We start from the raw sequence: 57,671 nt of genomic DNA, 5'->3' as shown, positions 1-57,671 counted from the left end.
TTCGGGTAGAGTGACCCGCGGATGGCCGTATGCAAGTCAAGATGCCAGCAGACTGACTGCGCCGGGTCCTGGCCGCGAAACTCACTGACCGCCTGCTCCAGCTGCGCTGCACGCTGCGATTCATCACAGGGCGGCAACTTATCGCGATAGCCTGAAAACAGGCGATTCATATCATAATCAACAAAGCGTACGCCCTGACGGATTGCCGCCGGATTACCGAAGATCACCAGTAATCGCTGCGCAACAACGCATTCTCCGCGTAATATTTCTGTGACCAGTTGATTGAGGATCTCTATCGGCGCAGTTTCGTTACCGTGGATCCCGGCCGAAATGATCAGCGACCCCGGTTGGCGGGGCGTACGGGGGATCAGTTCCAGAATCCCTTCGCCTTTTTCACGCCAGAAAAGCACTGCATTTTCTCCCTGCGGCGGCAGAGCCGGTTGCCCGGTTAACATTCCCTGAAGATAATCGGTCATTCGCTTTCATCCTCACTGTGATTGCTGGAAGTCATACACCGTCCCGAGATTCAGTATCCCGGTCAGTTCATCCAGGGCCTGATAATTGTCTGTCAGTAGTTGCGGATCTGCCAGGTCATCCGTCGTCAGCCGGTCGCGGTAGAATTTTCCTGCCCACGCCGTCAGCCGGGTATAGAGCGCATCATTCATCATGACGGCCGGGTTAACGGCCTGACGTTCTTCCTCTGTCAGGGTAACCCGTAAACGCAGACATGCCGGTCCGCCACCATTACGCATACTTTCGCGCAGGTCGAAGACCTGTAAGTCGGTGATCGGGTTATCCCCGGCCAGCAGCTGTTGCAGATATTGCCAGACCGCCGGATGCTCACGGGCCTCCTGTGGCAGTACCAGCGACATACTGCCATCCTGCCGGCCCAGTAACTGGCTGTTAAAAAGATAGGTGTTAACCGCATCACTGACCGTCACGGCCTCGTCCGGCACCACCAGCGGATGAAACTCAGGCAGACGCTGGCGGATGGCATCAAACAGGGCCTGTTGACCGCTGAAGGCCTGTTCATGACAGAACAACACTTCGCGGTGACTCACGGCAATCACATCATTATGAAACACCCCCTGATCGATCACCGCCGGGTTCTGTTGTGCATAGAGGGTTGTTTGCGGATCCAGCTGATGCAGCCGCGCCACGGCTTCACTGGCCTGACGGGTTTGCCTGGCGGGGTAGCGCACCGGCCCGCCCGAGGGTAGCCTGGCATCATAACCGTAGACAAATAACTCCAGTCCCGGCCCCTCTGCACCGCCATACAGACGGTTATGGTTCGCCGCGCCTTCATCGCCGAACGCCGGAGTCTGGGGTAAGGCGTCATGGATGATAAATCGACGCTCATCGGCGAACAGTGCCCGCAGTACCGCGGCTGTCCCGCGGGCTTCAGACATCCGGTGCAGTTTATTATTCAGGTTAGCTACCGTGAAATGGACACGGTTATCAGCAGTATCTGCCGAAGGCGATACGGTCGCGGCATTGGCAACCCACATAGAAGAGGCCGAGCAGGCGGCGGATAACAGCTCCGGGGCCTGTTGGCGGGCTTTCTGCAGTATCTGAACATCATTACCGGTAAACCCCAGCTGCCTTAGCAGGCGCAGGTCCGGCCGGGCCAGTGGCGGGATCACGCCCTGCACAAACCCCTGGTCTGCAAGGGCTTTCATTTTCCCCAGCCCCTGCAGTACCGCTTTCAGCGGGTTGGACGGCTGATACTGGTGACGTGCCGAGGCCTCATTGCCGAAGGATAACCCGGCATAATGGTGTGTCGGCCCCACCAGCCCGTCAAAATTAGCCTCTGTTGACTGACTATTTCTGTTCATCGCGCATCCTTAACGGGAAAAATCGAGGCCCGGGGGCAGTTCTTCCGGCAGTGTTAACTCCGGACTTTCCATTGAAGCCATCGGCCAGGCACAATAATCTGCGGCATAAAAGGCCCCGGGACGGTGATTACCGGATGCCCCTATCCCGCCGAAAGGTGCATTACTCGCAGCACCGGTTAGCGGTTTATTCCAGTTAACGATCCCTGCCCGCGCCCGTTTTTGCAGCAATAAAAACTGGCGGCGATCCGCAGAAATCAGCCCGCAGGAGAGGCCATAGCGGCTCTGATTCGCCAGAGTGATCGCCTGTTCAAAATCGTCATAACGGATAACGTGCAGTAACGGCCCGAAGATTTCCTCATCCGCCGCAGGCAGACCGGTGATATCAATGATGCCCGGATAAATCAGTGCAGAGGCCGGATCCGGCCAGCGCATTCTGAGCAGCACGTCTCCGCCGGCCTGCTCTGTCTGCTGCCAGTGCTGCCAGATATGCCCGGCGGCGGCGGGTGAGATAACACTGCCCATAAAGGGCTCCGGCAGCGTATCCCAGGCGGCCGGGACAATTTTTGCGGCCACCTCCGAGAGTCGTGTGAGAAAACGGTCCCCCTGCTGACCACGTCTGACCAGCAGGCGCCGGGCACAGGTGCACCGCTGACCGGCGCTGATAAAAGCGGACTGAAGTGTAATATTGACCGCTGCATCAATATCCGCAGGATCTTCGACGATCAGGGCGTTGTTGCCGCCCATTTCCAGCGCCAGAATCACCTCCGGCCTTCCCGCAAACTGACGATGGATATGATAACCGGTGGCCGCACTGCCGGTAAAAAGGACTCCGGCCAGCGAGGGCTGAGCCAGCAATGCCTGTCCGGTCTCTTTGCCTCCCTGTATAAGGTTAATCACCCCGGCGGGCAGACCGGCCTTCTGCCAGCATTCCAGTGTCAGCTGGGCCGTCGCAGGCGTCAGTTCACTGGGCTTGAATACCACGGTATTTCCCGCCAGCAGGGCAGGAATAATGTGTCCGTTCGGCAGATGCCCCGGAAAATTGTAAGGACCAAATACCGCCATCACGCCATGCGGGCGGTGATGCAGGCTGCTGCCCGGTGTTTCGCTATCGCCGGTGCGCTGATGCCAGGACTGTACCGAGATGGCGATTTTGTTGATCATGGAGGTCACCTCACTGGCGGCCTCACGACGGGGTTTGCCGGTTTCTCTGGCAATACAGGCGGTCAGCGCCGGCTGATGGTCTTCCAGCTGTTTTCCGAAACGGTTAACCACCGCCAGCCGATCGCTGAATTCCAGTGCGGACCAGGCCTCGAATGCCGCACCGGCGGCCTGACAGGCCGCAGTAACCTCCTCCTCTGTCGCACTGTGCCCCTGCCAGAGCACCTCGCCGCTGACCGGATCATATTTTATCAGAGCGCTCCCGCGGCCGGTCAGCCACTGGCCATTGATCAGTAATGTCATAAACAGGTTCCTTGCGGGCTAAGAGAGACAACGCGTACCGGGTCTCCGGCAGCTATCTGTAAGCGGGCCGCGCAGTCGGGCGGGATTAACACCGTCCCGGCCTGCGGGTCGACCGGCAGCAGCACGGCCCGGAACCGGAGGTAGTCCATGCCGGCGACCAGACAGAGCGGATGGTGGTCGTCAGGGATCCCTGTGGCCGTTGTCATGACCCGGCTCTGTTTAACAGCCCGGATCGCCGCTAATTCACATTCCAGAGTCGGGCCGCCATCAAAAATATCGACATAGTTCTGATAGCGGAACCCTTCGGCTTCCAGCAATCCCCTGGCCGGTGCGGTCTTTACATGCACCTCACCGATCACCGCCCGGGCGTCTTCGCTCAGATAATGGATATATAACGGGTGCTTTGGCATCAGTTCGGCAATAAAGGCTTTATGTCCGGTACCGCTGAGGAAGTCTGCCCGGCTGAAATCCATCGAAAAGAAATGGCTGCCGACACTGTCCCAGAAGGGTGAATTACCGGCGTCATCGATCACTCCGCGCATTTCGGCCACCACCCGCGGAGAAAAAACCTCCGGAAAACCGGCCATAAATAAAAAGCGGGATTTCGACAGTAACTGACCGTTTTTATGCATCCGGTAATCCGGGTCCAGAAACAGCGAACACAATTCGGTGGCCCCGGTATGGTCATTGCTTAGTGACAATGTCGCCAGTGGATTATAAATATCCAGTTGCCGTGAAGCGTGTACCAGTGAACCGACACGATAGTTATACCAGGGCTCTTCCAGACCCACGGCGACTTCGATAGCACTGATCCCGGCAATGGCACCATCGGTGGTATCTTCCAGCACAAACACGTATCCCTGCTGTGCCTGAGGACGTTCCCCCTGCCATGTCTCTATAGAACGCTCAATGCGCGCTGCCAGAGTCTTCTCATCCTGAGGCAGGGATGTCAGGCCCCCGCCGGTTTTCTTAGCAAGCTGCATCAGACCTGGCAGGTCGGCACGGCAGACAGGACGGATCACCATCATCGGTTTGCCCTCCCCGCCAGCCCGGACAGATCAGTCACTGATGCGCAGTTACCGTTATGGGCTACCCGGGCACGACCGCTTCCGTCCGGATACCCGACGGGGCTCTGTTTTTTACAGCGAATAGGTTGTCTCATCAGGATCTCCGGACTGAATATCAAAAACGATTATTTAAATTTCAGCCTCAGGCTGGCTGCAGTAAGTGTAGATTGCAGTTAACGTGCCAGAGCGGGATGAAAATGCATAAAATTATCAGCCATAAAATAAATCAATAAGTTACACCACTCCGCTATTCACTTTTAATGAATAAAAAATGAATAGACCGCTGACAGCATAAGACTCATCCTCTCCGGGAAAGCGGATTTATGCAAAAAGCGAAAAAATTATTTATTTTGTGATTTTTATCACTCTCAGGAATAACCAGTCATAGCAACGCACTCCCGGGGGGCAGAAAACAGCCCGAACGAGGGAATGGTGAACCAAAAAGGTGCAGAGAGTGCGCGCCGTCCCGGAGAATGCCCCGTAGCAGAACATCGCCTGTCTGCCGGGCGGAACGAATGCGCTTATGCCGGTGAACCCGGTGCAGGTCTGTTACCGGCCGGTAACCTGTTGGCGGTGACTGAGCCGTCATGCATGGCAGCCGGACAGCCGGCCGCGTAAATATTATCAGGCGGGTCCGCAGAGCAGACAGGAGTAAAACCTGAAGCCCTTCCCTTAAAGGAGTCACGGCCGGAGAAATGTCGTGAACGCAGAGGCTGTCATGATAAGTCAGCACACCTGTCAGCAGGTTCTCGCCGGTCACCGTACTATCAGGGGTGACAGCCGATTAGCCGGACAGCGGGCTGCGTAAATATTATCAGGCGGGTCCGCAGAGCAGACTGGAGTGAAACCCGAAGCCCTTCCCTTAAAGGAGTCACGGTCGACTAATGGATTAGTAAATAACTCATTGATAAAATGATGTTTCTGTCAAAGGTCGCCGATACGGAGCCGGACGAACCCATAGATAAATCAATAAATGTACGGCCCCGGATCGCAGGTCAGGTATACAGTCTGCCTGATACGTCTTTCCGGGGTCAGCGCTGAACCGGGCGATGTATGTGCTGAGTGCTGCCGCAGGTGAATCACCAATAGTAAACAGCCAGTAGCGAAGATAACCTCCGGCAGCTTTGACGCGCAGAGAGGAGAAGTGTTTCAGGACCACCCGCCGGAAAGTACCTCCGGCCGGGCGGTCACTTCGGTTTACGGTGCCATCAGATCATATTGATCAGGATTCACCGTATCATCCAGCTGCATCGGCGGTGTCAGCTTTAGCGTAATGGTATTGGAAGTCGCCGTATTATGATTATTGGTCACCGTGACGGCGAGGTGATATTCATTGGTCGCCCCCCGGTCATTACTCCATGCCGGCATGATAATGCTCCAGCCCTGGGTACCGGAAGCATCGGCTGGCGGTGTCAGGCTAAGGGCACGGGTATCGCCTTCCCAGTGAACCGATTTAATATTCTTATCCGGGGTCACCTGCAGTTTCAGTACCAGGCTCTCTCCTGCGGATAACTGCCACGGCGGTGTCGCGAGGAAGACACTCAGTGAACTGCGTTTACGGTAACTCAGCACCGGACTGTTATTACGGCTGACAACATCAAAGCGGCTACCCCGCAGTGAACGGGCCGCCGCCACTGCATCCGGCGAAAGCTGTTCACGCAGCGATTCGCCAAAATGGTAATTCAGCTTCAGACCGAACAGGTCCTGACTCTCCCCGCCGGTGCCGGTTTTATGGCTGGCCGAGAACGTTACCAGCGGTACCGGTGTATAGGAGACACCTAAAGAAAGCGCGGAGGGATTGTGGTAATAATTACCGCTATCGAAGGCATCGATATTATCCCCAAGATATTGCTGCCAGCTCACCGTGACGCCGAGTTGCCGGTAAAACGGCAGATACCCCTGACTGCTAATATCATATCCGCGTGCCATACGCGCCATCTGAGTGTCGTTCACATCACGCCAGCCGGACAGCGGCTGATAGTAGTTCGCGGAGAAACGAAGAAAATCTCCCCAGGCCTCAGAACCGACCGATGCCCTGTTCAGTTGTTTATTAAACAAATGGTCGAGAAAGGCATTATACCCGAACAACCAGTTACCCTGGCCCCAGCGTTGCCCCAGGCCGACACTGCCGGTCGTCCCGGGCGTACTTTCGCTCAGAACGACCTCACTGAACGTCAGGTAACGATCATTTTCTGCCAGCGGGCTGAGCAATGAGGCTGAGGTACCGTCAAAATTCCCGTCCACATCGACATTCAGATTTACACTGGCGTGACCATAAGGTGACAGCAGCGACTGACTCTCCTGATTCAGTCGTTTCCCGAGCTGGTCGCGGAAATGATCAAACGCCCAGAGCCCGGCGCTGTGTCCGAGACTGGTGTCGGTGTCACTGTCATTTGCGGCGGCAATCCCCTGAACTATCTCCGCCAGCTGGCGGGAAAAATCGTTGCTTCCCGCACTGCTACCAAGTTCCGGTAGCTGGTCTGCTTGTTTAGCAAAGCGGGCTGCAGCATCATCGAACGGCGTCTCAGAGAGTGTTGTGTCACTGTCGGCCCGGGCGGTGACGTGCGCTGCAAGCAGCAATGTGACGAAACAACAGAGGATACGGGATCTGTTTAAGGGCATAAATAATATCAACAGCTTCCGGTAGGTAAAAAGATTAACTGGCGATTCACAACCTGCGTACTCGGGTAAGTGTTAAGGGTCAGTATATCATAGCCTGCCTGAAGTATAACGTTCAGCACAATTTCTGCACAAGGGTCTCTCTGGCAGTCTATCAGGGCGTGTCCTGCTCCGGAGAACGTTCCCTGACCTGCGAGGCCAGTGTACTCAGCTTTTCGTCCGGTGCGCCAAGGGCAGCCAGACTGTTGACCAGGTCATAAAGATAACGGGCATTCGTCCCGAGCGGACCGCGTGCCGCCGCGATCAGTGGCGCTACGATGGCGGGCGAGTCATCCGGTTCGTAGAGAGGGTGCTCGGTATTAATGGTAAAAACCAGGGCAGTGATTTCACGGCCATCATCCAGTGTCACTGTCTGCCAGCGCGGGCAATAACAGCCGGTGATCATTTCCCGCTTCCAGAGTAATTCCAGTTCAGTGGCACTGGTCGTCTCATTCAGGCGAAATACCAGCCCACGCGTCTGACCTCCGGCTTTTAATGCCAGCATACGGCCAGGAGTACAACCGGTCCCCCGCCCTGCAATCAGACGGATACAGAAGGCACGCTGCCACCCGTCCAGTTGTGCCGCTTGTACTTCACTATAGTCCAGCACCGGATTCCACATCAGTGACCCGTAACCAAAGACCCAAATCGGCTGTCGTGGAGGGAGTTCTGCCAGAAAACGGCTCAGGGAGGCTTTCCGCTGTTCTGTACTCAGTAACAGATGCGGTTCGATACTGCCAAACGAGGACTGGCAATCAGCATTAATCAAAAAATCCCGGGTCAGCACATTCCCTCCCTTCTTGCTCTGCTTTTTCAGTGAAACCCGGTGTTATGATTACAGCAAACAGCTAGTTATGTGAAGTGCTTCACAAATAATAACTCTTTATCCTGACGGAAAATAAGATTCATTGAACATTCATTGAGCTTCTGCTGCAGTTCATCAGGAGGAACAACCCTGAAAAACACCCAACAGGCCACACTAAAGACAATCTGACCCCATAACTCCGTCTGAGAATGCCAACCTACATCAATACCCCCCTATAAAGACATGATTAATTTTGTAAAAAATAAATTAATAAACATAGAGTTAGAAAAAGTAACCCTTAAAAAACAGAGATTCGCATTAAAAAAGTAAAATGATGTAAAAAAATATATCAATTCCGGAAATAAATGATAAGATTATTGAAAGTTACGATTCCCCAACCGCTTTACCCGAAGCCTGACCTCCTGAAAAGATAGTTCATTTTTAACGCGTGAGGAAACAGAATGCCAGCGCATGAAAAAACCAGACACACGGAGTATTCTCTTATTTTCCCGATAGTGGCATTGATAGTACTTTGGTTTTTTAGTCATCAGACTTCATTACCTCTTGTCATTGCTATCAACCTGCTGACACTTGTCGCTATCCTGAGTAGCGCGTTCAGTGTGGTGCGTCATGCTGACGTACTGGCACACCGGTTGGGGGAACCCTTTGGTTCGCTGATCCTGACGTTGTCGGTCGTTATTCTGGAAGTGAGCCTGATTTCTGCATTGATGGCGACCGGGGGTGCCACGCCAGGCCTGATGCGGGATACGCTGTATTCCATCATCATGATTGTGACCGGCGGGCTGGTCGGTTTCGCTCTGCTGCTCGGCGGCCGTAAATTTGCCACCCAATACGTCAATCTGGCGGGGGTGAAGCAGTATCTGATTGCCATTTTCCCGCTGGCTATTATGGTGCTGGTGTTCCCGAACGCCTTACCTGGCGGTAACTTCAGTACCGGACAGTCACTGCTTATTGCCCTGGTCTCTGCCGCGATGTATGGCGTTTTCCTGCTGATACAGACCAAAACCCATCAGAACCTGTTTATCTATGAGCATGAGGACAAGAGCGATGACGGCGACCCGCATCACGGTAAGCCGTCTGCCCACAGCAGCGGATGGCATGGTCTGTGGCTGGTCATCCACCTGGTCGCGGTGATCAGCGTCACTAAAATGAATGCGCCGGTCCTCGAACAGTTGCTGGGAGATTTACACGCACCACAACAGTTCACCGGGTTCCTGATTGCTTTACTGATCCTCTCTCCGGAAGGACTGGGAGCGATAAAAGCGGTACTGGCAAACCAGGTTCAGCGGGCGATGAACCTTTTCTTCGGTTCGGTACTGGCCACCATCTCGCTTACCGTGCCGGTCGTCACACTGATTTCGGTGATCACCGGTCAGTCACTGATTTTCGGGCTGGAAGCCCCACAGATGATTATCATGTGCAGTGTGCTGCTGTTGAGTCAGATTTCCTTTTCGACCGGTCGCACCAACGTACTGAACGGTGCCGCCCATCTGGCGTTGTTTGTCGGTTATCTGATTACCATCATGCTATAGATCGCTGCAAAAGCCGCGTTATCGTCCGGAATCATGCAAAAAAAACGCTGTCATCTGACAGCGTTTTTTATACCTGAAGCCCTGCTTATTTGCTGGTATCCAGCACCGGGAAAGATTTCACCACATCATCGATGGCTTTCATCTGCACCAGGAAAGGCTCCAGTTTATCCAGCGGCAATGCCGAAGGACCATCACATTTGGCGTTAACCGGATCCGGATGCGCTTCAATAAACAGACCGGCAATTCCGACGGCCATCCCGGCGCGGGCCAGTTCAGCCACCTGGGCACGACGGCCACCGGAGGCGGCACCGAAAGGATCACGGGTCTGCAGGGCATGGGTTACGTCAAAGATCACCGGGGAATTATTGGAGACTTTCTTCATCACATTAAAGCCCAGCATGTCGACCACCAGATTGTCATAGCCGAAGTTACTGCCGCGATCACAAAGGATAACTTTTTCGTTACCACCTTCAGCAAATTTATCGACGATGTTACCCATCTGACCCGGGCTGATAAACTGGGGTTTTTTAACGTTGATAACGGCCCCGGTTTTTGCCATCGCTTCAACCAGGTCTGTCTGACGGGCTAAAAAGGCCGGAAGCTGGATCACATCCACCACTTCTGAGACCGGTTGAGCCTGTGCCGCTTCATGCACATCAGTTATGATTTTTACGCCAAAAGCAGCTTTCAGTTCAGCAAAGATCTTCAGCCCTTCTTCCAGGCCCGGGCCACGGTAAGAATGAATTGAAGAACGGTTTGCCTTATCAAAAGAGGCCTTAAACACATAAGGAATACCCAGCTTATCTGTCACTTTTACGTAATGTTCGCAGATACGCATGGCCAGCTCGCGGGACTCCAGCACGTTCATACCGCCGAACAACACAAACGGCAGATCATTGGCTACGTTGATGTCACCGATGGCGACGACTTTTTCTGTCATACTGTTGTTCCTATAGTTACTGATGCGCTGCTCAGTGCAACGTCACTTGTTTATTCTCAATCGCGTGGATCTGGACTTTGATCATCTCACTGACCGGATCTTCAGGGCACTGTTCAATAAAATACGTTAAATCATTCAGCGCAATATGTTCACATTCCAGTTGTGCGTAAATCAGGCCCCGGTCACGAATTTCGTAAGGATCTTCCGGATCCATATTCAGCAAGACCTCACTGACATGTAAGGCCAGTTCCAGTTGCTGTTCTTCCATCAGCGAGGCTTTCAGCGTATCCAGCATTTTGCGGACCACGGTGGCATTATCTGCCTCATCCAGGTCCTCATCATATAATCCGGAGGTCGGCCCTAATGTGCCTTTCACCCAGACGTCGAGCGTATGCTCGTCCAGTGTCTCCCCGTTAAAAGGATTGATCAGCCACATCTCTCCGTCCACCCAGTCGGCTCTCGCGATAAGCTGGGTCGGGAAGATGACCGGCAGCAGAGGTAATGACAGTTCGCCGGCGATAAACAGTAATAAAGCGCCAAGAGAAACTGCCGTACCCTGACGGGTTTTTAACACATTATCCAGCCACAGGGCATCAGATAAACGGTAAATACCGCTGGCCCCGGTAAAACCCCATTCCCGATAGAAGAGGTCCATCAGCTGTTTAAGTTGCTGTTCCTGGTCAGCATCGGCTGAGACGTGCTCTCTGGCCTCAGCCACCATTTCTGCCAGCCGGGTGCGAATTTCCACGGTCGGGAAATCAGTGCGAACCCCGGCCATCACCGTCATCATGGCTTCACACAGTGAGCATTCACTGAAATCGTATGCAGTCGTCGTACTCATGATTACACCGCCAGCAGCATTTTTTGCGTTGCCAGGGTGACAATGATCCCGACCATTATCAGCGCGGCGATAAAGGCCCCGCTCCGGACCGGCAATGAATATTGCCGGCGTCCGAAGGCGATAAACCCGAGGCCGATATACAGCACCACGGCAAACAGTTTTTCGGTCAGCCAGCCGTTGCCTTCGGTGAACGGATACTGATGGGTGATCAGCACCAGCAATATGCCGCTCAGTAACAGAAAGGTATCAACAATATGTGGCACTATTTTTACCCAGCGGCGGTCTGACATTGCAGAATGTGCCGCCTTCCAGTAAAAGCGCAGAATAAAAAGGGCCACAGAGATAAACACTGTCAGCAGATGAATAGATTTAACTAACGGAAAAAGAGTGTACATATCAGCTCATTGTAGTCGGTTTAATAGTCTGGCCATAGGTAACACGGGGGTTGCCCGCATAATCAGGGCGTGTGTTCACCTGGCTGAATCCGGCGTCTGTCAGTAATGTTCTGACCGCTGCATCCTGCTGCCAGCCGTGTTCCAGTACCAGCCAGCCTCCCGGAAGAAGCCAGTCACGGCTCTTATCGATAATAATCCGTAAATCTGCCAGTCCCCCTTCGTCGGCGACCAGCGCACTCAGCGGCTCAAAACGCACATCCCCCTGCCGGAGATGTTCATCTGTCGCATCAATATACGGGGGGTTACTGACAATGAGGTCAAAACGGGTAGCGGCCAGGGCATCAAACCAGTGGCTTTGCAGAAACCGGCAGTTTTCCAGCGCCAGCAGGGCCGCATTTTCCTGCGCCAGGGTCACCGCTTCTGCAATACGATCCACTCCGGTAACCTGACAATCTGCCCGCTCTTTGCCCAGCGCCAGTGCGATAGCCCCGGTACCGGTTCCCAGATCCAGCACTGCCGAGGGCGTACGGGGGATAAGCTCCAGTGCGACTTCAACCAGAACTTCCGTATCCGGCCGGGGGATCAGGGTGCTGTTATTCACTTTTAACGGCAACGACCAGAATTCACGTTCCCCCAGCAGATGTGCCACCGGTTCCCCTGCCTGGCGACGCTGCAACAGCCCCGCCAGCGTGGATAACTGGGCATCCGTCAGCCGGGTATCGTCAAAGGCGATGATCCAGCTGCGGGGTTTGCCGAGCACAAAGCCCAGCAATATTTCAGCATCCCGTTTCGGGCTGTCACTCTGAGCTAAAACACTCCGGCTCTGTGTCAGCCACTCACGTATAAGCATTAGTCCTGGCCTGCCAGTGCGGCCAGCTGATCGGCCTGATATTCCTGAACAATAGGCTCTATCAGGCTATCGAGTTTCCCTTCCATCGTTTCATCCAGACGGTAGATAGTCAGGTTGATACGGTGGTCGGTCACACGGCCTTGCGGGAAGTTATAGGTACGGATACGGTCAGAACGGTCACCGCTGCCCAGCAGGTTACGGCGTGCAGAAGCTTCCGCTTCATGACGTTTGGCCATTTCGGCGGCATGGATACGTGCGCCCAGCACCGACAAGGCTTTCGCTTTGTTTTTATGCTGTGAACGCTCGTCCTGACACTCCACCACGATGCCGGTCGGTAAGTGGGTAATACGGATGGCCGAGTCGGTGGTGTTAACGTGCTGTCCGCCTGCGCCGGAAGAACGGAAGGTATCGATTTTCAGATCCGACGGATTGATATCCGGTAATTCGGCGTCCGGGATTTCCGGCATGATGGCCACGGTACAGGCCGAGGTGTGGATACGCCCCTGCGATTCGGTCTCCGGCACACGCTGAACACGGTGACCGCCGGACTCAAATTTCAGTCGTCCGTAAGCACCGTCACCGACGATTTTAGCGATCACTTCTTTATAACCGCCGTGTTCACCGTCACTGGCGCTGACAATCTCTACCCGCCAGCGGCGGGTTTCAGCATAACGGCTGTACATACGGAACAGGTCACCGGCAAAGAGTGCCGCTTCATCGCCGCCGGTACCGGCACGGACTTCGACAAAGCACGGACGTTCATCGTCAGGATCTTTCGGCAGTAAAAGGACCTGCAGGTCCTGTTCCAGCACCAGACTTTGGGCTTTGGCCTGCTGTAATTCCTCCGAGGCCATTTCCCGCATTTCCGGGTCATCCAGCATCAGGGTTGCGGTGTCGATATCTTCCTGAACTTGCTGCCACTCACGGAAGCATTTGGTCACATCAGTCAGCTGTGAATATTCACGCGATAAGGCGCGGAAACGCTCCTGGTCGGAGATAACGCCGGCATCACCCAGCAACGCTTCCACTTCTTCATGACGTTCCTGCAGCGCTTCGAGTTTAGCAACAATTGATGTCTTCATGTATTTGAGGTTTATCCAATAACTGAAAAGGGCAACCCGGCATTATTCAATGCCGAGGCTGTCGCGTAAAATTTGCAGGCGTTCGCCATCGCCATCGCGGGCTGCCTGCTGAAGGGATTTGGTCGGGGCATGGATCAAACGGTTTGTCAGTTTATGTGCCAGGTCGTGCAGCACTTTAGTCGCATCCTGCCCTTGCTGTAAGGCCTGCAGGGCACGGGACTCCAGCTCTTCACGAATAAGATCCGCGTGAGAGCGATAATCACGGATGGTCGTGACCGCCGCCTGAGAACGTAACCAGGACATAAACTCGCCACTTTCATAAACGACAATGCTTTCTGCCTCCACGGCAGCGGCCTGACGCTGGGCCATGTTCTGCTCGATGATGGTTTGCAGATCGTCAACCGTATATAAATAGGCATTCGGCAGTTTGCCCACTTCAGGTTCCACATCACGGGGAACCGCGATATCCACCAGCAGCATGGGCTGATTACGGCGGGCTTTCAGCGCCCTTTCCATCATCCCTTTACCGATAATCGGTAACGGACTGGCGGTGGACGAAATAATGATATCCGCGTCCTGCAGACGGGAAGTCAGTTCGCCGATTTCAATCACTTCCGCATCCACCTCATCCGCCAGCACCTGTGCACGCTCCCGGGTACGGTTAGCGATGATCAGTTTTTTGACCTGGTGTTCGCGCAGATGGCGGGCCACCAGCTCAATGGTCTCACCGGCACCGACCAGCAGGACATTGACTGACGAGAGGGATTCAAAAATCTGACGTGCCAGAGTACAGGCAGCGAAGGCTACCGAAACGGCACTGGCGCCGATTTCGGTCTCTGTACGCACCCGTTTTGCCACCGAGAACGTCTTCTGGAACATGCGTTCCAGTTCACTGCTCAGCACATGACCACGTTGCGATTCTGCAAACGCCTTTTTAACCTGCCCCAGAATTTGCGGTTCGCCCAGCACCAGCGAATCCAGCCCGCTGGCGACACGCATCAGATGGCTGACGGCTGCGTTGTCCTGATGCCAGTAAAGGCTTTGACGGACATCGTCTTCCCGTAACTGGTGGTAGTCGCATAACCAGCGGACCAGTTGTTCCTGAATATCCTCATTTTCACCGACACTGAGGTAGAGCTCGGTGCGGTTGCAGGTTGAGAGTACCACGCCACTTTCGACCTGTGGCTGTGATAACAGGCTGTCCAGCGCTTTATCAAGTGTGTCCGGCCCAAAAGATACCCGTTCGCGCAGAGCGACGGGTGCCGTTTTGTGATTGATTCCGAGTGCTAGAAGCGTCATGGCAATTCTGGTTGGGTTGTCCCAATAATGTCAGGGTTATAGAGTTATTCTACAAGATGCAGCAGATCAAGAAAAGCCATACAAAAGCTAAGACAGTAATAAGATTATGCCGAAGACCAGGAATAATCCCTGAATAGCATTGACGGTTAAATAGCATGGCTGTAGCGTTAACCGTTATGCTGTAAGAATATCATGTCCAGGGAGACGACTACGTGAGTATACTGAACCTTCGCCGGGGAGCCTTTTTAGTGCCTCTGGCCAGTCTGTTATTAAGTGCCTGTGCCACCCTGCCATCACAGGGACCGGGCAAAAGCCCTGATTCTCCCCAATGGAAACAACACGTCAATGAAGTGAAACAGGTGCAGGCTTTCCAGACCCGGGGTGCCTTTGCTTATATCTCACAGCGACAGAACGTCTATGCACGTTATAACTGGCAACAGAGTGCCAGTGACCGCTACCGGTTGATCCTGACCAACCCGCTGGGCAGTACCGAAATGCAACTGGATACCCAGGGACAGACCGTGCAACTGGTAGACAATACCGGCAAACGCTATATCAGCAACAATGCCACTAAGATGATTTCTGAGCTGACCGGCATGAATATTCCGCTGGAGAATCTGCGTCAATGGATGCTGGGCCTGCCGGGTACCGCTGACAGCTTTACTCTCAATGATCACTACCAGCTACGTACCGCCACCTATCAGCAGGACGGCCAGACCTGGCATGTGACGATCAATGACTACAAACAGGATGTCACCCCTGCTCTGCCGGCCGACCTGGAGCTGACGGCCGGCAACCTGAGAATTAAACTGCGTATGGATAGCTGGAAACTGCAATGATCACGACCTGGCCTTCTCCCGCGAAGCTGAACCTTTTTCTGTATATCACCGGTCAGCGTGCCGATGGTTACCATGAATTACAGACTTTATTTCAGTTTCTGGACTTTGGCGATACGCTGACGATTGAGGTCACCCAGCGGGGGACTTTGACACTGCATACCCCGTTTGCTGAGGTGGAGGATGAAAATAACCTGATCCTGCGGGCGGCACGGTTACTGAAAACGACCGCTTTAGCCGACCAGCGTATTGATGCCTCTGCCGGGGCCGGGTTTTCGATTGAAAAACGGATCCCGATGGGTGGCGGACTGGGGGGGGGCTCGTCGAATGCGGCTACCGTGCTGGTCGCCCTGAACCGGTTATGGCAATGTGGCTATTCTGCTGAGACGCTGGCGGCACTCGGTCTGCAGTTAGGCGCGGACGTGCCGGTATTTATCGATGGCCATGCTGCCTTTGCTGAAGGTGTCGGGGAGCGGTTACACCCCGCCAGCCCGCCGGAGAAATGGTACCTGGTCGCCCACCCGGGCGTCAGTATCCCTACCCCGGCGGTATTTGGTGATCACGACCTGACCCGTGACACTCCGCGGCGCTCATTAAACCAGCTTATGGATGAACCCTGGCACAATGATTGTGAAGCTGTCGTAAGAAAACGTTTTCGTAAGGTTGATGAATTGCTCGTCTGGCTGTTAGAATACGCGCCGTCGCGCCTGACAGGGACAGGTGCCTGTGTGTTTGCCGAATTCGACACAGAGGAAGCTGCCCGTCGGGTCCTTGAACTCGCTCCTGAATGGATAACCGCCTTTGTTGCCCGTGGAATGAATATTTCGCCGCTGCAAAAACGCTTATCTGAGTGATCAGCGTGTGCGTGACAGTATCACCTGTTCCAGATACTGCACGTATCGCATTTATACACCTGTGTGAATCTTCCCTGTGACACAGCGCAGGGAGTTCTCTGGACGTAAAGCCTGAGGTTTTTCTCGTGCCCGATATGAAGCTTTTTGCTGGTAACGCCACCCCGGAACTAGCGCAACGCATAGCCAACCGCCTATACACTAACCTCGGGGACGCCGCTGTTGGCCGTTTCAGTGACGGTGAAGTGAGTGTGCAGATTAATGAAAACGTGCGCGGGGGTGATATTTTTATCATTCAGTCCACCTGCGCTCCGACTAACGATAATCTGATGGAACTGGTGGTGATGGTAGACGCCCTGCGTCGTGCCTCCGCCGGCAGGATCACTGCCGTTATCCCTTATTTTGGTTATGCCCGTCAGGATCGTCGCGTTCGTTCTGCCCGTGTCCCTATTACGGCGAAAGTTGTGGCTGATTTCCTGTCCAGCGTCGGTGTTGACCGCGTACTGACAGTAGACCTGCACGCAGAACAGATTCAGGGCTTCTTTGACGTCCCGGTGGATAACGTGTTCGGTAGCCCGATCCTGCTGGAAGATATGCTGCAGCTGAACCTGGAAAACCCTATCGTGGTTTCTCCGGATATCGGTGGTGTGGTTCGTGCGCGTGCCGTCGCAAAACTGCTGAACGACGCCGACATGGCGATTATCGATAAACGTCGTCCGCGGGCTAACGTTTCACAGGTGATGCATATCATCGGTGATGTTGCCGGTCGTGACTGCGTTCTGGTGGATGATATGATCGATACCGGGGGCACGCTGTGTAAAGCGGCTGAAGCCCTGAAAGATCGTGGTGCTAAGCGTGTCTTTGCTTATGCAACCCACCCGATCTTCTCCGGTAATGCACTGGAAAACCTGCGTAACTCCGTGATTGATGAAGTAGTGGTCTGTGACACTATTCCTCTGTCACCGGAAATCAAAGCCCTGCCGAATGTCCGTACTCTGACATTATCCGGCATGCTGGCTGAAGCGATTCGCCGTATCAGCAACGAAGAATCTATCTCTGCGATGTTCGAGCATTAATCCTGCATCATCAGAGGTAAAAAACCGGGCCATCAGGCCCGGTTTTTTTATGCCGGCCATCCGCTGCCTGGCATCATTACCCCGGGTCTGCCCTGCCCGCTGACGGCGACAGGACACCCCGTGATCGTTACTTATGACGCGGATGCAGGCGACAGCCGTTATAACGTAACAGGAAATACCGGTCACAGACTTTTTCTCTGCCCCCGACCTGCGCGCCGGTCAGCCACAATAACGCCCCGAGAAAGATAGCAAAGACGGCGCCCCCGGTGGCCAGTTCCGACAGATGCATCGACGGTAGCTGATTCATTACCGCGGCAACGATACCGCCGAGCATGGTGACCATCCCGACCCCCATCAATACATTGCCGATCAACAGTGATTGTTTGTGTTTCATGACAATTCCCCCATCCTTCTGCGGAAAACGTTGAACCGTTAAATAAAATTTTAATTAACAACGTTAAGACACACTGCAACACAGATCACGAAAAAGCGATAAAATGAACATTATGTGCTTTCGGCACAGACCTTTGTACTCCGGCGCGACACACAGTAAACTAGGGGTTTGGAATAATGGCAGAGTATAGATTGTGAGCAGCATTAAACTGATCGTCGGTCTGGCGAATCCTGGTGCGGAGTATGCCGCGACCCGACACAACGCCGGTGCCTGGTATGTGGACTTCCTGGCCGGACGCTATAACCAGTCTCTCAAAGAAGAAGCCAAATTTTATGGCTACACCGCCCGCCTGAATCTGGCCGGAAACGACGTCCGCTTACTGGTTCCCACGACCTTTATGAACCTCAGTGGCAAGTCCGTGGCGGCGATGGCCGCTTTTTATCGGATAGCCCCGCAGGAAATCCTGGTGGCGCACGATGAAATGGATATGCTGCCAGGCGTGGCGAAGTTTAAACAAGGCGGAGGTCACGGCGGCCACAACGGTCTGAAAGATATCATCAGCAAACTGGGCAATAACGCCGACTTCCATCGCCTGCGCATCGGCATCGGTCATCCCGGCGACCGGAATAAAGTGACCGGGTTTGTGCTGGGTAAACCCCCTGCCAGTGAACAAAAACTGATAGATGAGGCGATCGATGAAGCGGCACGCTGTACCGAAGTGTGGCTGAAGGAAGATCGTCTCAAGGCAATGAACCGGCTGCACTCTTTTAAAGCCGGCTAAGGTTCGCCGGAAATCCGCGCCATCGGGGGCGGTTGTGTGTATAATGCGGCAAATTTTTTCTGTTCCGGGGGCAGTCATAAGCGCTGTCACCAATACGTTATAAGGTAACTCAAGCATGGGATTTAAATGCGGTATCGTAGGCTTGCCGAATGTGGGCAAATCCACCCTGTTTAATGCGCTGACCAAAGCGGGTATCGAGGCGGCAAACTTTCCGTTTTGTACGATTGAACCGAACACCGGTGTGGTTCCCATGCCTGATCCGCGTCTGGACAAATTAGCTGAGATTGTAAAACCTCAGCGCACTATCGCCACCACCATGGAATTTGTCGATATCGCCGGTCTGGTTAAAGGCGCCTCCAAAGGTGAAGGCCTGGGTAACCAGTTCCTGACCAATATCCGTGAAACCGAAGCTATCGGTCACGTGGTTCGTTGTTTTGAAGACGACAACATTATTCACGTTGCCGGTAAAGTCAGCCCGGCTGACGATATCGAAGTCATCAATACCGAACTGGCACTGTCTGACCTGGATACCTGTGAACGTGCGATCCAGCGTTTACAGAAAAAAGCCAAAGGCGGCGATAAAGACGCTAAAGCCGAGCTGGAAGTGCTGGAGAAATGCCTGCCACAGCTGGAAAATGCCGGTATGCTGCGTGCCCTGGGGCTGGATGAAGACGAAAAAGCGCTGATCCGTTACCTGAGCTTCCTGACCCTGAAGCCAACCATGTACATCGCTAACGTCAATGAAGACGGTTTTGAGAACAACCCGTTCCTGGACCAGGTGCGTGAAATCGCCGCTCAGGAAGGTTCTGTGGTCGTTCCGGTCTGTGCTTCTGTCGAATCTGACATTGCCGAACTGGACGATGCTGACCGTGATGAATTTATGGCGGAACTGGGCCTGGAAGAACCGGGTCTGAACCGTGTGATCCGTGCCGGTTACTCCCTGCTGAACCTGCAGACGTACTTCACCGCAGGTGTTAAAGAAGTCCGTGCCTGGACCATCCCTGTCGGTGCCACGGCTCCGCAGGCTGCCGGTAAAATCCATACCGACTTCGAAAAAGGCTTTATCCGTGCCCAGACCATCGCCTTCGATGACTTTGTTAATTTCAAAGGCGAACAAGGTGCGAAAGAAGCCGGTAAGATGCGTGCAGAAGGTAAAGAATATATCGTTAAAGACGGCGATATTATGAACTTCCTGTTTAACGTCTGATTCGGTTCTGCTGTCTTATCAGGGTTTACTGACCCGGATTAAGACGGATCAGCCCATAAAATCCACGCACTTGCGTGGATTTTTGTTTTTATGGAGGCCGGGTTTTTCCGGCGCCGGCAGGGGCAGAAATGGGTACAGGGATGCTTAAGGCTTTACTTCAGCATGAAGTAAAGCCTCCGCCAGGAACCTGAGCGAGTCACTGAAGAGCGGTAACCTTTTTGACAGTGTTGCGGCGCAACTCCTCACCTGCCCGCCTGCGCATTTTCAAAATAGCCCCCTGCCGGTGCCCTGCGCGGGATTTTCTTTTCCGGTGATCGGTTATCGCTTAGAACTTGCAACTTCCTGCCGGAACTCGTCCATGATAGCGCGCATATCCTCCAGGCAAGCTGCCGCGGTGGCTCCTGCTTTTATTAACACCGGTTCAGCCTGCGAAAAATAGCGCTCAATCTGCGCCGGTGTTCCTTCGGCTTGTAAGGGGATGGCACAGATCAAAGACGTACCGAAACGCTGTTGCAGCTCGTCCGGATACGTCTCAATCACGTCTGTCGCTTTTAGCACGTTAACCGGGTCTTTGAGAAGTGCGTGGCCGATAGCGTTAGCCAGTTGTAAGGCGTGTTCGTCGTCCAGCTGGTCGCCGATGCTTTTAACCCGCGTGGGTAGCTCCCGCAGAGTGAAGCGATCGGCGTTGCTTACCTTTCTGATATACGCGTTCCAGACTTCGCTGTTCGCCATACAGGAAGCAGAAAGTGCGCAGGTGATTAAAATTACCGCCCGTAGGATCATCGTACTACCTCAAGCATGCGATCAGACGAAAAATAATTTTTGAGCGTACATGCGGCCCCATGATAATACAGCCTTCCGACGCGAAGCCAGGCAGGCGGTTCAGGCGGTTTTCGCTCACCATGAATACGAAATTCCGAACGACCGAAACTCTGGCCGGAAGTCATTTTGAGGATAATGGTCATCGGTCCTTTTGACGTGCTATGTCCGACGATATAATACGTTCCGCGCGGTAGTGGTCCCATACCTCTTACGTGTTGTCGATCCGGGTTGTTCTTGTTGGTCAGGTTGCCGGAATACCCCTTTCCAACTAACTCCCCTTTATGCCATAACTTGCCGGTACTCTGATGGTATGTCCATGTCATAATTTATATTCCTTTATATTGCACTGCTGTCTTTCCCGTTGTCCGGGTGGATGATATTCCCGTCCGGAGAATGACAGGTGATTTCGTCATAGGTCATTTTGACCCCGTGCCTATGGATATCATGCTGATAGCCGGTATCCTTTACATCTTCCTGTATAGCACGACGCTGATAATTCGCGTGCCTTCCGGGAAAGTATTGAAGTATTCCTCTTACTGCCCTGCATGATTAATTCGATAATATTTAAAGGTTTTCCATTGCCGGTAAATTAATAAAAAGACTGACAAAATGAGTAAACCGCTTTTATGAATACAGAGAGTGCAGGCTCTGGCATCGCGGTAATCTTGCTGCCCGGCGGGCCGATAGGGAGGAATACACCGCGTGACAAATCGCTAATCTCTAAGCTACCTTCTTACGGGGCAACGTCTGCGGCTCCTTTAAATTTATCCCGCGTAATATTCCGGACGTAAAGAAGAGACACTCAAGCCTAACTCCATAACTTTATAAAATCACCAATACCTTACTCCTGTTAAATAATTATGGTAAGTCACTTTATATCCTTATCACCATTAAAAAACGAGTTAATAACTCTTATGAATTAATTTTAAAATGATTAATATAAACTGCCACCGTGGCACTTATTTATTTCCCGGATTAAGTAAAGCCCCAGTGCTTCGGCGGCGAGCTATTCACTAAACTGTTCGTCTTTCTCACACTGCTTAATCATATATACAGCGTTAACGGGCACAGGCGATTGCAGGCTGGACTCCACTCCAGACAGGTCTGGCAGCCCAACATCTTCTCCCCGCCCTCAGCAGATATGGATAATTTTCTGATCATGTACATGGGACTTTGCTGCGCATAGCCCGTTATGATCGACAATGTATTACGCCCTTATTGAAAAGCGCAGATTATTAAACGACATGTTTCCGATAATCCTTTTATCAGGGAAACTGGATCCTGTTAGCTAAATGCCTTTTTATTTTTTCCAGAAAAGTGCGAACGGTTTCACCCCGGGGTTCAGGAAAACACTCTCCCTGGCTAAGAATTGCAAAGGTCTTTGTCAGTGTTTCATCATTTAATGACAGTAAATTTTCCGCCTCCTGACAAACGTTAATTGCCTTTTTTGGGTTCTCTATTTGTAAATAACTGTCCGGTACGTCCTCTACTGTTTCGCCAAACAGATCGTAATCCTGACCAAAAACACCCGAATAAGCGTACCAATATTTTTATAATTGTTATTCATTATCAGCCTCAGAAAGATGGATATGGCGTCAGAAGATAATAAGGTTTGCCGTTAAACACGTTGCGAAGTAAAAAAATCCTGACAGAATAAGCCATAATTCGGGTTGTGCTTCCCGGCCTGAAACCCTAACCCAATACGGTTCGGCTCTGCCAGGTCAGCTACTCTCTATTTATCCCTGGCAATCGTTATAAAATAACGGAATACCGCTGCACGATACTGGCGAACACTGCACATTTTTCGATCGCGCCGTTAATTTTTAGCAGTACACTAAGTATCTTCCACCCGTTTTATATCAGCGACGGGACTGTATGCTGCATCTGGAAAATATCACCAATCCACCATGATACCACTGGCTAACCACTGTGCTGTGTTAAGAATTTTCCACTGACTCGCAGGCGTTTCAGCCGTATCTTCAACACCCGTTTTAAGGCTCTCTTCTGTTCTTTTCAATATTCGCGGGTGTTAGTGTCATCTGATATTTGCTACCGTGCGCAATCCTGCTCCGCCCATGAGTTCAGAGACAAGATGCCCCTGTGAAATTTGCTTTCTGTCAACTCATACGGTTAATCAGAGATGTGCCTGACAGCATTTCGGCTGATTGTTGTGAGGATCCTGCGTCGTATCAGACCACTAACCGGCCTGATAAGATACCAGTAAGGGGTAAAACTGCGGAGTGCATCTTTATCCGGACAAAATACCCGGGTTTCTGTCGTCAATAGGGATTTCGTTTCACTGAGTTGATTAAGTGTAAAGCTCAGCACGAGCTTTGCCGTCCCTGCCTCGCTAAATGCGATAAAATCAGCGCCATTAGTGATAATCCTTTGACCATAATCGGCTTTCCAGAATTTGCCGGCCAGGCCAAATATCAGTTCCCGATCACCCTTTTTCTCCAGCAGCGTAAAGTTGTCCATCCCGAAGGGTTGCAGGGAGGACGCAGGCCGGGTATTTCTCATCTTCAGTAACCGGAGCGGTAACTCACGAACCGCTATCGCATACCGAAAGAACCAATCATCCCGCAGGCGAAAATTTAATACTGCGTCCATAATATCCGCCTGCCGTGCCGTTATTTTCAACGTATGTTTCTCGCTGAACTGATAAACGGGCAAATATTTTTCCTTAAGACACATACCATAACCTCTTCGTTTAATGAGCCTATGTAGCCAGAAACGTTACCACGTTTGACCGGCCAAAGAGCGTCAGCAAAGAGTAACTCTTCAGCGAAGATACAGCCGTTCATTTTAAATGACGATGCAGCCAATTCTGTCGGCCTGCAGTTATTATCGGGGCTGACCTGTCCGGCTTGCCATTGTGTTTTCAGACGGACTCTTCATCCTTTCCTGGCGGGAAAAGTGAGAATAACTGTTCGCTATCATTCAGTGCAGAATATTAACTGCCAGGGTATCCGGGTCTTTTCAGATGACACTGTCTGGTAATGATATATCAAGACAACATTTTTCAGGAGATAATTGATACCGACAGATAGCGGCATTTATTTATAGTCCGGTAATACGGGGACTGGCCTGCAGATAACCGGGACACAATATTCAGGCCCCGGACACGGATAGCAGGCAGGTACCTGCTATCGGTCATACTACAGTTGCATCAGCATTTCGTGCCACACCATGCCGCCGTGTTCTGAGTCAGAAGGTTTGATATAGGAATAGCCAAGCTTTTTATAGAAGTCCACATGGTGCGTTTTACACATCAGGTGGATCGTTTGTTTGCCTTTTTCCTTCATCAGGGCGATAAATGCTTCCATCATCAACCGGGCGTATCCCCTCCCCTGATAAACCGGATCGACCACCACCGACATAATGACAACATTTGGTGCATCATCTTCGTGACCGATCAGTTCCTTGAATGCCTCATCCGACATCACAACCTGCCGGGCACAACCGGAGTTAATGAATCCGGTGATTTCGCCTGCCCGCTCTGCACACAAGAATCCTTGCGGATATTGCCGGATACGGGTGGCAATTTTTTCCCGCGTTGCTGCTTCATCGCCTTCATAAGCTTCACTTTCAATCTGAAAGCAGCGATCCAGGTCAGATAAACTGACCTCACGGAAAACAAGACTGGTCATAATATTACCTCTGGTGATTAATTCCGGACGGTCGTATTGTACTGACTTATCATAATGAACCTACTGCATTCTATTCACTTACGGAATGAAAACTATGCATCAGAAGTTACGAGCGCTGGATATGAATTTACTGCTGGTGTTTGAGACAATTTACCGGCACCGGCAAGTCACCTCTGCAGCCAGCGAGCTTGCTATTAGTCCTTCTGCACTGAGCCACGCACTCTCACGGCTCAGGGCGACACTGGGTGACGATCTGTTTATCCGGCAAGGCAGTATGATGCAACCGACCGCCAGGGCACAGGTCCTGGCACCGGGGATTTTTTCGGCACTCAATGCGCTGTCTGATACACTGAAATCGGCGGAAGTTTTTAATCCGCAAACCAGTACTCAGACGTTCCGTTTTGCGGTGACCGATTATACGGCGGCCGTTTTCTTTCCTGCCCTGATCACACGCTTACAGCAGGTTGCACCCGGGGTTTCGGTGAAAACCATCAACTCAACACACAGTGATTCGTTTGAAGACCTTGCGTCCGGAAAAATCGATTTTGCGATTGGTTTTCAATCGACGGAAGCAGTGGATCAGCCACGGACCCGGACCATTGAATGCTTTCGCGATAACTACGTTGTTGCCGTCAGCCGTCGTCATCCCCGTATCCGGGACGCACTCAGCCTGCAGCAGTTTCTCGCCGAAGGGCATATTGTTGTCAATCCCTGGAATGAAGCCCGCGGTGTTATCGACCGCATACTCGACTCTATGAATATTCGCCGACGGATCGTCATTGAACTACCTGGTATGCTGTCTGTGCCTGCGATAGTCGCGGGTTCCGGACTGATTATCACCCTGCCTGAAAAAGCGGTCAGGACACTTTTCCACGCAGAGGATCTTAACTATTTTCCTGTTCCCTTCAGCGTGCCGCCCTACATCCTCAATGTCTGCTATAACAGTGAGCTGAGTGCTTCTCCGGGCCATGACTGGATGCGTACACTTATCGCAGAGGTAACGGGAGAAACCGCGACTTCACCAGAAATGATGATATCGCCTGAGAAATGATTCAGCCGGAGCGGAAGAGAGTGTTTACGCGAAGAGAACCGTTCCCGCGCTATCTGCTGTCGGGGTTATCCGGCGTTTTTTGTGAAGAATGAAACAGGGCCCTGAGGGTCATCGGCATAAAAATAGCATCCTGACCTGCAACGCTAGCCGGTAAGACGGAATGAGAGGAACGCTGAAATACGACCCGCCCTCCCCTGTAAAACACTCGAACCGATGCTCATTCCTTCAGACGACAAGATCTATGAACATATGCATACAGCGAAGCTCGGCCTGAGCGAGCCCGGAAAAATGGTTATCTTCGCCGATCAGTAAGAAGCCATGCTGCTGATAAAATGACTGCGCGTTCGGGGTGGAAGATAAAGTCAGTCGTTTCAATCCACGTTGCTCTGCTTCACTTTTAATCGCTTCGATGATCTTACTGGCACAACCCTTCCCAAAGTAGTCCGGTAGCGTGAAAATAGCCTCTACACTTCCGGCGGCCAGATCCAGATATCCGGTGGCAACAAGACCATTACGGGGGTCTTCTGCCACAAAGAACGGGTTTTGCGTAATCTCTTTCCTGTAATCTTCCGGCATGACATCAGGGGTCCAGGCATTAATCACCGCGGCACTATAAGCGGTTTTGCACCCTTCCCGGATGGCAAGGTTTCTTATATTCCAGCATGCTTCCGCCTCTTCAGCCAGGGCTCGTCTGATTTTCATGGTAATTCCATCTTTAGGTTAGTCGGGTAGTTATATCTATCACAAAACATCGCCAGATTGATCATCTTATTCATCAAAAGCAACGGGTTACAACCGACTGGCAGAGAAACAGCCGCAATGTTATTTTCCCCGAACGAAGGTTAATAAAGAATGCTGCGGCTTATACCAGCGCCCGGATGAAAAATCGGGTCATATTACGACCTGCGGAAATATGCCAGTCAGTTTGGGGGTGAACAGGCTATGTATCGGCACCCGTCCGGGGTAAAAACCCCGGGGGTTACTGTCATGGGGTGTGCGGGCTAATCGTCTCTGCTATCCGGCCGCCCTGCCGGGATAAAGTGAGTTTGCGCCCCGCTGAGGCCACTTCCCCTGCTACCCCGCTCGTTACCGGAAGGTATCATTCAGATCTCTATCTCTCTCTGCCAGCGATGTCTCTGTGGCTGAGTCCGGGACCAATATTCCTGTCAACAGGCTGACCGGTTTTTGCCGGCGTTTTATTACCCTTTAATTTTATCCGTCTGATATATTAGCGAGACGCATGTCTTAACGGGACTGACTGAGTCTCAGTGGCCTTTCGCTGTATTAAATCCCCCGATAAAGACAATATTCTCTTAATAAAGGTGTTTTACGATGGCACTGATCGACGATCTTAAAAAGAAGTATCCTCAGTCACTGGCATGGGCGTTCGGTGACAGTCCTGAAATGGCAGATGAACTGTCTGACCTGGTCTGTCGGGGATTAAAAACCGCATCCTGCGGGTCCCTGTCCGCATTCCGGGAAGACCCTGATGCGCCGCGACCTGGCAGCATCAATATCATCCTTAACGGACAAGATGTACCGGTCTGTGTCATCCGTACGATATCAACCCGTCTGTTACGCTTTTCAGAAGCTACCGAAGCACTGGCCATCAAAGAAGGTGAAGGCGATTTAAGTCTGGAATACTGGCGACAGGAACATAAAGCGTTCTTCACCCGGGAAGGAACCTATTCCGACGATATGGAGATTGTGGCAGAAGAATTTGAAGTTATTAAACTACTGTAATCAGACCCCCGGGGGCTGGTGATTTTCGCCAGCGATATCACTATTTCGCGATACTGGCAGGAATGCCGTGATCCCGGGGGACCTTAAGGAGTTTAAGATGTTTATTCACTATCCTGAGAGGATAGGGGCAAGGGATGAAATTTTTTCTTCACACCTTAATTTACTCAGGAGATATCGTCTGTGAGTCACGAAGCCTTTATGTTGCTGGCCTTAGCCGTCTCAGAACAAGCCTTGCCGGAATGCCTGCCTAACCCCCCGGTCGGGTGTGTGATTGTCCGGGACGGTAAAGTGATTGCCACGGGCTATACCCATGCGCCCGGTTTACATCATGCGGAGATGGATGCCCTGTCCAAAGTGTCAGGTTCGCTTGAAGATTGTGATATGTATGTGACGCTGGAACCCTGTTCGTTTACCGGCAGAACCTCCTCCTGTGCCAGGGCTCTGGTAAAACGCAATATTGGCCGTTTATTTGTTTCTGTGATCGATCCACACCCGCGGAACCAGGGTAAAGGTATCGATATTGTGCGTAAAGATGTACCACGGGTAGAGATCGGGCTATGTGACTCAGAAGTCAGTGCATTCCTTAAGCCTTACCTGGCTTAATCCCTCACGATCGGTCCGGGAGGCTCCCCCGTAATAGGCTTTCCTTATTTACCTCAGTCAGCCGCTGAGTTATCTGTCATGCCCTGCTATACTTCGCTTTTCCCCGGAGGCACTGTCGGCGGTAATCATGGATAGTCAGCCCCCGGGATCTTACTACGACGTCATTTTTACCGGTAAAGGGGAAAGCCGTACCGGGAAACGGTCAGGGAGCCATTATTATGCTAAATAAACATGCCTCCGGGGCGGTCATGATCATCCTGGGCGCCATTTGTTATGCACTGCCGGGCATCATTATGAGTCTGGCCATCGGGCATGGCGCACATATCAGTAATATTATCGCGACTCAGTATCTGTTCTCTTTTATTCTGTTTTTTGTGCTTTCCGAGTTCAGCAGTAATAAAAAAGGCGTGATCTCGCCGAAAGAGAAAGGTATCGCTCTGTTAACGGGAGTGCCGTTATTCGGTGTGACCTACTGTTTTTTCAGTGCCGTGGCCTATGTCGGGGTCCCGACCGCGACTCTGCTGATCATGCAATCTTCCTGGATAGCCCCGCTGATGACGTCGCTTATCAAACGCAGCCGTGTTGCACGGCAGGACATCGTGGCCCTGGTCTGCATCATCTCCGGCGTAGTGATAGCTACCGGCGCGTTTGGTGGCCATGTTACGCTGAATATGACCGGCCTCCTGTGGGGATTATCCGCCGCCTGTTGCTACAGTATGGTGATCCTCTGTTCTTCACAAATCGCAACCAGTAATCGTGTCACAGATAAAGCGAAGTTACTGACTCTGGGAGCTTTTATTACGGCTATCTGTGTAATGAAGGATCACGTCACTATTTCGCCATTTACCACCGACAGTTTCTGGTCACTGCTGACAGCCATGTTCTCTTCTGTATTACCGGTGCTGCTTTTCGGGCTGGGGATGCCGCGGACATCGCAGACACTGGCGGGCATGCTGGTCACCCTCGAGTTACCCGCAGCCTACGTTTTCTCCTATCTGATCCTGGCAGAGAAAATTACGATGTCGCAGATTGTCGGTTGCCTGATTATTGTTATCAGTATGATGATACCTAAAGTCTCTAACGCACTGCGTTACAGGAAAATGCCAAAGGTTCCCTGAACGGTTCCTGCAGGCTGACACGGTCGGGGGAGTGCCGGTAACAATGCACGCCCGGCCCCCTGCTCTCAGCATCGTCGGTCATCTGTTCCGTACATACTACACATCCCCTGCGCGAATATCCCCGTCACAGCGATACGGACTAACAGCCCCTGTCCCCCCGGGAAACCGGTTGATTTTTATTTATTTATTGTTAATTTAATCTTATCTTTCATTAGTCTCCGGCAACGGCAGCTAACCCCGGGGCAATCCATTTCCCCCCATGACGGAGCGATTTCAGGTATGCCAGTCAGAAAAGCCACGGTAATCGGCCTGACCGCCATTATATTATGGAGCACCCTGGTCGGATTTCTTCGCGGGGTCACTCAGGGACTGGGACCGATCGGCGGCGCAGCGATGATCTACACCTGCAGTTCGCTGTTACTGTTCTTCGTGGTCGGGATCCCGACACTGTCTTCCTTCCCGCGTAAGTACCTGATCCCCGGGGCGGCACTGTTTGTGGCCTATGAAATCTGCCTGTCGCTGTCCATCGGCTTTGCGCATTCGGATGCCCAGGCGATTGAGGTGGGCATGGTCAATTATCTCTGGCCCAGTCTGACCCTGCTGTTCACGATGATTGCCGACAAACGACGGCCCGGCCTGCTGATGCTGCCGGGGATCCTGATTTGTTTCGCCGGCGTAGGGAAAGTCCTCGGCGGTGAACAGGGTTTTTCACTGCATGAGGTGACAGGGAACATTATTTCCAACCCTCTGAGCTACGGCATGGCCTTTGCCGGAGCCATCATCTGGGGCGTCTATTGTGTGCTGACCAAAAAACTGGCCAATGGCAGTAACGGGATCACGCTGTTTTTCGCCCTGACCGCGGTGGCGTTATGGGTAAAATTCTTTTTCTCCGATACCCCGGTTATGCATTTCAGCCCCGGTGTGCTGGGCTGTCTGGCCGGTATTGCGGTGACCATGGGGCTGGGATATGCCGCCTGGAATATCGGTATGTTACATGGCAATGTCACCCTGCTGGCGGCCGCATCCTATTTTATTCCGGTGATTTCCTCGCTGTTCGCGGCCCTGCTGCTGGGGCAAACGCTCAGTCATAACTTCTGGTCCGGCTCGCTTATGGTCTGTGGCGGCTCGCTGCTATGCTGGTACTCCAGCCGCAGCCCGGCGTAAACCCGCAAAAGGCGCTGCCGCCCAGAGTGCCGGCAGCGCAAAGCGCATTCACTGATCAAGCACCTCCCTGCGGCGGCCATTTGCGCTGGCTCTATTTCTTTACAGAAAATAGCTGCTACGCTTAGGGGGGGCAGCGGCCTCAGGCTTGTCCCGACCCCGTCTGTCAGGTAAGATCCCCGCGAATTAACCGTGATAAATTCAGCTCCCGGGCCTTACCCGTTCAAACCTGCCTGCTTCACAGCTAATACGGCTTACGACTTACATACATTGCTTCCTTGCATCAGGATTTTTATGTCTGACATGAAATCACAGCCGCGTCATGCTGCTTTGCCGGTCACCGGCATGCCTTTCGTGCTGATCCTCAGCGCGTTAATGGCCTTTACTTCGCTTTCGACAGATATTTATCTGCCGGCATTACCCGCGATGCAGAAAGATCTGCAGGGTAATACCGAACTGACCATTACCGGCTTTTTACTCGGTTTCTGTATTGCGCAGCTGGTCTGGGGGCCGATCAGTGACTCTCTGGGACGCCGCAAACCCCTGATGATCGGTATGGTGCTGTTTATTGTCGGCTCCATCGGGTGTTCGTTATCGCACAATATTACTCAGATCGTGTTCTGGCGCGTCTTTCAGGCACTGGGTGCCTGTACCGGCCCCATGCTGGCACGGGCAATGATACGGGATCTGTTTACACGGACCCGCGCAGCGCAGATGCTGTCGGTATTAATGATGATTATGTCGATAGCCCCTATCGCCGGCCCGCTAATGGGGGGGCAAATCATCCGTTTCGCCTCATGGCAGGCTATATTCTGGTTACTGGCCGGGCTGGGCACTCTGATGCTGATTTCCCTTTACTGGCTGCCGGAGACACTGCCTCCGGAGAAACGGGTAAAGTCCTCCCCTGTCAGGGCGGTCACTAACTATTATTCACTGCTGCGTAACACCGTTTTTATGCGCTTTACCCTGTGCCTGGCGTTTTATTATCTCGGGGTGTATGCCTTTGTTGCCGGCTCTCCGTTCGTTTACATCAGTTATTTCGGGGTTGACCCGCAATATTTCGGCTGGCTGTTTGCGGTGAATATCGTCGGGGTGGTGATTATGAGCCAGGCCAACCGCCATCTGGTACGACATTTTCCGCTGGAGAAACTGCTGAAGGTCGCGGCGATCGTTGCAGCGATTGCGGCAACCCTGCTGGCACTGGTCTCGGCAGGACATCCGGCAGGGATGGTGTTGATTGTCATTACCATCCTGTTCTTCTTTTCGATGAACGGCATTATCGCGGCCGGTTCAACGGCGGCGGCGCTGGATAATGCCGGTGAGATCACCGGTTCTGCCTCTGCACTGATCGGCTCTTTGCAGTACGGTAGCGGGATTTTTGCCTCGTTATTGCTGGCCATGTTCAGCGACGGCACTCCGTGGACAATGGCCTGGATCATCTGGGTATTCAGTCTGGCCAGTGCCATTATGGCATTGACGACCCGGGTCAAGCCGCAGAGAGACGACGACTGAGCCAGCCCCGTCAGTCAGACCGAAACGATGCCTCCCCGGGTAATGTGATTCAGTTAAACGTTTTAAGAAGATAAACGCATACATAGGTTGAAAGGGAAAACGGAGGAACCCGGGTTTCCCCCCTGATGAACTGAACCACAGGCCCGAAATTTCGGGCCTTACTCCCTTAAACGACCGGCATGACCTCCCCGGGCGTTTTTTCTGTCCGATCTTAAGACCTGCTGCTCTCCCCGCTTCCTGCCTGTACAGACGGCAGAGTCAGCGTGTGACGTTTCAGCAGGGTGGCGAGTCCCAGTGCCATCATCACCAGCGCCTCCGCCAACAGGAAACCGGACATAGCATGGGCATAACTGCCATTCAGGTGCTGATGCAGATGCTGGTAGAGCGCGCCCGCGGCGGCGGGCCCAATCCCCAGGCAAGCCTGCTGTAAGGTACTGAGAATGGCACTGCCTGCACCGGCATCCCGGGTAGCAATATCCCGCATCCCCACCCGGTAGAAACAGTTCACTATCACCGCCTGTCCCATCCCCATCAGCAACGAGCCGGGGGCGATCGACCACAGTGTCAGGGCATTCCCCTGCCAGGCCAGAGTCGCCATCAGCAGCACAATACCGCTGACCTGCACCAGCACTCCTGCCAGTAATACAGGGGCCGGAGAGTATCGGGCAATCAGTTTTGGCGCATAGAGTGCAGCCATAAAATAAGAGGCGCCGAGCACGATAAAGCTGTTACCGGAGGCCAGCGGGCCCATACCGGCACCCGCCTGCAGGGTTAACGCCATACAGAACATAAACCCGGACCAGCAGGTGAAAAACAGCACAGCAATCAATAAGGCGAAGCGCACCCCCGGCAGTTTGAGTAAGCGTGGCGGTAACAGCGGGGTCAGGCCGCGCCGTTGCTGCACAAGTGCGCCATAACGCATCAGCAGAGCCAGTGGCAGCACGGCGATAAAGGCTCCCTGCATCATCCACGACCAGTGCATCACCGGCCCCAGAGCCAGCGGAAATAGCAGACAGCAGAGGATAATTGCCAGTAAGACTGTGCCCTGCCAGTCGATGCGCGAAGGCTGGTCATTACGGGTTTCCGGAATAAAGCGCAGACTAAACATCAGAACCAGCAGACAAATGGGCACATTAATAAAAAATGCATTACGCCAGCCCAGCCCGGCGATATCTGCCGACACCAGCCAGCCGCCCCCGACCTGTCCGATAATAAATGCCAGTCCCCCGATGCCGCTGTACAGGCTGATTGCCCTGCCGTGGGCGTGCCCGGACAATGTCACATGCAGGGTTGCCAGAATTTGCGGCACAATCAGGGCCGCCCCCATCCCCTGAACCGTCCTGGCGATCAGTAACTGAGTCACAGTGGCGGACAGACCGCAGAACAGAGAGGCGAGGCCGAAAATAGTCACCCCGGTCAGCAGTATCCGCCGCCGGCCATAGTTATCGCCGAGTTTGCTGCCCACGGCCAGACAGACGGCAAAGGCGACGCCGTACAGCGCAACAATCAACTCCAGATCTGTGGCACTGCTGGACAGTGAACGGGTGATCGATTCCAGTGCAACGTTAGTGATTGAGGTATCTATCAACGGTAACATTTGCGCCGTCAGTAACAGTATCAGACCGGTTTTCCCGGGCGAGGCAGGTGTCGCTTTCATGAAAGCTCCATTGTGTGTTTTATTTTCTGCCCGTAGTATTGAGGAATATTTAACAGGGTACCAGTACCTGCTTATACTGGTATCAGCACTACCATGCTGGAGTACAGAATGACCATGCAGCCTTCCGCTGTCAGTCCTGTGAGACAGGAAAAAAACAGCCGTCAGTTACTGGCCGCCTTTTTGCGTACCCGCCGGGAAAGCCTGGACCCGCAACGTCTGGGGTTACCGAATACCGGCCGCCGCCGTACCCCCGGCCTGCGCCGGGAGGAAGTGGCAATGCTGGCGGATGTCGGTGTGACCTGGTACACCTGGCTTGAACAGGGCCGGGAGATGAAGCCCTCGGCCACCGTCTTATCGGCAGTCAGTAAGGCATTACAATGCACGCCGGCAGAAACCCGCCACCTGTTTATCCTGGCCGGGCTGCCGGTACCGGCGGGCCCGACGGGCGCAGAATGCCGGCAGGCAGGCCCGGCATCACAGCGGTTACTCAACTCGCTGATGCCAAATCCGGCGACACTGCAACGACCGAATTTCGATATTCTCGGCTATAACGCAGCCTTTTGCCGCCTGATGGGCGTGGATCTTGATACGGTACCGATCGCGGAACGGAACTGCATTTATCAGTACCTGACGAATGCACAATGGCGCAGCCGTTTGTGTGATGAGTCAATGCTGTTACCCCTCTATGTGGCTTATTTCCGCGCCGGGATGGCGGAATATCGCGGAGATCCGCGCTGGGAAGAGTTACTGGAGCGTTTTTTTGCCGTCTCGTCCCGCTTTTATGAGCTCTGGCAACAGCATTATGAAATCCGCAGTATCGAAAATCACATTAAACATTTTAACCATCCGCGCCACGGTCACTTCACCCTGCAGCAGATGAACTGGTTCTCTGCCCCCCGCGATGGTTCCCGTTTGCTGGTGTTTCTGCCACAGGATGCGGAGGGCGAAAGAATACTCGGCGAACTGGCGCAGCAGACCCATATCTGACGGTGATGCTGTTCAGTGATCAGATATGAAAGGTGCTGTCTGCGATATCGGTAATAAACATATGCCCGGGCGCATGGCTGACCGCTAACGGCACCTGTGAGGCCATCACCGCCGCTTGCGGAGTCACTCCGCAGGCCCAGAAGACCGGGATCTCTCCGGGCCGGATCTCCACTGCATCGCCAAAATCCGGATGCCGGAGATCGGTAATGCCCAGGCCCGCAGGGTCACCGATATGCACAGGCGCACCATGAACGGAAGGATAGCGCCCGCTGATCGCCACAGCATCGGCCACCCGGTCCGCCGGTATCGGGCGCATTGACACCACCAGCCTGCCGCGGAGCTTCCCTGCCGGACGGCATTCTCGGCGGGTAAGGTACATCGGCACATTACACCCGGCACTGATGTGGCGGATGTCGATACCGGCCTCCGCCAGCGGGGTCTCAAAGGTAAAACTGCAGCCAATCAGGAAGGTGACTAAGTCAGGATGCTGCTGCCAGAGAGCGGAGGCATCGGTAATTTCTTCGGCCAGCCGGCCATTTCGCCAGACGCGATATAACGGAATATCCCGGCTGATGTCCGCCCCGGCGGCCAGAGGTGTCTCTGTCCGGCCGGATTCGATCACATCCAGTACCGGACACGCCTTCGGGTTACGCTGCGCGTACAGCAGAAAATCCCAGGCGTAATCCGGCGGTAAGGCAATCATATTGGCCTGGGTCATCCCGGGGGCGACACCGGCGGTAGGCATAACAGTCCCCTGCCGGTAGCTCGCGCGGGCGGCGCGGGCAGCGGAGATCTGCGGGTAGGTTTCAGGCATAACGGGTATGACTCTTCTGCTTTTTAGTCCGTCGCTTCACTATAAAGCGACGGATATAAATAGCAATCCTCAACCTCAGCCCCGGAGTTAACCCGCCGCGTCCAGTTGTTTACCACGGGTTTCCGGTAATGCCAGGCAGGCAATAATCACCAGCAGATACGAGCCGCCAGCCATATAACCGATAGCGGTGCCCAGAGGCATGTGCCCGCTCATGTAACCAATCATTCCCGGGAAGATAGCCCCGACGGCACGGCCAAAGTTATAACAGAATCCCTGCCCCGATCCCCGGATATGCCCCGGATATAACTCACTAAGGTAGGCCCCCATTCCTGAGAAAATACCGGACAGGAAAAAGCCCAGCGGGAAGCCAAGGACCATCATTACCGCATTGGTCACCGGCAGCAAGGTATAGCTGACCACCAGCACGATGGCGCACAGAGCAAACAGGATAAAACAGCGGCGACGGCCAAACGCATCGGAAACCCAGGCACTGGTCAGATATCCGGCAAAGGATCCTGCAATCAGTATGACCAGGTAACCACTGGTGTTCAGCACTGACAGGTGACGTTCAGTTTTCAGGAACGTCGGCAGCCATGTGGTGACCGCATAGTAAGCCCCCTGCATACCGGTGGCCAGCAGACTGGAAAACAGCGTGATACGCAGCATTTTCGGGTGGAAGATTTGCATAAAGCTGCCTTCCGATACCCCGGTCTCCTGCTGACGGCGGCGCGTTTGCAGATAAATTTCCGGGTCCTGCAGGTTGCGACGTAACCAGACCAGGATCAGCGCCGGCAATGCGCCGACCCAGAACAACATTTTCCAGGCCAGTGCCGGAGAGAATGAAGAATAGATCAGCCAGTAAGCAATGGCAGCCACTGCCCAGCCGACTGCCCAGCTACTCTGTACCAGACCGACCGCTTTACCCCGGTGACGGGCGCGGATCATTTCAGAAATCAGTACCGAACCGACCGACCATTCTCCGCCGAATCCCAGCCCCTGCATAACCCGGGTAAACAGCAGTTGTTCCGGTGAGTGAACAAACCCGCTGCACAGGGTGAAGAAACTAAACCAGAGGACGGTGACCTGCAGCATTCTGACCCGGCCATATTTGTCTGCCAGGATCCCGGCAAGCCATCCGCCCACGGCGGATGATATTAATGCACCGGTTGCGATGTACCCGGCTTCGGTGGTTGTCATGCCCCACAACGCAATAAACGTCGGGATCATAAAGGTGTAAATCATGGAGTCGAACGCATCGATCCCGTATCCCATAAAAGCAGCGGCGAGCGTTTTACGCTCGGCGCTGTTGGTTTCCCTGAGCCACATAATTATTTACTCTGCAGGTTAATGTATTGTCTTGAATGCTGCGCAACCGCAGCGGCTACCGCAGGTCAGTTCTCTTATCTGAGGACCTGTCTTATATACAAGCAAGCTTTATGCCAATAAGAATTAAAGCGCTGACATTGTCTGGCGCACACCTTAATAGGCTTAAATCTGAATTGCAAACCCGGCCGCAAAGGAACCGATACCATGACTGATAATCATACAAAAAGACCAAATATTATCAGGCCATTTATCCCTGTTTTCCTTATAAACCATAAAGTTACACTGTTTACTATCATCTGCGTGAGGAAACCCGTTTTCAGGATTAACAAGGTCATCCTTTGTACCCGCTTGACGCTGGCTTGCCTGTCCGCGATCCCCGTAAAGTCGCTGAACTTACCGTAGCCATCAAGATGTCATACCGGCTGGCCAGCCAACCGGTCAGCGATAAAAAGCATTAAAGGGGTTGTCGCCCACCAGGCGCTTGAGGAGAAAGGTTGCTGCAGGTCATAGCTGTGGTGGATCTTATGCGGTGATTTGCCGGAACCGGTATGTTAACTCCGTTAACCATCCCCTTTCCCGGTCGCCGCATCGGCACATCGGCATCGGCATCGGCATCGGCATCAGTACATCAGTACATCAGTACATCAGCACATCAGCACATCAGCACATCAGCACATCAGCACATCAGCACATCAGCACATCAGCACATCAGCACATCAGCACATCAGCACATCAGCACATCAGCACATCAGCACATCAGCACATCAGCACATCAGTACATCAGTACATCAGTACATCAGTACATCAGTACATCAGTACATCAGTACATCAGTACATCAGTACATCAGTACATCAGTACATCAGTACATCAGTACATCAGTACATCAGCAAACCAGAGCAGGAATTCTGACAACAGGCAATTACTGATCGGAGAGACCTGCGGTTGGCTGGCCCGCCATTGACCCGGTGAAGGATGATCTCATCGCAGCGTAACCGGTGTCCCGGATGAGGAAAGGTTGCGGCGCCCACGGTGATACCTCTCCGGCTGCCGGTGATCCCTGTCTATCGCTGACCATCAGAGTGTTTAAGGTAATGAGTTCGCCGGCCCCGCAGAAGTAACAGATCAGCGCCGTCACGACAGATTCACCGGGAGCGATTCTTCAGGAGACAGTGTCCCGACGGCCTTGCCCGGAAAGCGACGCCACCGGCGGCAAAAATTATCTGGGGAGTATTATCTGTAAGGACAAACGTTGTTTACCGGGGAAAGTTTTAGTGTCCCGACGGCCTTGCCCGGAAAGCGACGCCACCGGCGGCAAAAATTATCAGGGGAGTATTATCTGTACAGACAAGCGTTGTTTACCAGGGAAAGTGCTACTTCAGCATAAGCCGCGCCTCTGCAAGGTGCGGTAATACAATCCCGCAGCATGAACAGCCTCTTGTCCGCTGTCTGACCAGGGCCGGAACACAGATTAGCGCCCTGCCGCCGAGGCAGGGCGTATTACGCTAACAGGAGGTGAAACGCTGCAGACGCTGATGCAGCTGCCTGTTTTCACTGTTAAGCCGTTCTATCTCATCCAGTAACGAAAGCGTCACCGCAATACCCGGCCAGTCGAGTTCGAGTTCGCGGCGCAGACGCTGGGCCCGAAGGCAAAGCGCCAGCGATTCATCATCAAACAGCCACTGCTCAGAGACATCGCCCTGTGGCTCCAGGACTCCCAGGCCAATAATTTCGGTCAGTTCCGGCCGGCTTAAGCCGGTATGCAGACAAAACTCGGTGACGGTAAAGGTGATTGTGACATGACTCATTATTCTTTCCCCCATCCCCGGCGGGCATCAAACGCCGACCCGGCGTCAGCCAGTTGCTGCCAGAGTGCCTGTGATTTTTCATCCGGCCGGGGTGGCATCACAATTTTCACCACGGCGTACAGATCTCCCTGATTCTGCTTCCCGGCCAGGCCTTTCCCTTTTACCCGAAGACGCTGCCCGGCTTGTGTCCCTGGTGGAATGGTCAGCAGAATGCTGTCCTGCAATGTCGGTACCGATACTTTGGTTCCCAGCGCCGCCTCCCACGGGGCCAGCGGTAGAACAACCTCCATATCATTCCCCGTCACATCAAACAGAGGATGCGGAGCGATACGGATGACCAGATACAGGTCGCCGGCAGGTCCGCCACCGCTCCCCGGTCCGCCCTGGCCTTTCAGTCGGATCCGTTCACCGTCACCGATACCGGCAGGGATTTTTACCTTCAGCGTTTTCGGGATTTCACTGACGATCATCCCAAAGCCATTACGGACCGGTAAACTGAACTGAATGGTCCGGGTTTCCCCCCGTTGGGCCTCTTCAAGAAAAACGGCCACTTCGGTTTCGATATCCTGCCCACGCTCCGGCCGGGGTTGCCGGGCCTGTCGCGACTGCTGACCAAAAACGGAGCTAAAGAAGTCAGAAAAGTCTTCCTGCCCGGCACTTCCGGCGTCTGAATAGGCCGGACCTGAGGAAGAATACTCATTAAAACGGGGATCATTGCGGTGCTGCCAGAGGGTGTCATATTCTTCCCGACGCTCTTTGTCCTTCAGCACTTCATAGGCTTCGGCGATCTCTTTAAACTTTGTCTCTGCATCTTTCTCACTACTGACATCGGGATGAAATTTTCTGGCCAGACGGCGATAAGCCGTCTTTATGGCTTTTGTATCATCAGTGCGTTCCACCCCGAGAATAGCGTAGTAATCCTTCAGTTCCATAGCATTAGCCTTCGGGTCAGTAAGAAGCGAATATTCTGGTCAGGTCAGTGATAAGGACCTGCTGAGTAATAAATATAGACGGCAGCGTAATGCTTTGCAGTGTCATTCTCATGGTAATTTCCTGATATGGCGCCGCCCTGACTGCCGCAGAAAAGGAAAAACACAAAAGAAATTCTTTACCCTTCAATCCCGGTGACAGGTTAATATCAGCTTACATTATTTTCTTACAGAACGGTGTGACCGGCTTCCCGTGGCGCTTATTTCCTGAAGGGATGAAAAATAACCCGATGAAAATTAATGCCCTTACCCGATTAACCCTGCAATATACAAGGTTAAATAGCTGTTTAAGCATATCGCCATGTTTTATATCACCGGCTGAAACCTGCCCTTAATTCCTGCAGGCTGACAGTCTTCGTGCGGAAATAACATTTATTTACGGAGTTGTTTCATCAGTAAAACTTACGTATTCCCCGTAAGCCGCGCGCTATACATCCTGGATCATCAGAGCTACTTTAGATGCCTTTGCGGGCCACAGCCCTGGCCCGGCGATGCTGCCAGACCTGATGCGGGAGGACAATAATGATTGATCTGATTATCCCGGCACTTCTGCCGATAGTCGTCACACTGTTGCTGGGGTTTATTGCCGGCTGGCACCATGATTTTGATGCCGGTCAGGGAGCGGTACTCAACCGGATGGTAATGCTGTATGCCCTGCCGTTAACCCTGTTTGCGGGGATGATGGGTCTCTCACGTTCCGTATTGCTTGCCCAGGGAGTGATTGCCGTCATCCTGCTGGCCGGCATGGTGGGAGGATATCTGCTTGTCTTTCTGCTGGTACGCTATCTGTTTCGTCAGAAACCCGGTCTGGCGGCGTTGCTGGCCCTGTCGGTTTCCGGCCCGGCGGTCCCTTTTGTCGGGGTACCGGTACTGGGCCATCTGTACGGAACTATCAGCACCATTCCCATCGCCTTATGCAGTATTATTATGAACCTCTTCCAGGTACCGCTGACTATTCTGATCCTCTCCTCTTCCGATACAGAAAAGAAGGACGACTCCTTTCTGCAACATATTGTCCATACCCTGAAAGAACCCGTGGTCTGGGCCCCGGTACTGGCGCTGATCCTTTTACTGTGTAACCTGCATATTCCCGCGGCGTTCCGCAGCGCCTTACAACTGCTCGGCGGAACCACCGGAGGCGTGGCGCTGTTCGCGTCCGGGGTGATTTTGTACTCCTATCATGTGGTGTTTAACCGCACGGTGATCCTGTCCATTGTGGCTAAGAATATCCTGCTGCCGTTACTGATTATGGCCCTGGCGATCTGGCTGCATACCGACCGACAGACACTCAGCCTGTCGGTGATCAGCATGGCCATTCCGACCGCCTCCGTCTGTGTCATCCTGGCGGTTCAATATAAAACGGCCGGGCAGGAAATCGCTTCCATTCTCTTCTTCAGTACACTTTTCTCGATTCTGACCATGGGCGGATTGTTATATTACCTGGCCGGATAATTAACCCTTCGTTGCGGTTTGAGCCGATAACCGATATCCCGGAGATAATGTATGACCGTTAAAACAAAAAATGTCGCAGAGTTTCTTGTTTCCTGTCTTGAAGCCGAAGGCGTGAAGTACGTCTTCGGGATCCCGGGCGAGGAAAATATTAAATTCGTTCGTGCCATCACTGCCTCAGAAAATATCCGTTTCATTCTGGTCCGCCATGAGCAGGCCGCCTCCTTTATGGCCGATATCTACGGTCGCCTGACCGGTAAAGCCGGGGTCTGCACCGCGACCCTCGGCCCCGGTGCCATCAATTTATTGCTGGGCACTGCCGATGCGCAGACCGATTCCAGCCCGCTGGTAGCGATTTCGGCCCAGGTAGGCCTGAACAGGATCTATAAAGAATCCCATCAGATTGTCGATCTGCCGGCTATGTTCCGGCCGGTCACTCAGTGGGCAGAAACGCTTTACACCCCGGACGCCTCGGCTGAAATGGTCCGTAAAGCCTTTCAGATAGCACAGCAGGAGCGGCCGGGGGCCACTTATCTGGCCATTCCGCAGGATGTGGAAGCGATGCCGGTACCCGATACCCTGAAGCCCATTCCACCGGTGACCAGCAGCATTTCGCTGCCGCCGCCGGAGACGGTTTCGGCTATCGCGCAACGGCTGCGTGAAGCCCGCTTCCCTGTCATCCTGGCCGGACACGGCGTGGCGAGAAACGGTGCCGCGGAAGCGCTGAACCGGTTTACCGAACGTTATCAGATCCCGGCAGCGACCACCTTTATGGGGAAAGGCGTGGTGAGTGATCGCAGTCAGCATGCGCTGGGGGTTATGGGCTTTATGCGCCATGATTACGAGAATTTTGCCTTCGATAAAGCCGATGTGATCCTGGCGGTGGGTTACGAACTTCAGGAATTTGCCCCGGAAAGAATGAACCCGCAGGCCGACAAAAAAATCATCCATATTAATAGTTTCCTTCCGGATACCGACCGTCACTACCGCACCGATATCGCCCTGGCTGCAGATATTTCACTGACACTGGCCGCACTGAGCGAGGCGCTGGGTGAAGCACCGCTGCATGCTCAACCGGGCAGCGCCACAATCCGCCACCTGCGTGAGCAGGAACTGGAGAAAGGCCGTCATGACGACAGTTTCCCGCTGAAACCGCAACGGGTGGTGGCTGATATGCGCAGTGCGCTGGATGACCATGATATTGTACTGGCGGATACCGGGGCGATTAAGATGTGGGTTTCCCGTCTTTATCCGACCTATCAGCCCCTGACCTGCCTGACCTCAAACGGATTATCCACCATGGCATTTTCCCTGCCCGGCGCGATTGCGGCAAAACTGGCGTTTCCCCGGCGTAAGGTACTGGCCAGTATGGGGGATGGCAGTTTTATGATGAATTCCCAGGAAATTGAGACTGCTGTCCGTGAACGTATTCCGCTGGTCGTGCTGGTCTGGGTGGATGGCAGTTACGGACTGATTAAATGGAAAATGGATATTGAAGAAGGTGCCCATGATTCGGTGGATTTCGGTAACCCTGATTTCGTGAAGTACGCCGAAAGTTTTGGTGCCCGCGGTCATCAGATCTCTTCTGCCGGGGAATTACTGCCGGTGCTAAACGAAGCCCTGGCCAGCGACGGTGTGACGGTGATTGCCTGCCCGGTCGACTACCGTGAAAACATGGCACTGGTAAAAAACCTCGGGGAATTAACTATCGCACTGTAAGCCTCTGCGGCCCGCAAATGCTGCGGGCCGCCTTTCCACATAACCCGCCAGCCCGGACGAGCGTAAGAACGAGCCAGGAGAGAGTCAGGTGAGAATAAACGATCCCGCTGTCAGTCTCAGTTGCCAGCAGGAGCTGCGGGCGGCTTTTCCACCATAACCCGCCAGCCCGGACGAGCGTAAGAACATGCTACGAAGAGAGTCAGGTGGCGAATAAAGGATCCCACTGTCAGCCTCAGTTGCCAGCAGGGGCTGCGGGCGGCTTTTCCACCATAACCCGCCAGTCCGGACGAGCGTAAGAACGAGCTACGGAGAAAGTCAGGTGAGAATAAACGATCCCGCTGTCGGCCTCTGTTGCCAGCAGGGGCTGCGGGCAGTCTTGTCGCCAGAGGATACCCTGATGAAAGTGACAACGTCACGTAAACCCCGGTTTATTTCATAAATTTTAGTGCTATGATTATTTTGCCCGCCCCGTCTGCCGTCCGCTGTATCCGGCACCCTGCTCCGGGAAACACTCCCTGAACCCGCCTCGCCCGGGACGCTCCTGAGATCAGGGATACTGAACACGCCCGGCCTCAGGCTGGCTGTTTTTCGATTAAGGCAAAAAATGATTGTGGAACTTACGCAAAATCACGCTCCTTTCGGCACAGTATTAGGTTACGCCCCCGGTGGCGTCGCCATCTATTCTTCTGATTACGATTCGCTGGACAGCGAAGAGTTTCCGGACGATGCGTCACTGAGGAGTTATCTTGGCAACGAATATATGGGCTATAAGTGGCAATGTGTGGAATTCGCCCGTCGCTTTCTGTATCTGAACTACGGTGTAGTCTTTACCGATGTGCGGATGGCTTACGAAATCTTCGCCCTGCGCTTTCTTCGCCAGGTGGTTAATGACGATATTCTGCCATTGCAGGCTTTTGCTAACGGCAGTGCCCGGCCACCGGTGTCCGGCGCGTTACTGATCTGGCAACAGGGAGGGGAATTTGAAACCACCGGCCATGTCGCGGTCATTACCCGTGTCTATGCCGGAAAAATACAGATAGTTGAACAGAATGTGGTCCATAGCCCGTTACCTGCCGGACAGCAATGGACCCGTGAGCTGGTGTTGCGCTGTGATAACGGTCGCTATATTATCGAAGATACCTTTGATGACACGGAGATCCTCGGCTGGATGGTTCAGACCTGCGATAGCGTCGACAGCCTGCCTGCGCCCGAAACTGCGGCGGAATACCTGGCAATCCACGCTAAACGCCTGCCGGACGCGGACAGATTTTCCGGTGAATGGCTGGATAACAATAACCCGGTTGAACATGCCTATATGCAGGCCAATCACGGTGCGGTGATCAATGCCGATCCCTGTCAGTATTTTACGATCTCCCGCAGTGCAGAACAGGAACTGATCAGCGCCACCAACGAACTGCACCTGATGTACCTTCATGCCACCGATAAAGTACTGCGGGATGACAGCCTGCTGCGCCTGTTTGATATCCCTGAAATTCTCTGGCCTCGCTTGCGGCTCTCCTGGCAGAGGCGCCGCCATCATATGATCACCGGCCGGCTCGACTTTTGTCTGGATGAACGGGGCCTGAAAGTCTACGAATACAACGCGGATTCTGCCTCCTGTCACACAGAAGGCGGCATCGTGCTGGGGAAATGGGCACGTCAGGGGGGCGTTAACGAAGGTAAAGATCCCTGCCGTCGTCTGATCAATACGCTGGCGGATGCCTGGAAACACAGTGATGCCCTGCCGTTCGTGCATATTCTTCAGGATGAGGATGTTGAGGAAAATTATCATGCGCTGATGATGCAACAGGCATTAACCGATGCCGGCTTTGAAAGCAAAATTCTGCACGGCCTCGGGGAATTACACTGGAGCGCCACCGGTCAGTTGATTGACGCGGATGCCCGTGAAGTAAACTGTGTCTGGAAAACCTGGGCCTGGGAAACCGTGCTGGAACAATTGCGGGCCGAATGTGAAGCCGAAACGCCGGCCGCCTTACCGATCCGTACCGGAGAAGCCGACCATCAGGTCCGGCTGATGGATGTACTACTGCGACCTGAGGTGATGGTGTTTGAACCGTTGTGGACCGTGATCCCGGGCAATAAAGCGATCCTTCCGGTGCTCTGGTCGCTGTTCCCGCACCATAAATATCTGCTGGATACTGACTTCACCATTAATGAGGAACTGCAACAGACCGGCTATGCCATCAAGCCTATCGGGGGACGTTGCGGCAGTAATATCGGACTGGTGAGTCACAGTGAACAGTTACTCGGCGAGACAGGCGGCCGGTTTTCCGGGCAGACCAGTATCTATCAGCAACTCTGGTGCCTGCCACGGGTGGCCGGACGATATATTCAGGTCTGTACGTTCACCGTCGGGGGCCACTACGGCGGGGCCTGCCTGCGTTCTGACCCGACGCTGGTGATTAAGAAAGAGAGCGATATCGAGCCACTAAGGATCATCGACGATCAGGACTTTATCGGCTGACGCCTGACAGGCCCAGCCAGCTGGCGGTGCCTGACGCTTTGAGTTATCCTGCGGGAGTTCTGAAGTCATCGCTGCCCTTTTTCCCGGGGATAGCTATCCCTGTGATAACGCCTTTATTCGCGGATCATCAGCCTGAGAAAAATGACTCTGCGTAATCCCTTTGCTGGCATACAGGGGGCCCCGGGACAGAACACCCGCCAGCAGGACATGTTAAGCAGGATATGCAGTGACAGAAAAAGTCAGACGGCGACGCTATTGCCCGATGGCCTTCCATGATGTACAGCGGGCCACGGACAGCCCCCCCGGCAGGACACGTTAAGCAGAATATGCAGTGACAGACAAAGTCAGACGGCGACGCTATTGCCCGGTGCCTCTCCGGATGCACGGGCATATAAACCGGACGGCGCATGATATCCTCATCCTCCCGGGAGCTATGCAGACCGGAAAACTCCGTTTCGGTCATAAATGATATTGCGGGGATCCGTTTTCATTCCGCGCCCCCCTGCCACCCTCCTGGCGGAGGCCATACCACGCCACCGCGTCGCTTACAGCAAAGCCAGAAAATGCTCGCCCGCTTTACTCAGGTTATGACGCCGCCAGGCCAGTGCAACCTGAGCTTTCAGTGGCGCTCCTTCGATAGGCAGATAACAGACATTCGCCTGGTCAATTCTGCTGTGTGAGATCGGCACTATCGCATAACCAAAGCCGGTCGCCACCATACTGATAGCCGATGTCGTCTGCGGCGATTGCGCAAAGGTCGGCGGCGTAAACCCCGCATGATGACAGGCCGATATCACCGAGTCATAGAGTCCGGGCGAGATCTCCCGCGGGAAGATAATCAGCGTGTCATCGCGTAAGTCTGCCAGTGAGCTGAGTGCAGGACGCTCTGCCAGCGGATGATTCAGCGGTAACGCTACGACCATCTCTTCATTATCGATCACCCGATAATCCACTTCCCGGCTTCTGTCGCAGGGCAGACGAATAAACGCGATATCGATGGCACCTTTCAGCAATTCATTAATCAGCGCTGACATATGCAATTCGCCGGGCAGAAGATTAATCATCGGATAATGGTCGCGGAAGTTGTGTAACAGCGTAAAGACCTGTGGGTTGAGTGCGGTTGAGGACGCGAAACCTATCCGCAGCGACCCGCTCAGTCCCCGTCCGACACTGCAGGCTTTCTCAAACGCCGAATCAGACATTTTCAGGATTTTAATTGCATCTTCATATAGCACTTTTCCTGCCGGTGTCAGTTCGACACTGCGGGTCAGCCGGCGCAGCAGCGGGCTGCCGATTTCATGCTCCAGCCGCTGTATCTGCTGACTTAACGGCGGCTGGGAAATCCCCAGACTTTCTGCCGCACGAGTAAAATTCCCCGCATCCGCGACCGCAACAAAATAGCGTAAATGCCGAAGTTCCATATCAAAAACGTCTTAAAGTGAGTAGTGCATCATATTGGAATTATCCCCGCCATCCTGTCAACCTTTAGGCCATAAGGTTAAACATAAAACCTCAGGGATAAATCATGGAAACGAAACATTGCGGGTGTTCCTGCATCAGTGATATTACCAGGGCAGCGTTAAAATTAGAAAAAGATCGCGGCGAGAATATCGTCTACCAGGCCTCACTGATGAGTGCATTACTCAGCGGCGTCTATGAAGGCGAGACGACTATCCGTCAGTTACTGGAGCACGGTGATTTCGGACTCGGAACATTTAACCATCTGGATGGGGAGATGATCGCGTTCAACAGTGATGTGTTTCAGTTGCGCAGTGATGGCAGTGCGCGCAGTGCCTCACCGGATCAGAAAACCCCGTTTGCGGTGATGACCTTTTTCAATCCGACACACGAATACACCATCAGAGAACCACACAGTCGTCAGCAGATCCACGACATTATCGATGCCAATGTCGCCAGTCAGAATATCTTCTGTGCGCTGCGCATCGATGGTCATTTCGACAAAGTCGATACGCGAACCGTACCGGAACAGCACCGTCCTTATAAACCCATGATGCAGGCGGTTGAAGAACAGCCGGTGTTTCATATTGAGCAACAGGACGGAGTGCTGATTGGTTTCCTGACACCGGAATTTATGCAGGGGATCAATGTCGCCGGTTATCACGAACACTTTATTAACCAGCAACGCAGCAGTGGTGGTCATGTGCTCGATTATCAGGTCAGGGAAGGCCGGCTCACCTTTGGTACCATCGAAAAACTGGTGATCGATTTTCCTAAGGACGAAGACTTCCGTAACGCCGATCTTAATCCTGAAGATCTGAGTGCAGCCATCCAGTCTGTTGAAGGCTAATCCGCTATCGAACAGGCGAGTAAGGACCTTATTGTGAACAAGAGTGATAAAAAAACCGAGTGGAAATGTGGTGCCGACCTGGTCGTTGCCCAGTTAGAAGAACAGCAGGTCAGATATGTGTTTGGTATTCCCGGCGCTAAAATTGACCGGGTTTTCGATTCGCTGGAAGATTCTTCGATTATTACCGTTCCGGTGCGACTGGAAGCCAATGCCGGATTTATGGCCGGTGCCATTGGCCGTCTGACCGGTAAAGCCGGAGTGGCACTGGTTACCTCCGGTCCGGGTTGCTCAAACCTTATCACCAGTGCGGCAACCGCGACGTCAGAAGGTGACCCTTTTGTGGCTATCGGCGGTGCGGTCAGCCGTCAGGACCATCTGAAACAGGTTCACCAGACCATGGATACCGTTTCCATGTTCCGTCCGGTCACAAAATACTCCGCTGAGGTTACGTCCTCGTCTGCGATTGCAGAGGTTCTCTCTAACGGCTTCCGGGCGGCTGAGTTTGGGCGTCCCGGCGCCTCATTTATCAGTCTGCCGATGGATATTGTAAATGAACCGGCCAGCGGGCATGTACTGAGCGCACGACTGCCCTCGCTGGGTACAGCACCGCAGAAAGAGATCAATGAAGTCTCTGCCCTGATCGCTCAGGCGAAAAATCCGGTCCTGCTGCTGGGTCTGATGGCCAGTCAGCCTCGTAATGCCGATGCCGTTCGCCGTCTGCTGACCCGCAGTGAAATTCCGGTCACCAGTACCTATCAGGCGGCCGGGGTGATCGACCAGAACCACTTTTCCCGCTTTGCCGGACGTGTGGGCCTGTTCAATAACCAGGCCGGTGATCAGTTACTGCGGAATGCAGACCTGATTATCACCGTCGGTTACAGCCCGGTGGAATACGAGCCGGTGAAATGGAATCAGGGAACGGCCCGGCTGGTCCATATCGATGTCTTACCGGCCGAAACCGACAGCCACTATTCTCCGGACATTGAACTGATCGGGGATATTGCCGGAACCGTGGATCTGCTGGCAGAACAGATTAATCACCGCTATGCACTCAGCCAGAGCACCACGCTTATCCTGCAGGAACGTCAGCAGCAGCGTGAGTTACTGGCCCAGAAAGGCCGCAGCCTGCAGCAGTTTGCCATTCATCCGCTGCGTCTGGTCCGTGCCATGCAGGATATCGTTAACAGTGATGTGACCCTGTGTGTCGATATGGGGAGCTTCCATATCTGGATCGCCCGTTATCTGTATAGCTTCCGTGCCCGTCAGGTACTGATCTCTAATGGTCAGCAAACGATGGGGGTGGCCCTGCCCTGGGCGATCGGTGCTGCACTGGTTGACCCGCAACGTAAAGTGGTTTCTGTCTCCGGGGACGGCGGCTTTATGCAATCGAGCATGGAACTGGAAACCGCGGTGCGTCTGGGTGTGAACATTCTGCATATTATCTGGGTCGATAATTGCTACAACATGGTCGCTATTCAGGAAGAGAAAAAGTACAACCGTGCGTCCGGCGTGGATTTCGGACCGATCGATTTCAAAGCCTATGCCGAAGCTTTTGGTGCCAAAGGTTTCGCAGTGACCTCGTCAGAGACGCTGGAATCGACCCTGCGGGCCGCCATGGATGTACAGGGCCCGGCCGTGGTGGCTATTCCGGTTGACTACAGTGCCAATGCATTACTGATGAGCCAGCTGAATATGGCTGAAATGTTCTGAGTCACCGCCATAGCGAAACGTGAAGTGACGGTGAAAAACGGGTGCCTGTGGGTGCCCGTTTTTGCAGGGACAGCCGGCGAACATCCCGTTCAGCAGGTTACCCGTCACCGCGTTATCTGTCATATCCCGCGCCGGTTCACTCTGCCACCAGTACCGGCGGTGACAAAGGTGATCGCACTCACTCCCCTGGGTAGCTGACAGATGTCCCGCTGGCCGGCCCGCGGGCTGTTCTCCCCCCTGCCCCGGGAGCCAGCACCCCTGCGGCAACACGCCCTCCTCCTGGTCAGGTCTGAGGACTTAGCCCCCTGCCTGCTTAGCGCTTATTTCTGTTATTGCTGTCCGCCCGGTAGTTCAAGGGTATACCGTTATTCACCGGCAATCCCGGGCTGTGGACGAGCGTTGTCAGTTTCTGCTGCCGGTTATCCGTGCATCATTTTATCACTGCGGGAAACGCAGGAGGCACCTCAGACAGGGCAAACCGGCCGCCAGGGCATGAACGGCCGACGGGTGTGTATCAGCCTTCCTTATTTGTAGAATAATATTTACCAATATGATAAAAAAATTGCTGTCCGGGGGGCGGCTTACAGGCCATAATTTCCGTGGGTTAACGGTGCACCGGTGACCACAATGTGCTCCGGAGACGCTGTTTATCCGCTTTAGACTGGCACCGGCAACCGCTTCCTGCTTTTCCCGACAAAACATACCGGTATGGATTAACAGATCACGTTAATTTACTCATTATCCTGTTTCTGAAAATCCTGAGCTCCCGGGCCCTTACCTTTCAGAGATACAGAAGGTCTGGCTATGGGCGTTTTAAAAACTATCAATCACAGAAAGAACCGTATTATCCGCCATCTTAAAGGCCGCCTGCTCGCCCGCTGGCTGAATCTTCAATATTTCCGGCAGCCACCCGAACTGACCCGGCTGCGCCATATTCTTTTACTGCGTCTCGATGATAAAGCCGGCGATATGGTCGTGACCACCTTCACCGCCCGCCATCTGGCAGACCAGGGATATAAGGTCTCGGTACTGACCGGCCCGGTGTGCGGGCAGATGCTCTCCGGGTGCGACTATCTGGAAAAGATCTTCCTGTATAAAAACAGAATGTCATTGCATCAATTACGCGCCGAAAAATTCGGGGCAGTGATCGACTTTGATGATGTCCATGACTATGAGCGGTTAAAGTTACTCTGGCGTCTGGGGGCTGAGTGTAATATCGGCTTCAATAAAGACGGGCTGAAAATCTACCATTATTCCCTCGCACACCTGGACGCAGATACCCACGTTACCGCTCGGCACCGGAAAGTTCTGGCCCTGTTTTCTATTTATCCGCAACACACCCGTTATTTCCTGGGAGGATCGCCGCAGGAGCGGGAAAAAGTCTGTCGTGCCCTCAGTTATTCCCCGGGGGAGAGTGTGATTGCCATTAACCCGCTTTCCGGCGCGCCGGATAAAGATTTCTCTGTCACTCAGGTGCAGGCAATTATCGCTTATCTGCGCCAGACCAGGCCGGACAGTAAAATCGTGATCACCGGCATCCCGCAGAAAGTCAGGGAATTTGCCGGCCCCGGAGTCTGTATCATTCCCGACAGTACCATTAATACGGCCATTGAAACGGTCAGGATCGCCGAACTGGTGATCAGTATCGACACCGCGATAGTCCATATCGCCAATGCCCTTAACCGCAACCTGCTGGCGGTCTATAACCGGCGACGGCTGAAAGATACCGGACTTCCCGGTTATAAAATCTGGGCACCGAATTATGCTGCTGCGCGGCAGATTGTGGTCAGCGAATCGCAGGTCAGAGATGCTCCCGTCGACGCGATCCTTACCGGTATCGAGGCCTTCCTGAACCGCGGCACGGGTCTGCGGCAGGATGCGCAGATTGCCGCGAGCCCGGCGGCAGATATCCGGGAAAACCAGGGTAAATGACGATTTATCCGCGCTGATCGCAGGTTTTTTGCCCGGCAGGGCACGGGATCTGATGAAAATAAAGTGCGGCAAAACCCCTGTTATCCGCTACACTTAACAGTATCTGAGGCCGGAACCGCCGGAGGTATAGTTATGATAGCCGGATTCGTTGCACTTATGATTTCCCATTCCCGGGTGCTCCCTGTGACCAAAGCGCTCTATCCGACAGAAACTCAGTGTCAGTCTGCACTGAAGCATGACCAGAAACAGCGTCCGGGGGCGGAACTGCTCTGCGGTGAGGTTATGCGCAGCCGCCTTCTCTGAGTCATTGCTCTTCATTCCCCGGGCCTGTGGCAGGTGCCATCCAGGCTCGGGTGAAATCAAACCAGCCAAGATTATTCAGCCGGATCCCCTGTGCCTGCCCCGGGCTTTTCAGCCGCATCCAGTGGTGAAACAGCGGCTGTAACCAGCCGTCATGGATCACCTGCTGAGTCAGTTGCTTGCCCTGCAAAGATTCATCCCGCCAGGCGTGCTGCCATTGTGTAAAACGTTCAGCATCCCCGCCGGAAACCGAATGCCTGAGCAGCGGCAGGCTGAACAGCCACGCGCCGGCATTCCAGGTTTCAGGAACCGGGAAGTTGACTGTGCCCAGCCAGAGATCGGCACTCTCCTCCCCGCCAGCCCACTCTTCATAGTCCTGTTCGATCAGTTCCAGCACAATGCCCTGCGCCTGTAACAGATGCTGCATCTCAAGGGCCAGCATTTCAAATTCAGGATGCTGGCGATGGAAGGCCAGCCGGAGAACGCGCCCTGGCTCCCCGGCGGGTAAGGAATCCGGACGGACCGCCTCCCCTTCAGACATCCTATGCAGCCAGTCCGGCATCAGACTGGCGGCAGGGATCCAGAAGGGACGGATCGCCGGCACAAAACGCTGAATAAGCGTATAGGGATTGAGAATTTCGCGGATCCAGCGTCGTGCCGTGCTCTGCTGCCAGTGGGGAGAACGGCTGTCAAAGAGCAGAAAATAGCCCCCTTTTTCGGGGAACATCTCACCGCAATCTTCGCCGGGTGGCCCGGTCAGGCTGAGAGCCTGCCCCGAAATATACTCGATGTCACTCAGGCTGGAGCTAAGCCACGCTGACGGTTGTGCCCTGTTGCGGTATTGAGCCTCTGCCCCTCCCTGAGGAAGGCCGGCGGCCTGTTTCAGCGTTGGCGGCCAGACGATGACCTCTATTTCATCGAGGAGTCCGCGCAGACCGAAGTAGTGGTCAAAGGCCCGCATTCTCAGATGCAGGCGGTTATTTTCTTCCACCAGATAAGGCCCGGTCCCGACCGGCGAAGCTGCAAAGCCGGGCCGGCTGGCAAAATCGGCCGGTAATATCAGTGCCGCACTGTCCGTCAGCAGCAGAGGTAACCGGGCATCCGGCTGGCTGAGGGTGATCTCCACCGTCAGGCGTCCTCTGGCATTAATCCGGGACAGGTGGGAGAACAGTGGCTGAGTAGCGATGCGTTGCAGCGATACCACGACGTCCTCACTGGTCAGTTCCCGTCCATCGTGAAAACGCACCGCCGGACGCAGATGAAACGTCCAGTCACGGAAGTCCCGGTGCGACCAGAAATGCGCCAGGTCCGCTTCGGCAAGGCCGGTCTGTTCATTGACCCGCGTCAAACCGCTGAAAATTTGCTTCACCAGATGGATTTCAGAGCGCCGCAACGGTGTGCCCGGGGCAAGGTTCGGCATGGTGCGGTAATAGGGGATACGCAGCGACTGGTAATCTTCCCGAACCTGATACCCCAGTTTCTGCCGCAACAGCCCGGCCACCAGTTGCTGCTGGTCCCCCAGCAGACCGACCGCACTCCGGATATCGCCCTCATCCAGTAGTTGTTCCGCTTTTCTTAACAGCAGTTGCGCTTCGCTGTAATACAGGACCAGTTCCGACTGATGACCCCGTCCGGCACTGGGTTGCCAGTTCAGCCAGCCGGCCTGTTGCATACGCAGTAATAACCCCCGCATGTGGCGCTTTGAGCAGCAGAGTTTGTCCGCCAGTTCCCCCAGTGTCAGTGTCACTTCACGCTGAGGATAAAACGCCAGCAGTCGGCGGTAATGTTGTTCAAGCCGTGGGAAAGACATAAAAGCGGAACTCCCGGGATAAAAAGACAGCCGTTTTTAACTTCCTCTTTTTAGTCCATTATCAGGATAACGGCAAGTGTTGTTACCGTTGTCCGGAGACAAGCCCCCGTGCCCTGTCTCCGAAATGCCTGACTGAAAAAACAAGGAGCTGTAAATGACCCGTCATCTGAATAAAGACACCACCCTTTGTATGTCTCTTGCCGCGCGTCCCAGCAATTTCGGCACACGGTTTCATAACTTCCTTTACGATGCCCTGGAGCTTGATTATCTGTATAAGGCGTTCACCACCACAGATCTCGCCGGGGCTATCAGCGGCGTACGGGCGCTGGGGGTTCGGGGATGTGCCATCTCAATGCCTTTTAAGGAACAGGTGATCCCGCTGGTGGATGAACTGGATGCCTCGGCGAAAGCGATTCATTCCGTCAATACGATCGTTAATACCGGAGGTTACCTGAAGGCCTATAACACCGATTACATTGCCATCGCGACATTGCTCAGGCAGTACAAAGTCGATAGCGGGTTGACGTTTGTGCTGCGTGGCAGCGGTGGTATGGCAAAAGCGGTCGCCTGCGCCCTGCGGGATGCCGGATTTACCCGTGGCAGGATCATTGACCGGGATCCGGCAAAAGCTGGCCGATTGGCCGATCTGTATGGGTTCGAGGCTGGCAGTGACAGTGCCGGCTTGCAGCCACAACTGCTGATAAATGCGACCCCGCTGGGGATGGCCGGCGGCGGTGATGAACAGACCCTCGCCTACCGCGAGGAAGAGATCGCCGACGCAGACATCATCTTTGATGTGGTGGCATTACCGGAGACGCCCCCCCTGATCAACGCGGCCAGGACGCTGAAGAAGACAGTGATCACCGGCTCTGAAGTCTTTGCGATTCAGGCCGTCGAGCAGTTTGCGTTATATACCGGGGTCCGCCCTTCAGAAGAACTGTTCCGCCAGGCCGCCGCCTGGTCCCGGCAGTAACGGCTTAGCCCCGCTGTCGTCTGACAGGCACCTGTGTGTACTGATAATACCGGCCTCAACATAAAAAGGTGTATCTGATGAACGAACGTATCATTGCAGTAACCGCCTGCCCGACCGGTGTGGCCCATACGTTTATGGCGGCGGAAGCCCTGAAAACAGCGGCCGCAAAACAGGGATTTCTGTTTAAAGCAGAAACCCGTGGGTCGGTGGGTGTCCGTGACACCTTTAGTGATGAAGATATCCGTGAGGCTGAGGTGGTGATTATCGCCGCCGATATTGAGACTGACCTTTCGCGATTTCACGGTAAGCGGCTTTACCGGACCAGCACCGGCCAGGCGCTGAAAAAACCGGAAGAAACACTGCCCGATGCGCTGCGCCTGGCGACGCTTTATCAGAGTAACACGGCGTCCGCGAAGGCGGGGCGAACCGAACTGCCGGCAATTTATAAACATCTGATGACCGGAGTGTCGTTGCCACTGGTGGTCGCCGGAGGGTTATGTATCGCCCTTTCCTTTGTCTTCGGGATCAATGCGTTTAAACAACCCGGCACCCTCGCCGCCGCGCTGATGGAAATTGGCGGTAAAGCCGCCTTTGCCTTAATGGTGCCGGTACTGGCGGGCTATATTTCCTATTCTATTGCGACCGTCCGGGTCTGGCCCCCGGACTGTTCGCCGGGATGCTGGCCTCCGCCAGCGGCGCGGGCTTTCCTGGCGGGATCATCGCCGGTTTTCTGGCGGGCTATACGGCCCGGTTCCTGACACAAAAAATCACCCTGCCGTCATCTATGGAGGCCCTGAAACCGGTGCTGGTGATCCCGCTGCTGGCGACCGTGATCTCCGGGCTGGTGATGATTTATGTGGTCGGTGGCCCGGTGTCGGCCGTGATGAGAGGGCTGACCCACTTCCTGGCCGGGATGACGACTGCCAATGCGGTGTTACTCGGCATTCTGCCCGGTGCGATGCAATGTTTCGACCTCGGGGGTCCGGTCAATAAAGCGGTCTATACCTTCGGCGTCGGCCTGCTGGCATCCCGGTCTTACGGGCCGATGGCCGCGATTATGGCGGCAGGGATGGTCCCTGCGCTGGGGATGGGTATTGCCACCTGGCTTGCAAAATCGCGGTTTACGCCGCCGGAACTGCAGGCCGGTAAGGCGTCTTTTGTGCCGGGTCTGTGCTTTATCTCTGAAGGGGCTATCCCGTTTGCTGCCCGTGACCCGATACGGGTTATCCCGTCCACGATGGCAGGCGGTGCGCTAGCCGGCGGATTATCGATGTATTTCGGTTGTACGCTGATGGCCCCCCACTGCGGATTATTTGTCCTGGCTATCCCCCATGCCGTCGGGCACGTCGGAATGTATTTAGTGGCGATTATTGCCGGGAGTCTGGTGACCGGTGGAATGTACGCGCTGCTGAGACGGGCACCGGTACAGGACCCGGTTCACGCCTGACGGCAGAAAGGGGCACATTGTGCCCTTTTCTGAATACCTCTGACCTGTCCTGTATCACCGGCACCCCGGCAGTCGCTCTGACATGGTCACCTGAGAGTGATATCTCTTTCAGCAACGAAAATCAGGGGAGGACAGGCTACCGTTAACTCTCCCCCGCTTCTTCCCTGTTCCCCCGGGTGCCCTACCGCCCTGTAACCCCTTCGCTACTCTCTGCAGGCTTACCGGCTGCGTTGGTGTGACTGGCTGAGGCACAGAGTCATCCTCACTGCCAGGCGGACGGCCCGGAGGCGAAAACACGTCCACGGGTTAACGTAGTTCTGATTTCACCACATCCTCGCCGCCTTTCCACAGGCGATAACTGACCTGTATCCCCTGCGGGGCATAGACCACCAGCGGTAGTTTGCTGTTGTAGCGCAGCAGTTTTTCGGAGGCGGCCGGTAACGTCACCAGCCGGGAGGTCTTCTTCGCCGGAATGCAGGCCCGGCGTGTCGAGATAAGCCCGGGTTGCAGAGTGACCCGGTAGTAAGGATATCCCCACCCTTTGGCCGTTTCCTCTGTCATCGAACCGGCAAGGTGCACCAGGTTACAGTCAGTCATCGCTTTTTTACCAATGATCAGCTCCACACGATAGTGCTGTTCATTGCTCAATGGCGGTAACAGGATGACGTTACGTTGCATATGCGCTTCGGCCAGCGGATACGGTTTCATCACCCGGTCTTCATCGGTGGTGGCGGCCTGTGTGATCAGGCTGGTGCCTGTCAGCGGTATAAGCAACATCATCCACGTAAATTTTCGCATAAGATCTCCATAAATCACCGGTAATTGCTGCCCGGGAGCGCTGCCAGACAGTGACTCCCGTAGCGTGACACTGCTTAATGGCATCCTGACCGTGAACCGCATCCCTGGCAACCTCCGCAGGCAGAGACCGGGACAGATTGCACGGAAATACGCGGTTTACACCGGCCCAGAATTCCGACCAGGATCAGGTTATAAAGAATTACCGCAAAGAGTATGGCCCCGGCCCTGAGCGGAGAAGATGAAAAACTGAGGATCTGCCAGACAACCGTCGCCACCGACCAGGCGGTACTCAGTCCCCAGAAGACAGAAAACAGCATCCAGCCACGGCTGCTTTCCCGGGCAATCGCCCCTATCACAGAGGCGCAGGGCACATACAGCAGAACAAAAAGCAGATAACAGAAGGCCGCCCCGCTGCTGGCAAATTTCTGGTGCATCACCTTCAGGGCGCCGCTGCTGATCTCCGCATCGCCCTGGCTGGCCGCGATAGGATTTTCCAGCACCTGTAACGTGAACGTGGTCGCCAGACTCTCGCGGGTTTCCTGCCAGGCGGCAGCAAGTTCACTGAGGGGGCGGAACGTCTCAGGGTCAAAACGGTCCTCATCGATCACCTGCGAGGTATAGAGCGTGTTCAGCGTTCCAATCACCACTTCTTTGGCCATCGCCCCGGTGATCAGTCCGACCGTTGCCTGCCAGTTATCCGGCTGCACCCCGAACGGGGTCAGCAGCGGTGTCAGTGCTTTACTGACTGTCTCCAGCGCGGCCTCCTCTCCGGGCCCCGCCGGGTGCCCCTGCAGAGTAAAGCTGTTCAGCCCGCTGATCAGCAGGCTTACCATCACAATGACCTTTCCGGCGCGCCAGACGAACTCCCGCAGACGCTGCCAGCTCTGTAATCCGACACTTTTCAGGTGCGGCAGGTGATACAGCGGTAACTCCATTACAAAAGGACTGGCTTCACCACGCAGCAGGGTATGTTTCAGTAATAATCCGGTCAGTATGGCAACGAGGATGCCGCAGAGGTAGAGACCGAATACCGCCAGCGCCCCGTGGCTGCTAAAAAAGACCGACGAAAAGACAGCAAAAATCGCCAGCCTGGCACCGCAGGACATAAACGGGGCCATCAGCAGGGTCATTAACCGCTCCCGGGGGACATCCAGCGTCCGGGTTCCCATCACCGAGGGAACGTTACACCCGAAGCCGATGATCAGCGGGACAAACGATTTCCCCGGCAGTCCCAGCGACTGCATCATCCTGTCCATCACAAAGGCGGCGCGGGCCATATAGCCGGCATCTTCCAGGAACGCCATCAACAGGTACATGATGCCGATTTGCGGAATCAGGGGGAGGACGGTGGTGATCCCGCCGCCAATGCCACTGGCCAGAAAATCCGTGACCCCGGGTGGCAGACGACTCATCCACCCCAGCCACTGGATGCCGTGCACAAACAGGGTGACAGAACCGGACTCGAAAAGAGGCTGTAAGGCCCCTCCGACGTTGATGGCCAGGAAAAACATCAGGTACATCAGCAGCAGAAAAACGGGTAACCCCAGCCAGCGATCCATTGCCAGCCGAT

Annotated in this window: 49 protein-coding genes and 2 pseudogenes (2 of these 51 running past the window's edge); 23 read left to right on the top strand and 28 right to left on the bottom strand. The window is 54.0% G+C overall.

What is annotated here, in order from left to right:
- The 6 genes from astE to ABD035_RS04070 all read right to left on the bottom strand — a co-directional run.
- Positions 1-476 carry the start of a succinylglutamate desuccinylase gene (gene astE / locus ABD035_RS04095; RefSeq protein WP_343867913.1) on the bottom strand. Its footprint begins 508 nt before the window's first position, so the window shows 476 of its 984 coding nt (coding positions 1-476); its start codon is at positions 474-476; the stop codon falls past the left edge of the window.
- A 12-nt stretch (positions 477-488) separates the two neighbouring features.
- A complete protein-coding gene (gene astB / locus ABD035_RS04090) occupies positions 489-1,835 on the bottom strand; it encodes an N-succinylarginine dihydrolase (protein ID WP_343867911.1) in 1,347 nt (448 codons plus the stop codon).
- A 9-nt stretch (positions 1,836-1,844) separates the two neighbouring features.
- Positions 1,845-3,296 carry a succinylglutamate-semialdehyde dehydrogenase gene (gene astD / locus ABD035_RS04085; RefSeq protein ID WP_343867910.1) on the bottom strand — a complete coding sequence of 484 codons (1,452 nt, stop codon included), beginning with the start codon at positions 3,294-3,296 and terminating at the stop codon, positions 1,845-1,847.
- The gene (gene astA / locus ABD035_RS04080; RefSeq protein WP_343867908.1) at positions 3,293-4,324 is read right to left on the bottom strand and encodes an arginine N-succinyltransferase; all 1,032 of its coding nucleotides are present in this window, start codon (positions 4,322-4,324) and stop codon (positions 3,293-3,295) included. The genes astD and astA overlap by 4 nt, the downstream gene beginning before the upstream one ends.
- Before the next feature lie 1,236 nt (positions 4,325-5,560).
- Positions 5,561-6,985: a YchO/YchP family invasin gene (locus ABD035_RS04075; RefSeq protein WP_343867906.1), complete on the bottom strand. Its 1,425-nt coding sequence runs from the start codon at positions 6,983-6,985 to the stop codon at positions 5,561-5,563.
- 151 nt (positions 6,986-7,136) lie between these two features.
- Complete coding sequence (locus ABD035_RS04070; protein WP_343867904.1) at positions 7,137-7,808, bottom strand: gamma-glutamylcyclotransferase; 672 nt, start codon at positions 7,806-7,808, stop codon at positions 7,137-7,139.
- Between the two features lie 479 nt (positions 7,809-8,287).
- On the opposite strand from ABD035_RS04070, the gene chaA reads away from it, so the two are divergent.
- Complete coding sequence (gene chaA, locus ABD035_RS04065) at positions 8,288-9,379, top strand: sodium-potassium/proton antiporter ChaA (RefSeq protein WP_343867902.1); 1,092 nt, start codon at positions 8,288-8,290, stop codon at positions 9,377-9,379.
- An 85-nt stretch (positions 9,380-9,464) separates the two neighbouring features.
- Here chaA and kdsA read toward each other — a convergent pair whose 3' ends face one another.
- Genes kdsA through hemA form a run of 6 tightly spaced genes read right to left on the bottom strand, consistent with a single transcriptional unit; the run spans position 9,465 to position 14,786 of the window.
- A complete protein-coding gene (gene kdsA, locus ABD035_RS04060) occupies positions 9,465-10,319 on the bottom strand; it encodes a 3-deoxy-8-phosphooctulonate synthase (protein WP_343867900.1) in 855 nt (284 codons plus the stop codon).
- Between the two features lie 31 nt (positions 10,320-10,350).
- On the bottom strand, positions 10,351-11,160 hold the full coding sequence (sirB1, locus tag ABD035_RS04055) for an invasion regulator SirB1 (protein ID WP_212712396.1): 810 nt from the start codon (positions 11,158-11,160) through the stop codon (positions 10,351-10,353).
- Between the two features lie 2 nt (positions 11,161-11,162).
- Positions 11,163-11,555, bottom strand: coding sequence for a SirB2 family protein (locus tag ABD035_RS04050; protein ID WP_212712395.1), 393 nt, complete (start codon positions 11,553-11,555; stop codon positions 11,163-11,165).
- A gap of 1 nt (position 11,556) precedes the next feature.
- Complete coding sequence (prmC, locus tag ABD035_RS04045; RefSeq protein ID WP_343867897.1) at positions 11,557-12,405, bottom strand: peptide chain release factor N(5)-glutamine methyltransferase; 849 nt, start codon at positions 12,403-12,405, stop codon at positions 11,557-11,559.
- Positions 12,405-13,487: a peptide chain release factor 1 gene (gene prfA, locus ABD035_RS04040; RefSeq protein ID WP_212712393.1), complete on the bottom strand. Its 1,083-nt coding sequence runs from the start codon at positions 13,485-13,487 to the stop codon at positions 12,405-12,407. Before prfA ends, prmC begins: the two co-directional genes overlap by 1 nt.
- 42 nt (positions 13,488-13,529) lie before the next feature.
- A complete protein-coding gene (gene hemA, locus ABD035_RS04035; RefSeq protein ID WP_212712392.1) occupies positions 13,530-14,786 on the bottom strand; it encodes a glutamyl-tRNA reductase in 1,257 nt (418 codons plus the stop codon).
- A gap of 218 nt (positions 14,787-15,004) precedes the next feature.
- Between hemA and lolB the strand changes: the two genes are divergently transcribed.
- The 3 genes from lolB (at position 15,005) to prs (ending at position 17,549) form a co-directional block, all read left to right on the top strand.
- Positions 15,005-15,625 (top strand): lipoprotein insertase outer membrane protein LolB, encoded by a 621-nt coding sequence (gene lolB / locus ABD035_RS04030; protein WP_212712637.1) that lies wholly within the window; start codon positions 15,005-15,007, stop codon positions 15,623-15,625.
- Positions 15,622-16,476: a 4-(cytidine 5'-diphospho)-2-C-methyl-D-erythritol kinase gene (ispE, locus tag ABD035_RS04025; protein ID WP_343867892.1), complete on the top strand. Its 855-nt coding sequence runs from the start codon at positions 15,622-15,624 to the stop codon at positions 16,474-16,476. Before lolB ends, ispE begins: the two co-directional genes overlap by 4 nt.
- Before the next feature lie 125 nt (positions 16,477-16,601).
- Positions 16,602-17,549, top strand: a complete 948-nt coding sequence (prs, locus tag ABD035_RS04020) for a ribose-phosphate diphosphokinase (protein ID WP_025901877.1) — start codon at positions 16,602-16,604, stop codon at positions 17,547-17,549.
- A 127-nt stretch (positions 17,550-17,676) separates the two neighbouring features.
- On the opposite strand, the gene ABD035_RS04015 is transcribed toward prs, so the two are convergent.
- Positions 17,677-17,943, bottom strand: coding sequence for a DUF2583 family protein (locus ABD035_RS04015; RefSeq protein WP_212712390.1), 267 nt, complete (start codon positions 17,941-17,943; stop codon positions 17,677-17,679).
- A 193-nt stretch (positions 17,944-18,136) separates the two neighbouring features.
- Here ABD035_RS04015 and pth point away from each other — a divergent pair, with 193 nt between their 5' ends.
- Positions 18,137-18,724, top strand: a complete 588-nt coding sequence (pth, locus tag ABD035_RS04010; protein ID WP_343867888.1) for an aminoacyl-tRNA hydrolase — start codon at positions 18,137-18,139, stop codon at positions 18,722-18,724.
- 115 nt (positions 18,725-18,839) lie between these two features.
- Entirely contained in the window at positions 18,840-19,931 is a 1,092-nt protein-coding gene (ychF, locus tag ABD035_RS04005; RefSeq protein ID WP_343867886.1) for a redox-regulated ATPase YchF, read from the top strand.
- 318 nt (positions 19,932-20,249) lie between these two features.
- Here the strand turns inward: ychF and ABD035_RS04000 are convergent, their stop codons facing one another.
- The 5 genes and pseudogenes from ABD035_RS04000 to ABD035_RS03980 form a co-directional block, all read right to left on the bottom strand.
- Positions 20,250-20,714: a hypothetical protein gene (locus ABD035_RS04000; RefSeq protein ID WP_343867884.1), complete on the bottom strand. Its 465-nt coding sequence runs from the start codon at positions 20,712-20,714 to the stop codon at positions 20,250-20,252.
- Between the two features lie 4 nt (positions 20,715-20,718).
- A pseudogene (locus ABD035_RS03995) lies at positions 20,719-21,076 on the bottom strand (tlde1 domain-containing protein).
- A 942-nt stretch (positions 21,077-22,018) separates the two neighbouring features.
- Positions 22,019-22,258, bottom strand: a complete 240-nt coding sequence (locus tag ABD035_RS03990; protein ID WP_343868207.1) for a contact-dependent growth inhibition system immunity protein — start codon at positions 22,256-22,258, stop codon at positions 22,019-22,021.
- Between the two features lie 625 nt (positions 22,259-22,883).
- Entirely contained in the window at positions 22,884-23,363 is a 480-nt protein-coding gene (locus ABD035_RS03985; protein ID WP_343867882.1) for a hypothetical protein, read from the bottom strand.
- A gap of 548 nt (positions 23,364-23,911) precedes the next feature.
- Entirely contained in the window at positions 23,912-24,403 is a 492-nt protein-coding gene (locus ABD035_RS03980) for a GNAT family N-acetyltransferase (protein WP_343867880.1), read from the bottom strand.
- A 94-nt stretch (positions 24,404-24,497) separates the two neighbouring features.
- On the opposite strand from ABD035_RS03980, the gene ABD035_RS03975 reads away from it, so the two are divergent.
- A complete protein-coding gene (locus tag ABD035_RS03975) occupies positions 24,498-25,454 on the top strand; it encodes a LysR family transcriptional regulator (RefSeq protein ID WP_343867878.1) in 957 nt (318 codons plus the stop codon).
- 225 nt (positions 25,455-25,679) lie between these two features.
- On the opposite strand, the gene ABD035_RS03970 is transcribed toward ABD035_RS03975, so the two are convergent.
- Positions 25,680-26,156 carry a GNAT family N-acetyltransferase gene (locus ABD035_RS03970; protein WP_343867876.1) on the bottom strand — a complete coding sequence of 159 codons (477 nt, stop codon included), beginning with the start codon at positions 26,154-26,156 and terminating at the stop codon, positions 25,680-25,682.
- 630 nt (positions 26,157-26,786) lie between these two features.
- Between ABD035_RS03970 and ABD035_RS03965 the strand changes: the two genes are divergently transcribed.
- From ABD035_RS03965 to ABD035_RS03945, 5 genes are all read left to right on the top strand, one after another.
- The gene (locus ABD035_RS03965) at positions 26,787-27,197 is read left to right on the top strand and encodes an ASCH domain-containing protein (protein ID WP_343867874.1); all 411 of its coding nucleotides are present in this window, start codon (positions 26,787-26,789) and stop codon (positions 27,195-27,197) included.
- Between the two features lie 180 nt (positions 27,198-27,377).
- Positions 27,378-27,800, top strand: coding sequence for a bifunctional diaminohydroxyphosphoribosylaminopyrimidine deaminase/5-amino-6-(5-phosphoribosylamino)uracil reductase RibD (locus ABD035_RS03960; RefSeq protein ID WP_343867872.1), 423 nt, complete (start codon positions 27,378-27,380; stop codon positions 27,798-27,800).
- A gap of 218 nt (positions 27,801-28,018) precedes the next feature.
- Complete coding sequence (locus tag ABD035_RS03955) at positions 28,019-28,918, top strand: EamA family transporter (protein ID WP_343867870.1); 900 nt, start codon at positions 28,019-28,021, stop codon at positions 28,916-28,918.
- Between the two features lie 279 nt (positions 28,919-29,197).
- Entirely contained in the window at positions 29,198-30,082 is an 885-nt protein-coding gene (gene yddG, locus ABD035_RS03950; protein ID WP_343867868.1) for an aromatic amino acid DMT transporter YddG, read from the top strand.
- A 291-nt stretch (positions 30,083-30,373) separates the two neighbouring features.
- A complete protein-coding gene (locus ABD035_RS03945) occupies positions 30,374-31,591 on the top strand; it encodes a multidrug effflux MFS transporter (protein ID WP_343867866.1) in 1,218 nt (405 codons plus the stop codon).
- Between the two features lie 211 nt (positions 31,592-31,802).
- Here the strand turns inward: ABD035_RS03945 and ABD035_RS03940 are convergent, their stop codons facing one another.
- Positions 31,803-33,248, bottom strand: a complete 1,446-nt coding sequence (locus ABD035_RS03940; protein ID WP_343867862.1) for an MFS transporter — start codon at positions 33,246-33,248, stop codon at positions 31,803-31,805.
- Between the two features lie 108 nt (positions 33,249-33,356).
- Between ABD035_RS03940 and ABD035_RS03935 the strand changes: the two genes are divergently transcribed.
- A complete protein-coding gene (locus ABD035_RS03935; protein ID WP_343867860.1) occupies positions 33,357-34,235 on the top strand; it encodes a helix-turn-helix transcriptional regulator in 879 nt (292 codons plus the stop codon).
- Between the two features lie 19 nt (positions 34,236-34,254).
- Here the strand turns inward: ABD035_RS03935 and ABD035_RS03930 are convergent, their stop codons facing one another.
- Both ABD035_RS03930 and ABD035_RS03925 read right to left on the bottom strand, forming a co-directional pair.
- Entirely contained in the window at positions 34,255-35,049 is a 795-nt protein-coding gene (locus tag ABD035_RS03930) for a putative hydro-lyase (protein WP_343867858.1), read from the bottom strand.
- A gap of 87 nt (positions 35,050-35,136) precedes the next feature.
- Complete coding sequence (locus ABD035_RS03925; protein ID WP_212712375.1) at positions 35,137-36,375, bottom strand: MFS transporter; 1,239 nt, start codon at positions 36,373-36,375, stop codon at positions 35,137-35,139.
- Between the two features lie 548 nt (positions 36,376-36,923).
- On the opposite strand from ABD035_RS03925, the gene ABD035_RS03920 reads away from it, so the two are divergent.
- Complete coding sequence (locus ABD035_RS03920; protein WP_343867856.1) at positions 36,924-37,337, top strand: hypothetical protein; 414 nt, start codon at positions 36,924-36,926, stop codon at positions 37,335-37,337.
- Positions 37,338-37,878: 541 nt separating this feature from the next.
- Here ABD035_RS03920 and cbpM read toward each other — a convergent pair.
- Both cbpM and cbpA read right to left on the bottom strand, forming a co-directional pair.
- Positions 37,879-38,181 carry a chaperone modulator CbpM gene (cbpM, locus tag ABD035_RS03915; protein ID WP_343867854.1) on the bottom strand — a complete coding sequence of 101 codons (303 nt, stop codon included), beginning with the start codon at positions 38,179-38,181 and terminating at the stop codon, positions 37,879-37,881.
- Positions 38,181-39,113, bottom strand: coding sequence for a curved DNA-binding protein (gene cbpA / locus ABD035_RS03910; RefSeq protein ID WP_343867852.1), 933 nt, complete (start codon positions 39,111-39,113; stop codon positions 38,181-38,183). The genes cbpM and cbpA overlap by 1 nt, the downstream gene beginning before the upstream one ends.
- A 579-nt stretch (positions 39,114-39,692) precedes the next feature.
- Between cbpA and ABD035_RS03905 the strand changes: the two genes are divergently transcribed.
- The 3 genes from ABD035_RS03905 to gss all read left to right on the top strand — a co-directional run bounded on the left by ABD035_RS03905 (position 39,693) and on the right by gss (position 44,823).
- Positions 39,693-40,622 (top strand): AEC family transporter, encoded by a 930-nt coding sequence (locus ABD035_RS03905; protein ID WP_343867850.1) that lies wholly within the window; start codon positions 39,693-39,695, stop codon positions 40,620-40,622.
- 51 nt (positions 40,623-40,673) lie between these two features.
- Positions 40,674-42,338: an acetolactate synthase large subunit gene (locus tag ABD035_RS03900; protein WP_343867848.1), complete on the top strand. Its 1,665-nt coding sequence runs from the start codon at positions 40,674-40,676 to the stop codon at positions 42,336-42,338.
- Positions 42,339-42,942: 604 nt separating this feature from the next.
- Positions 42,943-44,823, top strand: coding sequence for a bifunctional glutathionylspermidine amidase/synthase (gene gss, locus ABD035_RS03895; protein WP_343867846.1), 1,881 nt, complete (start codon positions 42,943-42,945; stop codon positions 44,821-44,823).
- A 545-nt stretch (positions 44,824-45,368) separates the two neighbouring features.
- Here gss and ABD035_RS03890 read toward each other — a convergent pair.
- A complete protein-coding gene (locus ABD035_RS03890; RefSeq protein WP_212712369.1) occupies positions 45,369-46,244 on the bottom strand; it encodes a LysR family transcriptional regulator in 876 nt (291 codons plus the stop codon).
- Between the two features lie 104 nt (positions 46,245-46,348).
- Between ABD035_RS03890 and budA the strand changes: the two genes are divergently transcribed.
- The 4 genes from budA to ABD035_RS03870 all read left to right on the top strand — a co-directional run bounded on the left by budA (position 46,349) and on the right by ABD035_RS03870 (position 51,076).
- Positions 46,349-47,131: an acetolactate decarboxylase gene (budA, locus tag ABD035_RS03885; protein ID WP_212712368.1), complete on the top strand. Its 783-nt coding sequence runs from the start codon at positions 46,349-46,351 to the stop codon at positions 47,129-47,131.
- Between the two features lie 33 nt (positions 47,132-47,164).
- Positions 47,165-48,841 (top strand): acetolactate synthase AlsS, encoded by a 1,677-nt coding sequence (gene alsS / locus ABD035_RS03880; RefSeq protein WP_425579702.1) that lies wholly within the window; start codon positions 47,165-47,167, stop codon positions 48,839-48,841.
- Between the two features lie 804 nt (positions 48,842-49,645).
- A complete protein-coding gene (locus tag ABD035_RS03875; RefSeq protein WP_343867844.1) occupies positions 49,646-50,773 on the top strand; it encodes a glycosyltransferase family 9 protein in 1,128 nt (375 codons plus the stop codon).
- Positions 50,774-50,929: 156 nt separating this feature from the next.
- Positions 50,930-51,076 (top strand): hypothetical protein, encoded by a 147-nt coding sequence (locus ABD035_RS03870; protein WP_343867842.1) that lies wholly within the window; start codon positions 50,930-50,932, stop codon positions 51,074-51,076.
- 1 nt (position 51,077) lies between these two features.
- Here the strand turns inward: ABD035_RS03870 and ABD035_RS03865 are convergent, their stop codons facing one another.
- The gene (locus ABD035_RS03865; protein WP_343867840.1) at positions 51,078-52,883 is read right to left on the bottom strand and encodes an SgrR family transcriptional regulator; all 1,806 of its coding nucleotides are present in this window, start codon (positions 52,881-52,883) and stop codon (positions 51,078-51,080) included.
- A gap of 154 nt (positions 52,884-53,037) precedes the next feature.
- Between ABD035_RS03865 and ABD035_RS03860 the strand changes: the two genes are divergently transcribed.
- Both ABD035_RS03860 and ABD035_RS03855 read left to right on the top strand, forming a co-directional pair.
- The gene (locus ABD035_RS03860) at positions 53,038-53,856 is read left to right on the top strand and encodes a shikimate 5-dehydrogenase (RefSeq protein WP_343867837.1); all 819 of its coding nucleotides are present in this window, start codon (positions 53,038-53,040) and stop codon (positions 53,854-53,856) included.
- A gap of 77 nt (positions 53,857-53,933) precedes the next feature.
- Positions 53,934-55,303 (top strand): annotated as a pseudogene (locus tag ABD035_RS03855) (fructose-specific PTS transporter subunit EIIC).
- A 306-nt stretch (positions 55,304-55,609) separates the two neighbouring features.
- Here the strand turns inward: ABD035_RS03855 and ABD035_RS03850 are convergent.
- Together ABD035_RS03850 and feoB are read right to left on the bottom strand one after the other, a co-directional pair.
- Complete coding sequence (locus ABD035_RS03850) at positions 55,610-56,101, bottom strand: ecotin family protein (protein WP_212712361.1); 492 nt, start codon at positions 56,099-56,101, stop codon at positions 55,610-55,612.
- 74 nt (positions 56,102-56,175) lie between these two features.
- Positions 56,176-57,671 carry the 3' portion of a Fe(2+) transporter permease subunit FeoB gene (gene feoB, locus ABD035_RS03845; RefSeq protein WP_343867835.1) on the bottom strand. Its footprint extends 826 nt past the window's final position, so only the last 1,496 of its 2,322 coding nucleotides appear in the window; the start codon falls outside the window, past its right edge — the gene reads right to left on this strand; it ends in the stop codon at positions 56,176-56,178.

It is taken from the genome of Tatumella terrea (assembly GCF_039523755.1).
GTDB lineage: Bacteria > Pseudomonadota > Gammaproteobacteria > Enterobacterales > Enterobacteriaceae > Tatumella > Tatumella terrea.
This window is presented reverse-complemented; position numbering and strand designations above follow the sequence as displayed.

What these genes read in the sequence shown, in the direction of transcription:
- astB (WP_343867911.1), bottom strand. Translation starts at nt 1,835, where the DNA reads ATGAACAGAAATAGTCAGTCAACAGAGGCTAATTTTGACGGGCTGGTG.
- astD (WP_343867910.1), bottom strand. Translation starts at nt 3,296, where the DNA reads ATGACATTACTGATCAATGGCCAGTGGCTGACCGGCCGCGGGAGCGCT.
- astA (WP_343867908.1), bottom strand. Translation starts at nt 4,324, where the DNA reads ATGATGGTGATCCGTCCTGTCTGCCGTGCCGACCTGCCAGGTCTGATG.
- ABD035_RS04075 (WP_343867906.1), bottom strand. Translation starts at nt 6,985, where the DNA reads ATGCCCTTAAACAGATCCCGTATCCTCTGTTGTTTCGTCACATTGCTG.
- chaA (WP_343867902.1), top strand. Translation starts at nt 8,288, where the DNA reads ATGCCAGCGCATGAAAAAACCAGACACACGGAGTATTCTCTTATTTTC.
- kdsA (WP_343867900.1), bottom strand. Translation starts at nt 10,319, where the DNA reads ATGACAGAAAAAGTCGTCGCCATCGGTGACATCAACGTAGCCAATGAT.
- sirB1 (WP_212712396.1), bottom strand. Translation starts at nt 11,160, where the DNA reads ATGAGTACGACGACTGCATACGATTTCAGTGAATGCTCACTGTGTGAA.
- ABD035_RS04050 (WP_212712395.1), bottom strand. Translation starts at nt 11,555, where the DNA reads ATGTACACTCTTTTTCCGTTAGTTAAATCTATTCATCTGCTGACAGTG.
- prmC (WP_343867897.1), bottom strand. Translation starts at nt 12,405, where the DNA reads ATGCTTATACGTGAGTGGCTGACACAGAGCCGGAGTGTTTTAGCTCAG.
- prfA (WP_212712393.1), bottom strand. Translation starts at nt 13,487, where the DNA reads ATGAAGACATCAATTGTTGCTAAACTCGAAGCGCTGCAGGAACGTCAT.
- hemA (WP_212712392.1), bottom strand. Translation starts at nt 14,786, where the DNA reads ATGACGCTTCTAGCACTCGGAATCAATCACAAAACGGCACCCGTCGCT.
- ispE (WP_343867892.1), top strand. Translation starts at nt 15,622, where the DNA reads ATGATCACGACCTGGCCTTCTCCCGCGAAGCTGAACCTTTTTCTGTAT.
- ABD035_RS04015 (WP_212712390.1), bottom strand. Translation starts at nt 17,943, where the DNA reads ATGAAACACAAACAATCACTGTTGATCGGCAATGTATTGATGGGGGTC.
- ychF (WP_343867886.1), top strand. Translation starts at nt 18,840, where the DNA reads ATGGGATTTAAATGCGGTATCGTAGGCTTGCCGAATGTGGGCAAATCC.
- ABD035_RS04000 (WP_343867884.1), bottom strand. Translation starts at nt 20,714, where the DNA reads ATGATCCTACGGGCGGTAATTTTAATCACCTGCGCACTTTCTGCTTCC.
- ABD035_RS03985 (WP_343867882.1), bottom strand. Translation starts at nt 23,363, where the DNA reads ATGGACGCAGTATTAAATTTTCGCCTGCGGGATGATTGGTTCTTTCGG.
- ABD035_RS03980 (WP_343867880.1), bottom strand. Translation starts at nt 24,403, where the DNA reads ATGACCAGTCTTGTTTTCCGTGAGGTCAGTTTATCTGACCTGGATCGC.
- ABD035_RS03975 (WP_343867878.1), top strand. Translation starts at nt 24,498, where the DNA reads ATGCATCAGAAGTTACGAGCGCTGGATATGAATTTACTGCTGGTGTTT.
- ABD035_RS03970 (WP_343867876.1), bottom strand. Translation starts at nt 26,156, where the DNA reads ATGAAAATCAGACGAGCCCTGGCTGAAGAGGCGGAAGCATGCTGGAAT.
- ABD035_RS03965 (WP_343867874.1), top strand. Translation starts at nt 26,787, where the DNA reads ATGGCACTGATCGACGATCTTAAAAAGAAGTATCCTCAGTCACTGGCA.
- ABD035_RS03955 (WP_343867870.1), top strand. Translation starts at nt 28,019, where the DNA reads ATGCTAAATAAACATGCCTCCGGGGCGGTCATGATCATCCTGGGCGCC.
- yddG (WP_343867868.1), top strand. Translation starts at nt 29,198, where the DNA reads ATGCCAGTCAGAAAAGCCACGGTAATCGGCCTGACCGCCATTATATTA.
- ABD035_RS03945 (WP_343867866.1), top strand. Translation starts at nt 30,374, where the DNA reads ATGTCTGACATGAAATCACAGCCGCGTCATGCTGCTTTGCCGGTCACC.
- ABD035_RS03940 (WP_343867862.1), bottom strand. Translation starts at nt 33,248, where the DNA reads ATGAAAGCGACACCTGCCTCGCCCGGGAAAACCGGTCTGATACTGTTA.
- ABD035_RS03935 (WP_343867860.1), top strand. Translation starts at nt 33,357, where the DNA reads ATGACCATGCAGCCTTCCGCTGTCAGTCCTGTGAGACAGGAAAAAAAC.
- ABD035_RS03930 (WP_343867858.1), bottom strand. Translation starts at nt 35,049, where the DNA reads ATGCCTGAAACCTACCCGCAGATCTCCGCTGCCCGCGCCGCCCGCGCG.
- ABD035_RS03925 (WP_212712375.1), bottom strand. Translation starts at nt 36,375, where the DNA reads ATGTGGCTCAGGGAAACCAACAGCGCCGAGCGTAAAACGCTCGCCGCT.
- ABD035_RS03920 (WP_343867856.1), top strand. Translation starts at nt 36,924, where the DNA reads ATGTTAACTCCGTTAACCATCCCCTTTCCCGGTCGCCGCATCGGCACA.
- cbpM (WP_343867854.1), bottom strand. Translation starts at nt 38,181, where the DNA reads ATGAGTCATGTCACAATCACCTTTACCGTCACCGAGTTTTGTCTGCAT.
- cbpA (WP_343867852.1), bottom strand. Translation starts at nt 39,113, where the DNA reads ATGGAACTGAAGGATTACTACGCTATTCTCGGGGTGGAACGCACTGAT.
- ABD035_RS03905 (WP_343867850.1), top strand. Translation starts at nt 39,693, where the DNA reads ATGATTGATCTGATTATCCCGGCACTTCTGCCGATAGTCGTCACACTG.
- ABD035_RS03900 (WP_343867848.1), top strand. Translation starts at nt 40,674, where the DNA reads ATGACCGTTAAAACAAAAAATGTCGCAGAGTTTCTTGTTTCCTGTCTT.
- gss (WP_343867846.1), top strand. Translation starts at nt 42,943, where the DNA reads ATGATTGTGGAACTTACGCAAAATCACGCTCCTTTCGGCACAGTATTA.
- ABD035_RS03890 (WP_212712369.1), bottom strand. Translation starts at nt 46,244, where the DNA reads ATGGAACTTCGGCATTTACGCTATTTTGTTGCGGTCGCGGATGCGGGG.
- budA (WP_212712368.1), top strand. Translation starts at nt 46,349, where the DNA reads ATGGAAACGAAACATTGCGGGTGTTCCTGCATCAGTGATATTACCAGG.
- ABD035_RS03875 (WP_343867844.1), top strand. Translation starts at nt 49,646, where the DNA reads ATGGGCGTTTTAAAAACTATCAATCACAGAAAGAACCGTATTATCCGC.
- ABD035_RS03870 (WP_343867842.1), top strand. Translation starts at nt 50,930, where the DNA reads ATGATTTCCCATTCCCGGGTGCTCCCTGTGACCAAAGCGCTCTATCCG.
- ABD035_RS03865 (WP_343867840.1), bottom strand. Translation starts at nt 52,883, where the DNA reads ATGTCTTTCCCACGGCTTGAACAACATTACCGCCGACTGCTGGCGTTT.
- ABD035_RS03860 (WP_343867837.1), top strand. Translation starts at nt 53,038, where the DNA reads ATGACCCGTCATCTGAATAAAGACACCACCCTTTGTATGTCTCTTGCC.
- ABD035_RS03850 (WP_212712361.1), bottom strand. Translation starts at nt 56,101, where the DNA reads ATGCGAAAATTTACGTGGATGATGTTGCTTATACCGCTGACAGGCACC.